The sequence below is a fragment of the Anaeromyxobacter diazotrophicus genome (assembly GCF_013340205.1).
GTDB lineage: Bacteria > Myxococcota > Myxococcia > Myxococcales > Anaeromyxobacteraceae > Anaeromyxobacter_A > Anaeromyxobacter_A diazotrophicus.
In genome coordinates, this window is sequence record NZ_BJTG01000007.1 from 170,279 (window position 1) to 223,285 (window position 53,007).

Sequence of the window (53,007 nt, forward strand, 5' to 3'; positions counted from 1 at the left end):
ACCGGCGTCGAGACCGACGTGAACCAGCTCCACGCGCTCATGGCCCGCGCCGCCGGCGTCGAGGCGAAGCCCACCTACGCGCCCGGCCGTCCCGGCGAGCAGAAGCGCTCCTGCATCGACCCGGCCGCCGCCGCGGCGGCGCTGGGGTGGCGGCCCGAGGTGCCGCTCGAGGAGGGCCTGCGGCGGACCCTCGAGTTCTTCCGCGGCCGCGGCGCCTAGCGCCGCCTCCCCGGGTCCCCGCCCCCCCTCCCGTGGAGCGTGCGCGCGGCGCCTCGCCCCCTGCGGCGGCCGAGCGCGAGCCCTACCCTCGTGAGAAGGCGCGCGCCGGAGCACCGCCGCGCGCGCCGGGACACGGCGAGGGGGAGAGGCATGGCGAGAGGGTCGAGCAGGACCACCACCGATCACGAGGAGATCCGGCGCTGGGCGGAGGGGCGGGGCGCGTCGCCCGCGGAGGTGGAGGGGACCGAGCGAGGGGGGGAAGACGCCGGCGTCCTCCGGCTGGACTTCCCCGGCTACACCGGCACGCCGCCGCTGCGGCACATCTCGTGGGACGACTGGTTCGAGAAGTTCGACGCCTCAGGCCTGGCGCTCGTGTACCAGGAGCAGACGGCGCGCGGGCAGCGGAGCAACTTCAACAAGCTGGTGGCGCGCGAGGCCGCCGCGGCGCGCGCGCGCGGTGACCGCGGGGCGTCCCGCCGCGCGCGGCGCGCCGGTCCGCGGGCCGGGCGGAGCGCGGCCGCGAGCAAGGCGGGCCGCGCCAGCGCCGCCGCCCGGCGTCGCGAGGGCACCCGCCGGACGAAGCGGGCCGGCGCCGGCGCGACGCGGGCGGGGCAGGGGGAGCGGCGCCGCAAGGCGCCGCGCGCGAGCGCGGCCCGGATGGCGGGGGGCCGCGCGCCGGCGAAGCGCGGCGGCTCCCGGAGCGCGGCGAGCAAGCGGGGCGCCGGCGCCGCGCGGCGCCCCTCGGCCGGCGGGCGCGCGCGCACCGGCCGCGGCAGCCGCCGCCCCACCTCGAAGCGTTGAGCGCAGATGATCCCCGACCGCGCGGGCGAGCTCGATCTCGACTGGGTGACGCCCGACCTCGCGGTCGGCGGGCGGCTGCCGCTCGCCGCGGCCGGCCGCCTCGCCCGGGAGCACGGGATCCACCACGTGGTGGACCTGCGCGTCGAGGAGTGCGACGACGAGGCGGTCCTGCGCGCGCACGGCATCGAGCTGCTCCGCCTGCCCACGCAGGACCTCATGGGCGTCGCGCTGCCGATGCTCGACGACGGGGTGAGCTGGGTCGGCGCGAAGCTGGACCGGGGTGCCAAGGTGCTCGTCCACTGCCAGCACGGCGTGGGCCGCAGCGCGCTGCTCGCGCTGTGCGTGCTGGTGGCGCGCGGCGACCCGCCGCTCGCGGCGCTCGCCCGGGCCAAGGCGGCGCGGCGGCGCGTCTCGCCGAGCCCCGGCCAGCTCGAGACCTACCGGGCATGGCTCGCCACCTGGCGGGCGCGCACCGGCCAGGACCTCGCCATCCCGTCCTTCGACGAGCTGGCCTGGATCGCCTACAGCCACCTGCGCGAGCCGGCCGGCGGGCAGGCGCGCGGGGCGGCGCGCTGAGCGGCGGGCCGGGCGAGGCCGGGCGTGCTGTACTACGGCGACCGCCTCCGCGAGGCCTCGCCGCGCGAGCTCCTGGCCGCCGCGCGAGCGCGGCTCGGCGAGCGCGGGCCCCAGGCGCCGCGCGCGGCCTTCCTCGAGGCGGCGTCGCTGGCGCAGGGCCTGGCGGACCGCGCCTTCGAGGCGCGCGGCGAGGACGGGCCCGACGCGCTCGCGGACGCCGCCCTGGCCCTGACCGCCGCGCTGGCGCGCCGGGCCTGGACCGCCTGGGAGGGCCGGCCGGCGGCGGGCGCGCCCCCGCCGGAGCTGGAGGCGCTCGCCGCGCTGCCGCTGCCGCCCACCGTGCGAGTGAAGGAGCCGGAGGGCCATGCGCACTACGCGCTCTACCCCGAGACCTACGCGCTCGCCGCGCGCGACCTGCCCCGCGACCGTCCGTGGATCGCCGTCGGCGTGCGGAGCATCGGGACTGGCCTCGGCGCGATGGCCGCCGCCGCGCTCGGGGCCGCGGCGCTCGTGACGGTGCGCCCCGTCGGACACCCGCACGCGCGCGCGCTCCGGCTCTCGCCCGAGCTGCGCGCGCGCCTCGCGGACGCCGCGCGCCGCGGGGCGCGCTTCGCGGTCGCCGACGAGGGGCCGGGGCTCTCGGGCAGCTCCTTCCTGGCGGTCGCGCGCGCGCTCGACGAGGCGGGCGCGCCGCGCGAGCGGGTCACCTTCCTGCCCGCCCACCTGAACGACCCCGGTCCGGCCGCGGCCGAGCGGGACCGCGCGCGCTGGCGCGAGGTGGACCGGCGGGTGGTGCCGTTCGAGGAGGCGGTGCTGCCGCGAGTGCGCGCCGCCGTGACGGCGCTCACCGGCGAGGCCGAGCTGTCGGACCTGTCGGCCGGCGCCTGGCGGGCGCACGCGATCGCGCCGGGCCGCCGCCTCCCGCCCGTCTTCCGCCAGCAGGAGCGCCGCAAGCTCCTCGCCCGCGCGCGGGGCGGGGCCTGGGTGGCCCGCTTCGCGGGGCTCGGCCGCTGCGCGGAGGAGACGCTCGCCCTGGCGCGGGCGCTGGCCACCGCCGGCTTCCTCCCGCCGCCGGCCGGGCTCGCCGAGGGCTTCCTCGTGCAGCCCTGGGTGGAGGCGCGCCCGCTCGAGGAGGTGGACCTCGCCGAGCCGGTGCTCGTGGAGCACCTCGCGCGCTACCTGGCGTTCCGGGCCGGCGCCTTCCCGGCGACGCCGGGAGAGGGAGCGGACCCGGCGGCGCTGCTCGAGCTCCTGCGGGTGAACGCCGGCGAGGCGCTCGGGCCGGTCGCGGCGGCGGCGGTGGACCGGTACGCAGCCGGCGCCCGGGAGGCGGCGCGGCTCCGGCCGGTGCGGGTGGACGGCAAGCTGGAGCGGTGGGAGTGGCTCGTGGACGGCGGCGGGCGCCTCGTCAAGGCCGACGCGCTCGACCACGCCCGGGGCCACGACCTGGCCGGCGCGCAGCCCATCGCCTGGGACGTCGCGGCGGCGGAGGTCGAGCTGGGGCTGTCGCCGGGCGCCGCCGGGGAGCTTCGCGCCCGGGTCGCGCCCGGGGCCTCGGCGGGCGCGCTCGCGTTCCTGCGCGCCGCCTACCTCGCCCACCGCCTCGGCCGCTGGACCTTCGCGCTCGCGACCGAGGGCGACCCCGCGGAGCGGGCCCTGGTCGAGGCGGAGCTGGGGCGCTACCGGGGGCTCCTGGCCACGGCGCTCGGCTGAGCGCCGCTCACCGCGCGTACCGCCTCGTCATCCGCGCGCAGAAGTCGGCGAACTCCTCCACCCGCTGCGGCGGGCTCGTGTGGTGGGGCCGCACCCCGCGGTGCTCGGGCGTGAAGCAGTAGGTCACGGTCACGTCGAACGGCTCGAGCGCGCGCATCTGCCGGTCGAACCACGCCTCGGCGCCCTCGCGGAAGCTGTCGGCCCAGGAGAGCCCGGTGCGCAGCTTCTTCACCCCCAGCTTCCGCAGCCACGCGACGCCGTCGTCGAGGCGCGGGTCCTGGAAGTGGAACCACTGGCAGATGCCGAGCGCGGGCGTGTAGTCGGCGAAGTGGCGCAGCGCGAGCTTGGGGGCGCCGTCCTCGCGGAGGAGCCCCATGTAGAAGTGCCGGTAGTAGGAGGAGCCCTCCGCCTCCCGGTGGCGGGTGGTGGCGGGCCAGGCCCTGGGCAGGTCGAAGAGGCTGTACCAGTGCACCCGCGGCGCCCGCTCCAGGATGAGCTCGGCGGTCCGGCGCAGCCCGAACTCCTGCACCTCCTCCGCGCCGAAGCTCGAGACGCCCACCTCGCTCACCCACACCGGGTGGCGCACCGCGGCCCGGACCTCGTCGAGGCGCGCCGGCCACTCGTGGATGGGCCAGTGGTTCCAGTCGAGGGGGAAGCCGTGGACCGCCACCGCGTCGACCGCGTCGAGGGCGCCGTGGTCGCCGAGGAGCCGCAGGAAGGCCGGGTCGATGGGGGAGATGCCGCCCAGCACCCGCGTCACCTCCGCCTCCGCCGCCACGGCGGCGCCCGCGGCGCGCACCATCGCGCCGAACGTCGCCCACTGCGGGTCGAGCTGGAAGTCCCAGTGCGAGAGGTTGTTGGGCTCGTTCCAGAGCATGACGGCCTCGATCACGGCGGCCCCTCCTCGCCGGCCGCCGGTCCGCGCGCGGGGTACACCGCGCCGTCCGGCGTGGGCCGCGCGCCGCGGCGGCAGAGGTAGACCTCGGTCCCGGGCACCGCGCGCGGCTCGAAGCCGGAGGCCCGGAGCAGCGCCTCCGCCCCGGCGCGGTTCGGGATCCACCAGTTGGTCCAGTCGCGGGCGTAGGCGTGCTCCACGAAGTGGAGCTTGGGCCAGGAGGGGTGATCGAAGATCTCGCGCTCGTCGAACGGGTAGTCGCGGGCGACCGGGAACGCGCCCTGCGAGCCGCGCAGCATGCTCTGGAAGACGAGCGTCTCGCCCACCGCGTGCTCGTGGAGGAGGTCGAGCGCGAGCAGCGGGTGCCGCAGGTGGTAGAGCACGCCCATGAACAGCACCAGGTCGAAGCGCTCGCCGAGCCGGGCGACGTCGTAGACCGAGAGCTGGCGCAGCTCCAGCTCCAGCCCGGAGACCTCGCTGGCCAGCCGCGCCTGCGCCAGGTACCGCTCGTCCGAGTCGAGCCCCACCACCCGCGCCGCCCCGCGGCGCTTCATCTCCAGCGAGAAGAACCCGGCGTTGCAGCCGACGTCGAGCACGGTCCGGCCGTCGAGCCGCGCCGGGAGCGCGTCCGAGATGGCGCGCCAGACGATGGCGGGGTAGTCGCCGAGGAAGTGGTCCGGCGCCGTCCGGACGCCGCCCAGGTCGAGGTTGTGGAACCAGTCGCCGAGCGCGTGGACGCGCCGCTCGATCTCCTGCCTGGACAGCCCGCTCCGGGACATCCCCCCTCCTCGCGGCCCGGGGGGAGGGCGGGCCGCCCCGGAAAGCTATGCAGCCGGGGCGCGGGCGTTCATCGCCCGCCGGGGCGCGGCGCGCTCCGGCGCCGGCGCGAGCAGGCCGCGGGTCTGCTTCAGGACCAGGCGGGCGTACTCGCCGCCGCGCGCCATCAGCTCGGCGTGCGAGCCCTGCTCCGCGATGCGGCCGTCGCGCAGGACCAGGATGCGATCGGCGTTCACCACCGTCGAGAGGCGGTGGGCGATGGAGAAGGTGGTCCGCCCCGCCATCACGCGGTCGAGCGCCTCCTGCACGAGCGCCTCGGACTCGGCGTCGAGGGCGCTCGTCGGCTCGTCCAGGATGAGGATGGCGGGCCGCTTGAGGAGCGCCCGCGCGATGGCGATCCGCTGGCGCTCGCCGGCCGAGAGGCGCGCGCCGCGCTCGCCGACCACGGTGTCGTAGCCCTGCGGCAGCCGGCTCACGAAGTCGTGGGCGTTGGCGAGCCGCGCCGCCTCCTCGATCTCCTCCCGCGTGGCCTCGGGGCGCCCGTAGGCGATGTTCTCGCGCACCGTCTCGTTGAAGAGGAGCGCGTCCTGCAGGACGGCGCCGATCTGCCGGCGGACCGAGCGCTGGCGCAGCTCGCGCAGGTCCCGGCCGTCCACCCTCACCGCCCCGGCGATCGGGTCGTAGAAGCGCTGCAGCAGGGTGACGAGCGTGGTCTTGCCGGCGCCGCTCGGGCCCACCAGCGCCACGCGCTCGCCCGGCCGGACGTGGAGGTCGATGCCGTCGAGGAGCAGCGGCCCGCCGGCGAAGCGGAAGGAGACCCCCTCGAAGTGCACCTCGCCCCGGAGCGGGCCGGGCTCCGAGGCGGCGGGCGCATCGGCGAGGGCGTCCTCGGTGTCGAGCAGCGAGAACACGCCGTCGAGGGACACCTTGGCCGTCTGCAGCGTCCGGTAGACGCCGGAGAGCCCCTGCACCGGCGCGAAGAGCGAGCCGAGGTAGCCGAGCACCGCGACCAGCGTGCCCACGGTGACCTGGCCCCGGAGCACGAGCGCGCCGCCGACCGCCAGCGTCGCCAGCCGCGCGGCGGCGGCCACCGCGCTCTGCAGCGCGCCCACCCCGGCGTCGTAGGCGACGCCGTCCCGCACCACCTCGTTCGCCTCGCGGACCTGGCCGAGGAAGCGCTTCCGCTCCGCGTCCTCCATCGCGAAGCTCTTCACGGTGACGATCCCGGAGAGCACCTCGTTGAACCGGGAGTAGATGCGGGCCCAGCGGTCGAGCAGCGCCTTCTCGCGGCGCGTCTGGCGCGGGGCCGCGGCGAAGGCGATGAGCGCGGGCAGCGGCGCGAAGAGGACCACCGTCGCGGCGAGGCGGACGTCGAGGCGGAAGAGGATGGCGCTCGCCAGGGCCAGGTACACGACCGAGGGGACCACGTTGAACGCGACCTCGTGCAGGCCGTTCACGAACCCCTGCACGTTCCGGTCGAGCCGGGTCATCACCGCGCCGACCGGCTCCTGGCGGTGGAACGCGACCGGCAGCCCGTGCAGCGCGGTGACGCACTGCTCGGTGATGGCGAACTGCACCTGGAGCCGCGTCCGCCAGGTGAGCCAGTTGCCGAGCGCCCCGCCCGCCTCGCGGGCGAGGTAGACGCCCGCCAGGAGGAGCACGCCGCGCACGAGCGGGCCGCGGGCGCCGGAGCCGAGGCCGTCGATGACGCTGCGGAGGACGAGCGGCTCGGCGGCGGAGAGGCCCGCGGCGCCGAGCGCGAGCGCCAGGATGCCGGCGATGGGGAGCGCGTGAGGCCGGAGGAACGCCAGGGCCCGGCGGCGCGGAGAGGGCCTCCGGGCGGGGGCGAAAAGGTGGAGGCGCTCCATACGGGGCGTATGGCTATCACCTTCCGCTCAGGAAGGACAGGTACCCGATAGAACAGGGGTTTCTGGCGCGGAGGGCCCACAGCCACCCACCCCCGGGACCGGGTGCCCGAGCGCGCTCAGGATGGCGCAGAGCTCGTCCACGCGGTGCGCGCAGGTGTGGCGCGCCCGGACGGTCTCGAGCCCGCGCGCCGCGAGCCCGGCGGCGAGCGCGGGATCGCCGAGCACCGCCCGGAGGTGGCGCGCCATCTCGGCGCCGTCCCGGGCGACGAGGAAGTCCTCGCCGGGCCGGAACAGCCCCTCGGCGTCCCGCCACGGCGCCGAGACGAGCGGGATCCCGCACGCCAGCGCCTCGAAGGGCCGGATGGTCGGGATGCCCGGCAGGGCGAGGACGTACGGCCGGCGCGGCACGTGGACGGTCACCCGGTGCGCCGCGAAGGCGCGCGGCGCCTCGAAGTTCGGGAGGTAGCCGCGGTAGGCGACGCCCGCCTCGGAGAGCGCGCGCCGCGCCGCCTCCGGGTAGCGGACCCCGTGGACGCGCGCGCGCAGCCCGAGCGCCCGGACCGGCCCGAGCAGGAACTCGTGCAGCTCCGCGGTGCGCTCCTCGTCGCCCCAGTTGCCGATCCAGACCAGGTCGCCTTCTCCCGGGACGCCCGGGAGCGGCCGGAACACGCGCGTGTCGGCCGCCTCGTGCCAGGTGAAGGCGCGCCGCGCCCAGCCGCGGCGCAGGTAGAGCTCGCGGATGACCTCGCCGAACGCCAGGACCGCGTCGTAGCCGTCGAGGTCGAAGGCCGCCATCGCGCCCGGGTCGGTGACCGCGCGGTGGTGGGTGTCGTGGAAGAGGAGCGCGTACCGGCCCCCGCGGCGGCGGTGGGCGCCGACCTGGCGGACGAGCGCCGGGTCGCTCCACTCGTGCACGAGCACGAGGCCGGCGCCGTCGAGCGCCTGGTCGAGGTCGAGCGCGTCGAGCCGGTAGCGCTCCGGGGCGAGCCGTGGGTAGGCGGCGTGGAACCCCGCGAGCGCTTCCGGCCCGGCGTCGGCGAGCAGGTTCGAGAGGCTCCAGCCGCCGTCCGGCTCGAGGAGCCGGACCTCGTGGCCGCGCGCCGCCAGCTCGGTCGCCACCCCGCGCAGGAAGTGGGCGTTCCCGTGGTTCCAGTCGGACAGGGCCGAGTGGCAGAAGATCACCACCCGCACGACGCCGCCTCCGGCGCGCTCGCGGCCCGCCCGGCGAGCAGCGCGCGGTAGGCCTCGAGGTAGCCGCTCGCCATGCGCTCCGGCGAGAGGGTGAGGCCCCGCTCGCGCGCGAGCGCGCCCATCCTGGCGCGCAGCTCGGGCCGCTCCGCGAGCCGGCGCAGCGCCGCCGCGAGCCCCTCCGCCGACGCGGGGTCGACGAACAGCGCGGCGCCGCTCCACAGCTCGCGCAGAGAGGGCGTGTCGCCCAGCACCAGCGCGCAGCCGGCCAGCGCCGCCTCCAGCACCGAGAGGCCGAACGGCTCGTAGCGCGCGGGCAGCGCGTAGACGGCGGCGCGGCGGAAGAAGTTCGCCAGCGCTTCGGGGCGGAGGCGGCCGAGCGGGCGGGCGTGGCGCGAGCGCGGGGCGGGGGCGCCGGCCGCGTCCGGGTGCGCCTCCTCGCCCGCGAGCAGCACCGGCCAGGGGAGGTCGCCGGCGACCGCGTCGAGCAGCCGCGCGTTCTTCGCCTCGTCCCACAGCCGCCCCGCGCAGAGGATGAACGGCTCCTTCTCGGCGGGGGTGAAGCGCGCCGGCGAGCGGCCGTTGGGGATGACGCGGGCGCGGGGCAGGGGGCCGTGGTGGCGCTCGAGCGCCTCCAGCATGAAGCGCGTCGGCGCGACCACCAGGTCCGCCCCGCGGAGGCCCCGCGCCACCTCGGCGCGGTAACGGGCGAAGCTCGGCGGCGGGGGCTCGCCCCGGACCGCCTCGAACCAGGAGCACACGCAGGAGTGGCCGACCACCAGCCGCGGCGCCGCGAACGGCAGGGCGCCGTGCGCGAACTCGTCGAGGTGGACCACGTCCGGGGCGAGCCGCGCCTCCAGCTCGAGCAGCCAGTCTCCAGCGCGGGCCACGTCCTCCCAGGGCTCCTCCATCCACTCCAGCCGGCCCTGGCTCTCGAACACCTCCAGCCCGGAGATCCGCCGCGCCTCGTCCCACTGGTCGGGGGAGAGCATCCGCCCCTGCGTGGCCAGCGCCACCTGCGCGCCCGCGCGGCCGAGCGCCGCCGCCAGTTCGAGGGCGTAGGTGAAGACGCCGCCCACCGTGTCGGCGGTCATGAGGACGTTCACGGTCGGGCCACCGCGGCGGCCGCGTAGACGCCGTCGAGGACCTCCGCCACGCGCACGATCCCCTCCACCTCGGGATCGTAGCGGCCGCCCGCGGCGAGCGCCGCCGCGAAGGCGACCGCCGCCCGGCCGCCCCAGGCGTCGGGGGGCCCGGCCAGCCGCTCGCGCGCGGTGCCACGGAAGCGCTCGACCGTGAAGTCGTAGAACGAGCCGTTCACGTTGCGGAGCGCGGCGCCCCCCTCCGTCCCGTAGAACGAGGCCTCGATGACGCAGTCGCACCCCGCCGGCAGCCGCCAGGAGCAGGCCAGCCGGAGGGCGGGCCCACCGGGCACCTCGAGCAGCGCCGCGACGTGGTCCTCCACCTCGTCGCGCCCGGCGAGCGGGTGGCCCTGGGCGGAGGCGCGCGCGCCGACCACCGCCACCTCCGGGAAGTCGAGCGCCCACAGCGCCAGGTCGACGAGGTGGATGCCGAGGTCCATGAGGCACCCGCCGCCCGCCTGGCGCGCGTCGTAGAACCAGGCCTTGTCCGGTCCGTACGCGTTGTGGAAGACGAGGTCGACCGCGTAGACGCGGCCGAGCGCGCCGCCGCGGACGAGCTCGCGCAGGGCGGGGACGCCGGCCACGAAGCGGTAGGACAGGTCGACCGCGAGCAGCCGGTCCGCGGCGCGCGCCGCGTCGGCCACGCGCCGCGCCTCGGCCGCATTGCGCCCGAGCGGCTTCTGGCAGAACACGGCCCGCCCGCGCTCGAGCGCCCGCACCGCCTGCTCGGCGTGGAGCGCGCTCGGGGTGGCGATGACGACGCCGTCGAGCGGGAGCTCCAGCAGCGCGTCGAGGGAGGACAGGGCGAGGCACCCCGGCGCCACCTCGGCGGCGGCGCGCGCCGGCCCCGCGGCCGCGTCCGCGACCGCCGCCACCTCGGCCAGCCCGCTCCGCGCCACCGCCTCCAGCCGGTGCTTGCCGATCCAGCCCACCCCGAGGAAGCCGAGGCGCGGCCGCCGCGAGGAGGCGGCCGCGGCAGCGGCCGAGCTCGCGGTCGCGGCCGACTTCGCGTTCGCGTTCGCGGTCGAGGTCGCGGTCGAGGTCGCGGTCGAGGTCGAGGTCGAGGTCGCGGTCGAGGTCGCGGTCGCGCTCACATCGTCACCAGGGCCTTCATGAACCCCTCCGGCCGGTCGCGCAGCGCCGCGAACGCCTCGCCGATCCGCTCGAGCGCGACGGCGTGCGTGTAGAGCGGCCGCGGGTCGAGCCGCCCTTCCGCCACCGCGGCCACCGCCAGTCGCATCCCCTCCGCGTAGACCGCCGGGTTCCGCTCGTGCGCGTTCACCACGTCGATCCCGCGCCAGTTCCAGGACTGCAGGTTCACCGTCCGCGTCCCGTCCTGGTGGTACCCGGCGATCACCAGCCGCCCGCGCTCGCGCACGAGCTCGCCGGCGAGGTCGAGCGGGAGCTGCGCCCCGGCCGCCTCGATCGCGACGTCCAGCATCCGCCCGCCGGCGGCCGCCTTGACGCGCTCGAACGTCGGCCAGAGCTCGCCCAGGGGGACCACCTCCGCCGCGCCCATGCGCCGCGCCACCTCGAGCGCGGACGGCCGGCGCCCCACCGCCACCACCCGGGCGCCGGCGCCGGCGGCCAGCGCGGTGAGGACCGCGCCCAGGAACCCCACCCCGACCACCGCCACCGCCTGCCCCGCCTCGACGCCGCTGCGGCGGAAGGCGTTGACCGCGCAGGCGAGCGGCTCCCCGGGGAAGGGCGCGCCGTCGAGCGCGCGCGGGAGCTTCACCGCCGCGGCCGCGTCGACCACCTCGTAGTCGGCGAACGCGGCCGCCCCGAGGCAGGCCACCCGGTCGCCCTCGGAGAGCGCCCGGACCCCGGCGCCTGCCGCGTCGACGCGCCCCCACCCCTCGTGGCCCGGCGCGCCGGGCGCGAGCGGGTAGCTGAACCAGGGGCGGCCCTCGAACACCGGCAGGTTCGAGCCGCACAGGCCCGAGCCCTCCAGCCGGATCCGCACCTGGCCCGGCCCGGGCTCGGGGCGCGCGACGTCCGCGAGCTCGAGGCGGCCGGGCCCCGCGAGGACCGCGGCGCGCATGCGCTGCGCGCGGCGCGGCCGGGGGGAGGTGGCGGGGTCCATGCTCGGCCCTCCGGTCAGACGTGCGCCTCGGCTACGGCGGCGCCGCCGGCGGGGCGCTCGTCGGCGCGGAGCCAGACGTACAGCCGCTGGATGCCCTCGGCCACGCCGACCGCCGGGCGCCAGCCCAGGGCGCGCTGCAGCTTGCGGGTGTCGGAGACGTACCAGCGCTGGTCGGCCGCGCGCCACGGCGCGAAGGCCACCTTCGGCCGGTGCCCGCCGAGGGGCTCGAGGGCGCCCACGAGCTCGAGCAGGGAGAGCGTCCGCTCCGGGCCGCCGCCGACGTTGTAGGCGGCGCCCGCCAGGCGGTGCATCCCGGCGCGGGCGAGCAGGAAGGCGTCGACGAGGTCCTCCACGAACAGGGCGTCGCGCACCTGCTTGCCGTCGCCGTAGATGGTGATGGGCTCGCCGCGCAGCGCGGCGCGCAGGAGGTGGGCGAGCCAGCCCTGGTCCTCGTTCCCGTGCTGGTGCGGCCCGTAGATGCAGCTCATGCGGAACACCGCCGCGGGCAGCCGGTAGGTGCGGGCGTAGTCGAGCACGTACTGGTCGGCGGCGCCCTTGGAGCAGCCGTACGGGCTGTGGAACGCGAGCGGGCGCGCCTCCGAGACGCCCCGCGCCCAGGGGCTCCCGGGCGGCGGCGTGTACCGGAGCGGGCCGGCCGCGACCGCCACGTCGTCGAGCGCGCCGTACACCTTGTTGGTGGAGGTGAACACGAGGGGCGGCGGCGTCGGCAGCCCCCGCAGCGCCTCGAGCAGGTGGAGCGTGCCGCGCGCGTTCACCTCGAAGTCGCCGAGCGGGTCGGCGAGGCTGGTCGTGACCGCCACCTGGGCCGCGAGGTGGAAGACCGAGGTGGCCCCGCGCAGCGCGCGCGCGAGGCGCGCCGCGTCGCGCACGTCCCCGCGCTCGAGCTGGACCCGCGCGCCGTGCTCGGCGAGGAGCCAGCGGAGGTTCCGCTCCGTCCCCGGGCGCGACAGATCGTCGTAGAGCAGCACCTGCTCGCCCTCGCGCGCGAGCCGGTCGGCCAGGTTGGTGCCGATGAAGCCCGCGCCGCCGGTGATGACCGTCCGCCTCGTCGCGCTCAAGCGCCGCCTCCCCCGCTCAGATGGACAGCCCCAGCGCCGCCAGCTTCGAGGCCGCCTCGTGGACGCGGTCGTGGGGCAGCTGCCCCTCGAGCCAGCCCGCGAGCTCGCGCAGCCCGTCCTCGAAGTCGACCCGCGGCGCGTACCCGAGCACGCGCCGGGCGCGCTCGATGTCGGCGAAGCAGTGGCGGATGTCGCCCATCCGGTACTTGCCGGTGATCTCCGCCGCGAGCCGCTCCTGCCCCAGCACCGCGGCCAGCCGCTCGGCCACCTCACGGACCGTGAAGCTCCGCCCGCTGCCGACGTTGAACACCTGCCCGGCCGCGGCGGGCACCTCCAGCGCCAGCCGGCAGGCCTGCGCCACGTCGTGGACCGAGACGAAGTCGCGCCGCTGCAGGCCGTCCTCGTTCACGAGCGGTGGACGGCCGTTGAGGAGGCGGGCGGCGAAGATGGCGAGCACGCCGGTGTACGGGTTCGAGAGCGCCTGGCGCGTCCCGTAGACGTTGAAGAAGCGCAGCGCGACCGTCGGGATGCCGTAGGCGCGCCCGGCGGTCAGGCACAGGCGCTCCTGGTCGAACTTCGTGAGCGCGTACACGCTCGGCAGCGCGGGCGCCTTCCCCTCGGGGGTCGGCAGGGGCGCGAGCGGCTCGCCCGCCGGCCCGACGGGCTCCCACTCGCGCCGCGCGAGCTGGGCCAGCGTGCGCTCGGCGCCCGGGAACGGGAGCCTCCGCGCGTCGCGGTAGAGGCCCTCGCCGTAGAGGCTCATGCTGGAGGCCACCACCAGCCGCTCGACCGGACGTTCGATGAGCGCCTCCAGCAGGACCGCCGTGCCGACGGCGTTGACCGAGGTGTACCGCTCGATCTCGTACATGCTCTGGCCCACGCCCACCATGGCGGCCAGGTGGTAGACGGCGTCGACGCCCTGCAGCGCCCGCCGGACGGCGGCCCGGTCGCGCACGTCCCCCACCACCAGCTCGACCTCGCGATCGAGGTACGTCGGGCGGGTGGCCCCTTCCCCGTGCACCTGCGGTGAGAGGTCGTCGAGGGCGCGGACGCGGTGGCCGCGCGCGAGCAGGTGATCGGCGAGGTGCGAGCCGATGAAGCCGGCCCCGCCGGTGATGAGGATGGTCCGCGCAGTGGGCATGCAGGTCGCTCCGCGAGCAAGAAGCTGCAACCCCCACGCCCGACCTGCAACCCGCCGCCGCCGTCAGCACGCACAGTGCACCGCGCCGCGCGCGTCTCTCGCGGCGATGCCTCTCGGCACCGGAGGTCACATGTTGTGGTGACGCCCCCGCGGAATGGAGACGCGCATGCACATCGCCTTCTTCGGCTCCAGCCTGGTGTCGGCCTACTGGAACGGGGCGGCGACGTATTACCGGGGGCTCCTCCGGGCGCTGGCGGGGCGAGGGCACGCCGTGACCTTCTACGAGCCCGATGCCTTCGATCGCCAGGCACACCGCGACATCCCGGACCCGCCGTGGGCGCGGGTGGTCGTCTGGCAGCCGGGGCAGCCGGAGGCGCTCGATCGCTGCCTCAGCGAGGCGCGGCGCGCCGATCTGGTGGTGAAGGCGAGCGGGGTCGGCGTGCTCGACGCGGAGCTGGAGCGGCGCGCGCTCGAGCTGCGCCGGCCCGGCAACGCGGTGATCTTCTGGGACGTCGACGCGCCGGCGACGCTGGAGCGCGTCGCGTCGGACCCGGCCGATCCGTTCCGGGCGCTGGTGCCGCGCTACGACGCGGTGTTCACCTACGGCGGCGGCGCGCCGGTGGTGCGCGCGTACCGATCGCTCGGTGCGCGGGCGTGCATCCCCATCTACAACGCGCTCGACCCCGAGACGCACCACCCGGCGCCGGCCGACCCGCGGCTGGCGGCGGACCTCGCCTTCCTCGGCAACCGGCTCCCCGATCGCGAGGCGAGGGTGCGGGCGTTCTTCCTCCGCGCGGCGCAGCGGCTCCCCGGCAGGCGCTTCGTGCTGGGGGGCGCCGGCTGGGGCGACCTCGCGCTGCCCGCCAACGTCCGCTGGCTCGGGCACGTGCCCACCGGCGACCACAACGCGCTCAACTGCTCATGCACGGCCGTGCTCAACGTGAACCGCGACAGCATGGCGCGCTTCGGGTTCTCCCCGCCGACGCGCGTCTTCGAGGCGGCCGGCGCCGGCGCGTGCGTCGTCACCGACGCCTGGGAGGGGCTCGAGCTCTTCCTCGAGCCGGGGCGCGAGGTGCTCGTCGCGCGCGACGGCGAGGAGGTGGCGGAGCACCTCGCCGCCCTCCAGCCGGCGCGCGCCCGGCGCCTCGGGGCGGCGGCGCTGCGGCGGGTCCTCGCGGAGCACACCTACGCGCAGCGGGCGCGCCAGGTGGAGGTCGCCCTGGACGAAGGCGGCGCCGCTCGGGAGATCGCGTGAGGCCGGGCCTCCGCGCGGCCGCCGGAGGTGGCGAGCCCGGGCCCCGGCCGGCCTCCGGGGCGAGCAGGACGGCCGACATCGTCCTGCTCGGCCTCTCCATCACCTCGTCCTGGGGCAACGGCCACGCCACCACCTACCGCGGCCTGGTGCGGGAGCTCGTCCGGCGGGGCCACCGCGTCACCTTCCTCGAGCGCGACGTGCCCTGGTACGCCGACAACCGCGACCTCCCGCGCCCGCCCTGGGGCCGGACGGAGCTGTACCGGAACGTCGAGGAGCTGAAGGACCGCTTCACGCGCCTGGTGCGGGCCGCCGACCTGGTGGTGGTCGGCTCCTACGTGCCGCAGGGCGCGGCGGTGGGTGCGTGGGTGCTCGAGCAGGCCGGGGGCACCACCGCCTTCTACGACATCGACACGCCGGTGACGCTGGCGCGGCTCGCCCGCGGCGACTGCGACTACCTCACGCCCGAGCTCGTGCCGCGCTACGGGCTGTACCTCTCCTTCACCGGCGGTCCAACCCTGCGGCACGTGGAGCGCGCGCTGGGGGCGCGCGCCGCGCGGGCGCTCTACTGCAGCGTCGACCCGGAGCTGTACCGGCCGGAGCCGCGCGAGGCGCTGTGGGACCTCGGCTACCTCGGCACCTACGGCGAGGATCGCCAGCCGGTGCTCGACCGGCTGCTGCTCGAGCCGGCGCGCCGCTGGCGCGAGGGGCGCTTCGCGGTCGCCGGCGCGCAGTATCCCCGCGAGCTGCGCTGGCCGCCCAACGTGGCGCGCATGGAGCACCTGGCGCCGCCCCAGCACGCCTCCTACTACGGCGCGCAGCGCTTCGCGCTCAACGCCACCCGCGCCGACATGGTGCGGGCGGGGTTCTCGCCGTCGGTCCGGCTGTTCGAGGCCGGCGCCTGCGGGACCCCGGTCATCTCGGACGCGTGGGAGGGCCTGGAGGAGTTCTTCCAGCCCGGCCGCGAGATCCTGATCGCCCGCGGCGCGGACGAGGTGCTGCGCCTGCTCCGGGAGCTGCCGGAGGAGGAGCGGCGGCGCCTCGGCCAGGCGGCGCGGGCGCGGGTCCTGGGCGAGCACACGGCGGCGCACCGGGCGCGGGCGCTGGAGGGCTACCTCGCCGAGGCGAGCGGCGGAGGAGGGTGACGGGTGCGGATCAGCGTGGTGGGCAGCGGGTACGTGGGGCTGGTGGCGGGGGCGTGCCTGGCGGACTCGGGCAACGCCGTCACCTGCATCGACACCGACGAGCAGAAGATCCGGTGGCTCGAGGACGGGTACCTCCCGATCTACGAGCCGGGCCTGGAGGACCTCGTGCGGCGCAACGTGCGCCAGAAGCGGCTCGCCTTCTCGACCGACTACGCCTCGGTGGCGAAGGCGCAGGTGGTGTTCATCGCCGTCGGCACCCCGCCCGGCGACGACGGCTCGGCCGACCTGCGGCACGTGCTGGCGGCGGCGGCGGAGATCGCGCGGCACCTGCGGGAGTACACGGCGGTGGTGCTGAAGAGCACGGTGCCGGTGGGCACGACCGACCAGGTGCGCGAGGCGATGGCGCGGCTGACCGAGGCCGAGTTCGACGTGGTCTCGAACCCCGAGTTCCTCAAGGAGGGGGCGGCCATCGACGACTTCCAGAAGCCGGACCGGGTGGTGGTGGGCACGGCCTCGGAGCGGGCGCGCAAGCTGCTGGCCGAGATCTACGCGCCGTTCGTGCGGACCGAGAAGCCCATCCTCTTCATGGACCCGCGCTCGGCCGAGCTCACCAAGTACGCGGCCAACGCCATGCTGGCGACGCGCATCTCGTTCATGAACGACATCGCGCTGCTCTGCGAGCGCATCGGCGCAGACGTGGACCAGGTGCGCAAGGGCGCCGGCGCCGACCGGCGCATCGGGTACTCCTTCCTCTTCCCCGGGGTGGGGTACGGCGGCTCCTGCTTCCCGAAGGACGTCTCGGCCCTCATCGCCGCCGGGCGCGAGACGGGGGTGGACCTCGAGATCCTGAAGGCGGTCGAGCACACCAACCGCCGGCAGAAGCGGGCGCTCGTCGACAAGGCCATGCGCCACTTCGCCGGCGCCATCGCCGGCAAGCGCTTCGCGGTGTGGGGCCTCGCCTTCAAGCCCAAGACCGACGACATGCGGGAGTCGCCGGCGGTGGAGGTCATCGAGGGGCTGCTCGGGAAGGGCGCCACCATCCGCTGCCACGACCCGGTGGCGGAGGCGGTGGCGGAGAAGCACTTCGGGGCGCGCATCTCCTACGCCGAGACCCCCTACGACTGCGTCGAGGGGGCCGACGCGCTCTTCGTCGTCACGGAGTGGAACCAGTTCCGCAAGCCCGACCTGACGCGGATCCGCCAGTCGATGCGGCTGCCGGTGGTGTTCGACGGGCGCAACATCTTCGATCCGGAGGCGATGCGGGAGGCGGGGTTCGTCTACTACGGGATCGGGCGGCGGTAGCCCCCGGCCGCGCCGCGGCCGGGCCGCTCACGGCTCCGGCGGCGCCGCCGGTTCCTCCCGCTCCGCCTCCTCGCGGACGTGGCGCGCGGCCTCCTGGCCGCGGAGGATCTGCAGGGCCTCGTGGTAGCCGTGCAGCGTGCCCACGTCCACGTACGCCTCGCCGGCCCGGAGCGCGTGCGCGTGGCCGCCGCGGCCCAGCCACGCGTTCACGAGCGTCCCGAAGTACTCGTCGCTCCGGGCGCGCTCGATCCACAGCAGGTGGAGCTGGGCCAGCACCTCCCCGGAGAGCCGGAACGCGCCCCAGATCCAGCGCGTGGAGGGGTGCTCCGCCTTCACCTCGATGGCGCGCACCTCCCCGCCGGCGCCGGTCACCACCGCGTCGAACAGGTCGGGGCGCGCCACCGGGAAGAGCAGGAAGGAGAAGTCGCCGCCGAGGCGCGCCAGCCCGTCCGCCGGGAACCAGACCGTGTCCGGCAGCCCGACCAGCACCTCCTCGTGCGGCGCGATCCAGGGCAGGGCGCGGAAGAGCGCGTCGCACAGCCCGGCCGGCCGCGGCTGCACCGTGTAGCAGACGTGGGCCGGGCCGATCTGGCCGCCGTAGTACTCGACGATGTCGCTCTTCCCGGGCGACACGACGAAGCAGAGCTTGCGCGCTCCGGCGCGGAGCATGCGCTCGACGAGGTACTCCGAGACCGCCTTGGGCCGCTCGGTCCCGTCCACGAGCTGGCTCCCCACCGGGAGCAGCTCCTTCGAGAAGGCGAGCGGCTGGATGCGGCTCCCCACGCCGGCGGCCGGGATGACGCCCCACATCAGCCGGCCCTCCCGGCGCCCTCGATGGCCGCGACGAGCTCCGCCGCGCGCCGCTCCGCCGTGTGCTGGGCGAGGACCCGCGCGCGGGCGGCGCGCCCGACGCGGGCGAGCTCCCCGGGCGGCAGGTCGACCGCGGCCAGCGCCTCCTCCGTGTCGCGGGCGACCAGGATCTCGCGCCCGGGCTCGAAGAACGCGGAGAGGCCCTCCCAGGCGTCGGAGAGCACCGGGGTGCCGCAGGCGGCCGCCTCGAACAGCCGGCCGGAGGGGCAGTAGCCCATGGCCGCCATGGGCCCGCGGGTGACGTTCACGGTCAGCGGAGAGGAGCAGTAGAAGGCGGGGTGGTCGGAGGGCGGGAGGTGCCGCACGTAGCGGATGTTGTCGCGCCAGGGGAAGTCGCGCCCGTACTGGGCGCCGCCCAGCACGAACGTGCGCTCCGGCCGCCGGCGCGCCGGCTCGACGAAGAGCTGCTCGAGCGCCGCCTGGCGGCTCGGGGCGTAGGTCCCGAGGTACGACAGGTCGGCGCGGAAGGCGGGCGCCGCGGCGGTGGGCCGGTGCACCTCCGGGTCGACGCTGCCGTAGAGCGGCACGACCCGCCGCGCCCCGAACGCCCGCGCCAGCTCGGAGAGCGCGGCGCCGCCGGTGAAGGAGAGCACCAGGTCGTAGCCGCCCAGCCCGCGCGGCCCGATGTAGTCGACCGCCTCGCCCCGCCGCGCCCGGTCGAGCGTGACCGGCGTGTCGAGGTCGTAGAAGGCGCGGACCGGCGCGCGCGACTCGAGCACGAGCTCGGCCGCGGCCGCGCCGTCCGGGCAGTAGGAGGTGACCATGGCGCAGTCGGCCTCGGCGAGCGCCCGGCGCGCGGCCGGGAGCGCGTCGCCCCAGGCCGCGTAGAGCCACAGCGCGCCCCCGGGCAGCGCGGTGAGGTCGCGGGCCGCGGCGTAGTACGGGACGTCGCGCTCGAAGAAGGTGAGGTGGTGGCCCCGCCGCGCGAGCGAGCGCGCGAGCCCTCGCCAGAGCGTCGCGTGCCCGTTGCCCCACGACGAGCTGATGGTGAGCCCGAACACGACGAGCCGCATGCGCCTCCCAGGCGAGGCGCCGCCGCGCCCCTGCACGGAAGGTAACGCGCGCCGCCCGGGACCCGCAGCCCCCGCGCTGGCGGCGTCGCCGCCGGCGTGCCGGGGCCGTCCGCCCGCGCTCAGCGGCGGGCGTCGCCGCCGGCGGAGAGCTCCCAGCCGAGCGGGTTCCAGCCCTGGAGCACGAGCCGCCGCAGGCCGAGGAACGACGCCACCCCGAGCGTCAGCGCCCGCCCGTCCGGCAGGGCCCGGGGCACGTGCACGGTGATCCCGTCCACCGTCGACTCGCGGTACGCGTCGCGCTCGGCCGCGGGCGGCGCGCCGAACCGGACGGAGGGCCGCTCCTGGAGCGGGGGCACGCCGCAGCCGCCGTGCACCACGCGGGCGAGCTCGAGCCGGACCGCCACGCCCTTCGCCAGGATGAGCTCGCGCGCCGCGGGGGTGAGGGAGATCATGGGGGAGGGTGTGGCCCGGCGGCGGGGCGGGCGCAACGCCCCCGCCGAGCTAGCCGGCGTCCTCCGGCGGCGGCTCCTCGTCGCCGGTCGATCGGTCGAGGTACCAGGCGAGCTCGCGCGCGGCGGCGGCGTGGGCGGCCTCGTCGAGCCGGCCGGCCGCGAGCATCCGGTCGAGGATGCGGCGGGCGCGCCGCGCCAGCCAGCGCGAGGGGTGGTCGAGGTCGGCGCGGCGCGGCGCGGGCAGCATGGCGGCGAGCAGCGCCGCCTGCGCGGGCGAGAGGGCGGCGGCCGGCACGCCGAAGCGCGCCCGGGCGGCGGCCTCGATCCCGAACACCCCCTCGCCCCACTCCGCCACGTTGAGGTAGAGGGCGAGGATGCGGCGCTTCGGCACCGCGCGCTCGAGCTTCACCGCCAGCACCGCCTCCTTCGCCTTGCGCCAGGCGGAGCGCTCGGTCCCGAGCCAGAGGTTCTTCGCCAGCTGCTGGGTGAGCGTGGAGGCGCCGCGGAGCGCCCGGCCGGAGCGCAGGCTGTCGTCGGCGGCCGCCTCGACCTCGGCCCAGTCGAACGCGCCGTGGCCGTAGAAGCGCGCGTCCTCGGAGACCAGCACCGCCTGCACCAGCGCGGGCGCCACGCGGTCGAGGCCGACCCAGCTCTGGTGGACCCGCAGCGTCCGGCCGTGCGCGCGCGCCTCGGCGCGGCGCTGCTCGATGACGGCGGTGGTCCGCGGGTTCTTCGTCTTCACCTCCGAGGGATCGGGCAGGACGACCCACAGCCCCGCGTAGAGCGCGAGGAGGGCGAGGGCGGAGAGAGTGACCAGCGCGGCGAGGCGTCGCACGGCGGGCACCTTAGCACCGCTCACGCTAAGCTTCGACGCGGGGGCGCGATGCGGCGGCCACGGTCCGGCGGACTTCCACGCGTGGTGTGGCTGCTCGGCTTCGCGAGCTTCGCCAACGACGTCTCGAGCGAGGCGATCTTCCCGCTCCTGCCGCTCTACCTGGCCGAGCTGGGCGGGGGCGTCGGGCTGCTCGGCCTCATCGAGGGCAGCGCCGACGCCGTCTCGAGCGGCGTCAAGGTGCTGGCGGGGCGGTGGTCCGACCGCGGGCCGCGGCGGCTCCTGGTGGTGGGCGGCTACGGGCTCCCGGCGCTGGCGCGGGCGGGCATCGCGGCCGCGCTCGCGCCCTGGCACGTCCTTTTGGCGCGCCTGACCGACCGGGTGGGGAAGGGGATCCGCTCCGGGCCGCGCGACGCGCTCCTGGCCGACGCGGTGGCGGAGGAGAGCGCGGGCCGCGCCTTCGGCGTCCAGCGCTCGCTCGACCACCTGGGGGCGGCGGTGGGGCCGCTCGTCGCCTCGGGGCTGCTCCTGGCCCTCGCGGCGCTGCCGCAGGAGCGCGCGCTGCGCGCGACCTTCGCGGTCGCGGCGGCGCTGGGGCTGGTGGCGCCGGCGCTGGTGCTGCTCGGGTTGCGGCCGGGGGGGAGCTCGACCTCGACCGCGACCGCGACCGGCAAACGCAACGCGAACGCGGACGCGGCGGACAGGCCGCTCTCGGGGGCGTTCTGGAGGTACCTCGCCTGCGCGGCGATCTTCGCGCTCGCGAACTCCTCCGACGCCTTCCTGCTCCGGAAGGCGCACGACGTGGGGTACACGGCGGCGCAGGTGCCGCTGCTCTGGTTCGGGCACCACCTCGTGAAGGCGCTGGCGGGGGCGCCGGGCGGCGCGCTCTCGGACCGGCTGCCGCGCGCCTGGGTGGTCGCGGGGGGATGGGTCGCCTACGGGCTCGCCTACCTCGGCTTCTCGGCGGCGAACGCCCGCTGGCAGGTGGCGGCGCTCTTCGGGTTCTACGCGCTCTACCACGGCCTGGCCGAGGCCGCGGAGCGCGCGCTCGTGGCCGACGCGGCGGATCGCGGCGCGCGCGGCCGGGCCTACGGGTGGTATCACGGGGTCACCGGCGCGGTGGCGCTCCCGGCGAGCGTGCTGACGGGCTGGCTGTGGAGCACGCGAGGCGCGGGCGAAGCGCTGGCCACCTCCGGGGCGCTGGCGCTCCTGGCTGCGGGGGTGCTCACCCTGAGTGCATGGGGCGGGCGCCTCGGGAGGGCCGCCTGACCGCGGCGGCCGCGGCTCGCGGCTCCGCGGACCCAAGCCCTTTTGGTTCCTTGATCCACCCGGGGCGTGCCGGTAAGCCCCGCGCAATCCGAAACGGTGAAGCTTTCTCGAGCGGCCAGTCAGGCCAGGAGGCAGTGATGGCGGACGTGAAGAAGTACGCGGAGCACGACTTCTCGAAGGTGCGCGGGCTCACCGGCATCTCCGACAACCAGATCGCCGAGCACCTCAAGCTCTACGCGGGCTACGTGAAGCGCACCAACACGCTCACCGAGAAGCTCTTCGCCCTGTGCGGCGACGGGAAGGCCTCGGGCGCCGACCCGGTCTACGCCGAGCTCACCCGCCGCATGGGGTTCGAGTACAACGGCATGGTCCTGCACGAGTACTACTTCGGGAACCTCACCGGCGGCGCGCAGGCCGAGCCGCCGGCGGGCGGCAAGCTCCGCAAGGCCATCGAGGCCTCGTTCGGCGGCAAGTACGAGACCTGGCTGGCCGACTTCCGCGCGGTGGCGACCATGCCGGGCGTGGGCTGGGCCATCCTGTACCAGGACCCGAACACCGGCTGGCTGTCGAACCACTGGATCACCCTGCACAACGACGGCAACCCGGCGGGCTTCAAGCCGATCCTGGTGATGGACGGCTGGGAGCACGCCTTCATGCGCGACTACCAGGCCACGGAGCGCGCCAAGTACGTCGACGCGTTCTTCAAGAACGTGAACTGGCAGACCTGCGAGAGCCGGCTGAAGTAGCGCGCACCCGCCCACGCTGACAGTGACACGCGGCCCGGGTCATGCGGCCCGGGCCGTCGTGTCTCCGGAGTCCAAAGTTCGCGGTCGAAGGTCGCGGTCGAAGGTCGCGGTCGAGGTCGAGGTCGAGGTCGCGGTCGCCCACCGGGTGCCGCTCCCCTCGCCCCGCGCAGCCAGGGAGAGGGGTGGGGGAGAGGGGCCTCTCATCCACGCTTCATTCACGGTCGGGGGCGCCATGCGCAACCCAGCCGCCCCGCGCCCGCGCGCGCGTCGGCGCCCGTGCTCCGCGCCGCAAGGGGTGCCCCTCGGCCGGAACGCGCACCTCGGTTCCCGCGACGCGGCTGCGGAACCTTGATCCGCGCCGCCTGCGCGGCGCGGATCTTCGAGCAGTCCTCGCCGCGGTCGGTGTCCACTCGGCGCGTTCCGGCGAACGTGGCGCCCGCGGCGGCGCTTCGCAATGGCGCCTCGTGCGCGCGCGGGCGCGGGGCGGCGCGTCCGGGGCGCGCGTGAGCGACGAGGTGGCCCCGGGACTCGGGTTGCGGTCGAGTTCGCGGTCGAGTTCGCGGTCGCGGTAGATCGTGGTGCTCCCGATGCCCGTCCTCCCCTCCGCCCGCCGCTCCGCCCTCCGCCGCCGACTCCTCGCCTGGTGGGACGCGGGGCACCGCGAGCTGCCCTGGCGCTTCCCGACGGGCGAGGCGGATCCCTACCGCGTGTGGATCTCGGAGGTCATGCTGCAGCAGACGCAGGTGGCGGCGGTGGTGCCGTACTACCTCCGCTTCCTCGAGCGCTTCCCGACGCTCGAGGCGCTCGCCGAGGCGTCCGAGGACGAGGTGCTCGCGCGCTGGAGCGGGCTCGGCTACTACGCGCGCGGGCGGCGGCTTCGCGCGGCGGCGCGGGAGATGCTCGCGCGGCACGGCGGCGTCCCGCGCTCGCGCGAGGCGCTGGCGGCGCTGCCGGGCTTCGGCCCTTACACGGCCGGCGCGGTGGCGAGCATCGCCTTCGGCCTGGAGGAGCCCTGCGTGGACGGGAACGTGGCGCGGGTGCTGGCGCGCCTCGGCTGCGTCGAGGGCGCGCCGGAGGCTCCGGCCACGCGGGCGCGGCTGTGGGCGCTCGCGGCGGAGCTCGTGCGCGGGCCGCGGCCGGGCGAGCTCAACCAGGCGCTCATGGACCTCGGCGCGACCGTCTGCGGGAAGGCGGCGCCGCGCTGCGCGCGCTGCCCGGTCGCCCCCTGCTGCGCGGCGCGCGCCCGCGGCCGGGAGCGCGAGCTGCCGCCGGCGCGGGCGCGCCGGGCGCCGCGCCGGCTCGAGGTGGCGTGCGCGGTCGTCGTGCAGGGCGGCCGGCTGCTGCTCGAGCGCCGGCCGCCGGGCGGCCTCTTCGGGGGGCTTTGGGAGCTGCCCGGGGCGGAGGTCGCACCTGGGGCGACCGCGCCCGCCGCTCTCGCGGAAGCCCTGGCGCTGCGGGGGTTGCGGGTGAGGGTGGGGAAAGAGCTGGCGCGCGTGGAGCGGGTGCTGACGCACCGGCGCCTGGCGCTCACGGCCTTTCGCGGCAGCGTCGCGCGGCTGCCGCCTCCGGGGGGGCAGCTCCGGCTGGCCGCGCCCGAGGAGCTGCCGGCGCTCGCGCTCTCCGCGGCGACCCGGGCCCTGGTGGAGGCGCTGCCGGCGAGCGGCCGTCCCGCCGCGCGCCGCAGAATTCGTGAGGAAGAATGAAGATCGCGCTTGGCGCCGGGCCGCGGTGCGAGTACCTTGCGCGCCGCCGGAAGAAGCGCGCGAATCCCTGCTTGACAGCAGGCGGTGGAACCGTATAATTCGCGCCCCTTCGACGGATGGGTCTGTCGATGTTCACGGGCGCCCCACTGCAGCGAGCGGGGCGTTTTCATTGAAGGAAGCTCTTTCAAGCATGCCGACGATCAGCCAGCTGGTGCGCCAGGGCCGCGAGCAGCTCCAGGTGAAGAAGAAGGCGCCCGCGCTTCGCGAGTCGCCGCAGAAGCGCGGCGTGTGCACGCGCGTCTACACGACGACGCCGAAGAAGCCGAACTCGGCGCTCCGCAAGGTCGCCCGCGTCCGCCTCACCAACGGCTTCGAGGTGACGAGCTACATCCCCGGGGTCGGGCACAACCTGCAGGAGCACTCGGTGGTCCTCATCCGCGGGGGCCGCGTGAAGGACCTCCCGGGCGTGCGCTACCACATCATCCGCGGGACCCTCGACGCCGTCGGCGTGCAGGGCCGCAAGCAGAGCCGCTCCAAGTACGGCGCCAAGCGCCCCAGCTAATTTTTCCAAGGACCAGCCTCGATGCCTCGTCGTCGCGAAGTCGAGAAGCGGAAGATCCTCCCCGATCCCAAGTTCCAGGACCGGCTGGTGGCGAAGTTCGTCAACAACCTGATGCGGAAGGGCAACAAGTCCGTGGGTGAGCGGATCATCTACGGCGCCTTCGACCAGGTGGAGCAGAAGCTCAAGGACGACCCGCTCAAGATCTTCAAGAAGGCGCTCGACAACGTGAAGCCGGTGGTCGAGGTGAAGAGCCGCCGGGTCGGCGGCGCCACCTACCAGGTGCCGGTCGAGGTCCGCCAGGATCGCCGCACGGCGCTTGCCATGCGCTGGCTCATCGACTATTCGAAGGCGCGCGGCGAGAAGACGATGGTGGACAAGCTCGCCGGCGAGATCATGGACGCCGCCTCCAACCGCGGCAACGCCGTGAAGAAGCGCGAGGACACGCACAAGATGGCGGAGGCGAACAAGGCCTTCGCGCATTACCGCTGGTAGACGTGAAGAGCGGTGCGGCGGGCTCGGCTCGCCGCGGTCGGTACGCTGCTCTTTGACAGCTCGGAAGAGGTCGTCAACGCCGCGAGGCGACGAAGGTCCGCATTCAACGTCGCAAGGGAAGAGACCGAGAGACACATGGCCCGCACCACTCCGCTCGAGCGTTACCGCAACTTCGGCATCATGGCGCACATCGATGCCGGCAAGACGACCACGACCGAGCGGATCCTCTTCTACACGGGCGTCACCCACAAGATCGGCGAGGTCCATGAAGGCACGGCCGTCATGGACTGGATGGAGCAGGAGCGCGAGCGCGGCATCACCATCACCTCCGCCGCGACCACCGCCTTCTGGCGCGAGCACCGCCTCAACATCATCGACACCCCCGGCCACGTCGACTTCACCATCGAGGTGGAGCGCTCGCTCCGCGTCCTCGACGGCGCCTGCGCCGTGTTCGACGCGGTGAACGGCGTCGAGCCCCAGTCCGAGACGGTGTGGCGGCAGGCGGACAAGTACGAGGTCCCCCGCATCTGCTTCATCAACAAGATGGACCGCGTCGGCGCCGACTTCTTCATGTCGGTCGGCACCATCAAGGAGAAGCTCGGCGCGAAGCCGGTGCCGCTCCACCTCCCGATCGGCGCCGAGGACAAGTTCCGCGGCATGGTCGACCTCGTCAAGATGAAGGGCATCACCTTCGACGACGAGACGATGGGGGCGAAGTACCAGGAGATCGAGATCCCCGCCGAGCTGGTCGAGCAGGCGAAGGAGTACCGCGCCGCCCTCGAGGAGTCCGTCGCCGAGGTGGACGACGAGCTCATGGCGAAGTACCTCGACGGCCACTCGCTCACGAACGACGAGGTCAAGCGCGCCCTGCGCAAGGGTACCATCGGGCTCAAGTTCTTCCCGGTGCTGTGCGGCACCGCCTTCAAGAACAAGGGCGTGCAGCAGATCCTGGACGCCGTCGTCGACTACCTGCCGAGCCCGCTCGACGTCCCGCCGATCAAGGGCGTGAACCCGAAGGGCGTCCAGGTCGTCCGCGGCACCTCCGACTCCGAGCCGTTCGCCGCGCTGGCGTTCAAGCTCATGAACGACCCGTTCGTCGGCAACCTCACCTTCATCCGCGTCTACTCCGGCAAGCTCGAGGCCGGGTCGTACGTCTACAACGCGACCAAGGACAAGAAGGAGCGCGTCGGTCGCCTCCTCCAGATGCACGCCAACAAGCGCGAGGAGATCAAGGAAGTCCTCGCCGGCGACATCGCGGCCGCGGTCGGCCTGCGCTCCTCCACCACCGGCGACACGCTCTGCACCGAGGACGAGCCGGTCATCCTGGAGCAGATGGTGTTCCCGGAGCCGGTCATCTCGGTCGCCGTCGAGCCGAAGACCAAGGGCGACTCCGACAAGATGGGCCTCGCCCTGCAGCGCCTCCAGATGGAGGACCCCTCGTTCCGCGTCCACACCGACGAGGAGACGGGTCAGACCATCATGCGCGGGATGGGCGAGCTCCACCTCGAGATCCTCGTCGACCGCATGCTCCGCGAGTTCAAGGTCGAGGCGAACGTCGGCAAGCCGCAGGTCGCCTACCGCGAGACCATCACCAAGAGGGTCGAGTCGGAGGGCCGCTACATCCGGCAGACCGGCGGCCGCGGCCAGTACGGCCACTGCTGGCTGCGCCTCATCCCGCAGGAGCCGGGCGCCGGCTTCTCCTTCGAGAACGAGACGGTGGGCGGCTCCATCCCCAAGGAGTTCATCGCCCCCATCGAGAAGGGCATCGTCGAGGCGATGCAGGGCGGCGTGCTGGCCGGCTTCCCGATGGTCGACATCAAGGTCGAGGTCTTCGACGGCAGCTTCCACGACGTCGACTCGTCCGAGATGGCGTTCAAGATCGCCGGCTCCATGGGCTTCAAGGACGGCGCCGCCAAGGCGGGCCCGGTCCTGCTCGAGCCGATCATGGACGTCGAGGTGCTGACGCCCGACGAGTACATGGGCGACGTCATCGGCGACATCAACTCGCGCCGCGGCAAGATCCACGGCATGGCCCCGCGCGCCGGCATCCAGGTCATCACCGCCCAGGTGCCGCTGGCCCAGATGTTCGGCTACGCCACGGACCTTCGGTCGAAGACCCAGGGCCGCGCCACCTACACCATGCAGTTCGCGCACTACGCGCAGGTCCCCGCCAGCATCGCGGAGACCATCGTCACCAAGTCGAAGGGCGCCGCCGTCGCGAAGTAGGCGGTCCCGCGCAACCACTTTCGAGCCGCAGACCAGAGAGGACAGGAGCCATGGCCAAGGAAAAGTTCGAGCGCAACAAGCCGCACGTGAACGTGGGGACGATCGGGCACGTCGACCACGGGAAGACGACGCTCACGGCTGCCATCACGAAGGTGGCGGCGGCGAAGGGCATGGCGAGCTTCATGGCGTACGATCAGATCGACAAGGCCCCCGAGGAGCGGGAGCGCGGCATCACGATCGCGACGGCGCACGTGGAGTACCAGACGGAGAAGCGGCACTACGCGCACGTCGACTGCCCGGGCCACGCGGACTACGTGAAGAACATGATCACCGGCGCGGCGCAGATGGACGGCGCCATCCTGGTGGTCTCGGCGGCGGACGGCCCGATGCCGCAGACGCGCGAGCACATCCTGCTCGCCCGGCAGGTGGGCGTGCCGTACATCGTGGTCTACCTGAACAAGTGCGACATGGTGGACGACAAGGAGCTGCTCGACCTGGTGGAGCTGGAGGTCCGCGAGCTCCTGACGAAGTACGAGTTCCCGGGGAACGAGATCCCGATCGTGAAGGGGTCGGCGCTGAAGGCGCTCGAGGGCGACAAGGGCGACCTGGGCGAGCCGTCGATCGGTCGGCTGATGGACGCGGTGGACAGCTACATCCCGACGCCGAAGCGCGCGACGGACAAGCCGTTCCTGATGCCGGTCGAGGACGTGTTCTCGATCTCGGGGCGCGGGACGGTGGCGACGGGGCGCGTGGAGCGCGGCGTCATCAAGGTGGGCGAGGAGGTCGAGATCGTCGGCATCAAGCCCACGGCGAAGACGGTGGTGACGGGCGTGGAGATGTTCCGCAAGCTGCTCGACGAGGGGCAGGCGGGCGACAACATCGGGGCGCTGCTGCGCGGCCTGAAGCGCGAGGAGGTGGAGCGCGGTCAGGTGCTGGCGAAGCCGGGGTCGATCACGCCGCACACGAAGTTCAAGGGCGAGGTGTACGTCCTGACGAAGGAGGAGGGCGGTCGTCACACGCCGTTCTTCAACGGGTACCGGCCGCAGTTCTACTTCCGGACGACGGACGTGACCGGGACGATGACGCTGCCGAAGGGCGTGGAGATGGTGATGCCGGGGGACAACGTGTCGGTGGAGGTGGAGCTCATCACCCCCGTCGCCATGGAGAAGGAGCTCCGGTTCGCCATCCGTGAAGGCGGCCGTACGGTCGGCGCGGGCGTGGTGGCCGAGGTCATCCAGTAGAAGGACGCCGCGGCGGACGGCACCGCCCGCGACCCGCGGGCGGCGCGCAGCGCCGAGGATCGAGACAAAGGCTCTTCAATGGCGACTCAGAAGATCAGGATCCGGCTCAAGGCCTACGACTACAAGCTGCTCGACCAGTCGGCCGGTGAGATCGTGGAGACGGCGAAGCGGACCGGCGCCAAGGTGGCCGGCCCCATCCCGCTCCCCACCCGGATCAACAAGTTCACCGTCCTCCGCAGCCCGCACGTCGACAAGAAGTCGCGCGAGCAGTTCGAGATCCGCACGCACAAGCGGCTGCTCGACATCCTCGAGCCGACGCCGCAGACGCTCGACGCGCTGATGAAGCTCGACCTGTCGGCCGGCGTCGACGTGGAGATCAAGTAGGGGCCCCGGGCCCCTACTGAGGAACCACCATGGCCAAGTTCGACGTCTACGACCTCGAGAAGAACAAGGTGAGCGAGATCGAGCTCGCCGACGCCGTGTTCGCCGGTGAGGTGAACGAGCACCTCTTCTACGAGGTGGTCAAGGCGAAGCTCGCCTCCGACCGCTCCGGCACCCACGCCGTCAAGAACCGCTCGCTGGTGTCCGGCGGCGGCAAGAAGCCCTGGAAGCAGAAGCACACCGGCCGCGCCCGCCAGGGCTCGACCCGCGCCAGCCAGTGGGTCGGCGGCGGCAAGGCCATGGGGCCGAAGCCGCGCGACTACGGGTACGAGGTGCCGAAGAAGGTCCGCAAGGCGGCCCTCCGCTCGGCGCTGGCGCTGCGCAACCGCGACCAGAAGCTGCTCATCGTCGAGAAGTGGGCCCCCGACGCCCCCAAGGCCAAGGCCGCCGCCCAGGTGCTGAAGAAGCTGGGCCTCGCCAAGGTGCTGGTGGTGGACGCGGCCGCGAACGTCGCGCTCGAGCAGAGCGTGCGCAACCTCCGCGGCGCCGACTTCCTCGCCGCCGAGGGGCTCAACGTCTACGACATCCTGAAGCACGACGCGCTCGTGCTGACCGCCGAGAGCGCCAAGAAGCTGGAGGCCTCCCTGTCATGATGCTCGCCGATCAGGACGTGGTGAAGCGTCCGCTCATCACCGAGAAGTCCGAGCGCGGCCGCGAGGCGGCGCAGCAGTACGCCTTCGAGGTGCACCGCGACGCGACCAAGATCCAGGTGAAGGGCGCGGTCGAGAAGCTCTTCGGCGTCCACGTGACCGCCGTCCGCACCTCGATCGCCCGCGGCAAGAACAAGCGCGTCGGCCGGAACCTCGGCCGCCGCCCCAACTGGAAGAAGGCCATCGTGACCTTGAAGGAAGGCGAGACCATCTCGCTCTTCGAGGGCGCGTAGCGCAAGGGAACGGACCATGGGCCTCAAGAGCTACAAGCCTACGAGCGCCGGGCGGCGCCTCATGACGGTCTCCGACTTCGCGGAGATCACCAAGTCGAAGCCCGAGAAGAAGCTCACCAAGGCGATCCGCAAGACGGGCGGGCGCAACGCGCACGGCCACATCACGACCCGCCACATGGGCGGCGGCCACAAGCGCCGCTACCGCGTCATCGACTGGCGGCGCGAGAAGGACGGCGTGCCGGCCAAGGTCGCGGCCATCGAGTACGACCCGAACCGGACCGCCCGCATCGCGCTGCTCCACTACAAGGACGGCGAGAAGCGCTACATCCTGGCCCCGGTCGGCCTGAACGTGGGCGACGTGCTCCTCTCCGGCGACGGCGTCGACATCCGCCCCGGGAACGCGCTCCCCATCCGCTCCATCCCGGTCGGCACCGTCCTCCACAACCTGGAGGCGCAGCCGGGCTCGGGCGGGCAGCTCATCCGCTCCGCCGGCTCCTTCGGCCAGCTCATGGCGAAGGAGGGCGCCTACGCCCAGATCCGCATGCCGTCGGGCGAGGTCCGGATGGTCCTGCAGGACTGCAAGGCCACCATCGGCCAGCTCTCCAATATCGAGAGCGCCTCGGTGCGCGTGGGCAAGGCCGGCAAGAGCCGCTGGCTGGGCATCCGCCCCACCGTCCGCGGCCTGGCCATGAACCCGGTCGACCACCCGCACGGCGGCGGCGAGGGCAAGTCGGGGCAGGGCAACCCGCACCCGGTCTCGCCCTGGGGCCAGAAGACGAAGGGCCTCAAGACCCGCAACAACCGCCGCACCGACAAGCTCATCGTCACCCGCCGCCAGCCCGGCATCCGCAACCGGCCGCACTAGCGCTCACGGGACGAGGACAACGACATGGCGCGTTCCATCAAGAAGGGCCCGTTCGCCGACAAGCACCTCGCCAAGAAGGTCGAGGACGCGAACAAGGGCAACAAGAAGTCGGTCATCAAGACCTGGTCGCGGCGGAGCACCATCCTGCCCGACTTCGTCGGCCACACCTTCGCGGTCCACAACGGCCGCAAGTTCGTGCCGGTGTTCGTGACCGAGAACATGGTCGGGCACAAGCTGGGCGAGTTCGCCCCGACGCGCACCTTCCACGGCCACTCGGCCGAGAAGAAGGTCGCGGCGGCGCCCGCCCCCGCCCCGAAGAAGTAAGGAGCCACCGACATGGCCGAGACCGAAAAGAAGCAGAAGGCCGCGCCCGCCAAGCGCGCGGCGAAGGCGCCGGCGGGGCCGCACGCCAGCCTCTCGTTCCTGCGGGTCGCGCCGCGCAAGGTGCGGCTCGTCGCCGACCACGTGCGCGGCATGCCGGTGGGCGAGGCGCTCGCGATGCTCCGCTACACGCCGCAGTCCGCGGCGAAGCCCCTCGCGAAGCTGCTGCGCTCCGCGGTGGCGAACGCCGAGCAGAAGGGCGGCCACGTCGACGTGGACGCGCTCTTCGTGAAGACGCTCACCGTGGACGGTGGCCCCAAGATGCGGCGCTTCATGCCCCGCGCCATGGGCCGCGCCTTCCGCATCGAGAAGCGCACCAGCCACGTCTACGTCGAGCTCGGGACCGGCGCTCGCGCCTGAGAGAACGAGGAGAACTGCTCATGGGTCAGAAAGTCCATCCGATCGGGTTCCGCCTCGGCGTCATCCGCTCCTGGGAGTCGAAGTGGTACGAGGAGAAGAACTACGCCAAGTGGCTCCACGAGGACATCCACCTGCGTGAGTTCGTGAAGGAGAAGCTCGGCCAGGCCGGCATCTCCAAGATCGAGATCGAGCGGGCGGCGAACAAGGTCAAGATCAACGTCCACACGGCGCGCCCCGGGATCGTCATCGGGAAGCGCGGCGCGGGCATCGAGACCATCAAGAAGGACCTCCAGGGCCTCACGCAGAACGAGGTCTACCTGAACGTGGTCGAGGTCCGGAAGGCCGAGACCGACGCGCAGCTGGTGGCCGAGAACATCGCCACCCAGCTCGAGCGCCGCATCGCCTTCCGCCGCGCCATGAAGAAGTCGGTCCAGACCGCGCAGAAGTTCGGCGCCAAGGGCATCCGCGTCGCCTGCTCCGGCCGCCTGGGCGGCTCCGAGATGGCGCGCTACGAGTGGTACCGCGAGGGCCGCGTGCCGCTGCACACGCTCCGCGCGGACATCGACTACGGGTTCGCCGAGGCGAAGACCACCTACGGCAAGATCGGCTGCAAGGTGTGGATCATGCGGGGCGAGGTCCTGCCGGCTTCGTCGCCGGCGCGCCCCCCGCGCCACGCCGGCCGCGTCTAGCACCTCCGGGAGAACGACATGCTTCAGCCGGCGCGAACGAAATATCGGAAGATGATGAAGGGCCGCATGCGCGGGAAGGCGTACCGCGGCTCCGAGCTCAACCAGGGCGAGTACGGCCTGCAGGCGACCGAGTGCGGGTGGCTGACCAGCCGCCAGATCGAGGCCGCCCGTGTCGCCATGACCCGCTTCGTGAAGCGGGGCGGCAAGATCTGGATCCGGGTCTTCCCGGACAAGCCCATCACCAAGAAGCCCGCCGAGACGCGCATGGGCACCGGCAAGGGCAACGTGGAGTACTACGTCGCCGTCGTGAAGCCGGGCCGCATCCTCTACGAGATGGAGGGCGTCACGGACGAGATCGCCAAGAAGGCCTTCCACCTCGCCGCTCACAAGCTGCCGATCGCGACCAAGGTCGTGAAGCGCGGCGCCACGCTCTAGGAGCCGACGACATGGCCACCGCCAAGGAGCTGAAGGAGCTGCAGCCGCAGGAGCTCGCCGAACGGGCGAAGGAGCTCAAGCGGTCGCTCTTCGAGATGAAGTCCAAGCACAACACCGGCGTGCTCGACTCCACCGCCGACCTGAAGAAGGCGCGCAAGGACGTGGCGCGCTGCTTCACGGTCAAGCGGCAGCAGGAGCTCGCGGCGCAGGCGGCCGGGAAGAAGGAGCAGGCATGACGACGGAGACGGAGCGCGGGAGCCGCAAGACCCGCATCGGCGTGGTCGTCTCGAACAAGATGACGAAGACGGTCGTCGTCAAGGTCGAGCGCCGCGTGGCCGATCGGAAGTACGGCAAGATCGTGATGAAGGCCACCAAGTTCAAGGCGCACGACGAGAAGCAGGAGTGCCAGCCGGGCGACAAGGTGCGCATCGAGGAGACCCGGCCGCTCTCGAAGGACAAGCGCTGGCGGGTGGTCGAGACGCTCGAGAAGGCGGCGGAGGTCTAAGCCATGATCCAGCAGCAGACGATGCTCGACGTGGCCGACAACTCCGGCGCGAAGCGCGTCATGTGCATCAAGGTCCTGGGCGGCTCGCGCCGCCGCTACGCCTCCATCGGCGACGTCATCGTGGTCGCCGTCAAGGAGGCCATCCCGGCGGCCAAGGTGAAGAAGGGCGAGGTGGCGCGCGCCGTCATCGTCCGCACCAGCCGCGAGGTGAAGCGGCCGGACGGCAGCTACATCCGGTTCGACGGCAACTCGGCGGTCCTCATCAACAAGGACCTCGAGCCGATCGGCACCCGCATCTTCGGCCCGGTGGCCCGCGAGCTCCGCGCCCGCAAGTTCATGAAGATCATCTCGCTCGCGCCGGAGGTCCTCTAGGTCATGCAGATCCGCAAGGGCGACACGGTCAAGGTCATCGCCGGCAAGGACAAGGGCAAGTCGGGCAAGGTGCTCGAGGTCCTGCGCGAGAAGGGCCGGGTCCGGGTGGACAAGGTCCAGGTCGTGAAGCGGCACCTCAAGAAGGGCCGCAACCCCTCGAACCCCGAGGGCGGCATCATCGAGCAGAACGGCACCATCGCCATCTCGAACGTGATGGTGGTGGGCGCGGGCGACAAGCCGGCGCGCAAGGAGAAGATCGCCCGCGAGCACGGCGCCAAGGAGAAGGCGCGGCGCGAGAAGCGGGCGGCCGCGAAGTAGACGCGGCGCCGATTCCGGGGGAGACAGGCTCCCCCGTCACCGCAGCAACGACGCATCGCCCGGCAGGAGCTGGCGCCGGCCGAAGGCAAGGAGAGTCGAGATGGCAGCACGGCTGAAGGAGCGGTTCGAGAAGGAGATCCGCCCGGCGCTCATGAAGGAGTTCGGGTTCAAGAACCCGATGCAGGTGCCGCGGGTGGACAAGGTCGTCGTGAACATGGGCCTCGGCGAGGCCATCAACAACGGCAAGATCATCGACGCCTCGGTGGAGCAGCTCGCCCAGATCGCCGGCCAGAAGCCGGTCATCACCAAGGCGCGCAAGTCCATCGCGAACTTCAAGCTGCGCCAGGGCCAGTCGATCGGCGCCATGGTCACGCTGCGCGGCGACCGCGCCTACGAGTTCCTGGATCGCCTCCTCACGGTCGCGCTGCCGCGGGTCCGTGACTTCAAGGGCGTCTCGCCGAAGGCGTTCGACGGCAAGGGCAACTACACGCTCGGCGTACGCGAGCAGATCATCTTCCCCGAGATCAACTACGACAAGGTCGAGAAGATCAAGGGCATGAACATCACCGTGGTGACGACGGCCCGCAACGACGAGGAAGGCCGCGCGCTGCTCCGGTCGCTCGGCATGCCGTTCCGCCAGTAGCGGAAGAGCCCAGGAGATTCACGAATGGCGAAGCTTTCAAAGATGGCGCAGGCGAAGCGCAAGCTGAAGTTCCCGGTCCGCCAGTACAACCGCTGCGAGCTCTGCGGCCGCCCGCGCGCGTTCCTGCGCAAGTTCCAGATGTGCCGCATCTGCTTCCGCAAGCGCGCGCTGCAGGGCGAGATCACCGGCGTCATCAAGTCGAGCTGGTAGGAGACCTCACCCATGTCCATGACCGATCCCATTGGCGACATGCTGACGCGCATCCGCAACGCGTCGTCGGCCCGGCACGAGAAGGTGGTCGTCCCCGCTTCCGGCCTCAAGGCGCGCATCGCCGAGGTCCTTCGCGAGGAGGGCTACATCAAGGAGTTCGTCCGGCACGACGACGGCGCGCAGGGCGCCATCACCATCACGCTCAAGTACAGCGCGGACCGCGAGCCGGCCATCAGCGACATCAAGCGGGTGTCGAAGCCGGGCCTGCGCCGCTACGTCCCCACCGACTCCATCCCGCGGGTGCTGAACGGGATGGGGATCGCCATCCTCTCCACGTCGAAGGGCGTGCTGGTGGATCGCGAGGCCCGCAAGCAGAAGGTGGGCGGCGAGCTCATCTGCACCGTCTGGTAGGAGAAGCCATGTCCCGAGTCGGCAAGATTCCGGTCAAGATCCCGGACAAGGTCAAGGTCGCCGTCGCGAACGGCGACATCAAGGTCGAGGGGCCGAAGGGGAAGATGCACTTCCCGTTCAACCCGCGCGTCAAGGTCGAGGTGACGGGCAAGGAGGTGCACGTCACGCGGCCCGACGACTCCCGCGAGTCGAAGGGCCTGCACGGCCTCACCCGCACGCTCGTCAGGAACGCCATCGACGGCGTCGTGAAGGGCTACGAGCGGGCGCTCGAGATCAACGGCGTCGGCTTCAAGGCGGAGCTGAAGGGGAAGGACATCAACTTCACCCTCGGCTTCTCGCACCCGGTCGTCTTCCGGCTCCCCGAGGGGGTGACGGCGGAGATCGACGCGAAGCAGACCCGCCTGGTCGTCCGCGGCGTGGACAAGCACCTGCTCGGCCTCACCGCCGCCAAGATCCGCGCGCTGCGCCCGCCCGAGCCGTACAAGGGCAAGGGCATCAAGTACGCGGAGGAGACCATCCGTCGCAAGGAAGGCAAGACCGGCGCGGCCTAGGCCGCCCCAGCTCATGCGCCGGCTGCTCCTGCGCCGGCGCACGGAGGAACCACCATGGCGAAGCACACCACCGCACGCGAGAAGCGCAAGGCCCGCATCCGGAAGAAGCTGAGCGGCACCACCGAGCGTCCGCGGCTCACCGTCTACAAGAGCCTGAAGCACATGTACGCGCAGATCGTCGACGACACGACCGGGGCGACCCTGGCCGCCGTCTCGACCGGCTCGAAGGCGCTCAAGGGCGAAGTGAAGGAGGACGACAAGACGGCCGCCGCCAAGAAGGTGGGGACCGCCATCGCGGAGGCTGCCAAGGCGAAGGGCATCCAGCGCGTCGTCTTCGATCGCAACGGCTTCGACTACCACGGCCGCATCGCGGCCGTCGCTCAGGCGGCCCGCGAGGCCGGCCTCGAGTTCTAGAGGATACGCATGCCTGCACCCATCAACGCGAACGATCTCGACCTGCAGGACAAGGTCGTCCACATCAACCGCGTCGCCAAGGTCGTGAAGGGCGGCCGCCGCTTCAGCTTCTCGGCCCTCATCGTGGTCGGCGACGGCCAGGGTCACGTCGGCGTCGGCCTCGGCAAGGCGAACGAGGTCCCCGAGGCGATCCGCAAGGGTGGGGAGCAGGCGAAGAAGCACCTGTTCAAGGTGCCGCTCGTCGGCACCACCATCCCGCACGAGGTGCTCGGCCACTTCGGCGCCGGCCGCGTGCTGCTCAAGCCGGCCGGGGAGGGCACCGGCGTCATCGCCGGCGGCTCCGTCCGCGCCGTGCTCGAGGCGGCCGGCATCCGCAACGTGCTCACCAAGTGCCAGGGCTCGCGGAACCCCCACAACGTCATCAAGGCGACCGTGGCCGGCCTCAAGCGGCTCCGCTCCGCCGACGACAACGCGCGCCTGCGCGGCAAGCAGCTGGCCGAGCTGCAGGGCTAGCCGGAGGAAGACATGTCCGCCATTCGCGTGAAGCTCGTCAGCGGTCTCGCGGGTTGCCCGGCTCCGCACCGCGTCGTGGTGCAGGGCCTGGGCCTCAAGAAGATGAACTCGACGAAGCTGCTGCCCGACACCCCGCAGACGCTGGGGATGATCGACAAGGTGCGGTACCTCGTCACCTGGGAGCGCGTCGACGCCGCGCCGCCCCTCGGGCGCAAGGCCCGCAAGCAGGCGGCCGCCAAGTCGTAGCGCCGCCGCGACCAGCCGCCGCAGGCGGGACAACGGTCGCCCATCTGGGTTAAAAGGGAGATTCCGACGATGTCACTCAGCCAGCTCAAGGCGCCCAAGGGCGCGAACCGCGAGCGCAAGCGGGTCGGCCGCGGCCAGGCCTCCGGCCTCGGCAAGACGGCCGGCCGCGGCGGCAAGGGCCAGAAGGCCCGCAGCGGCAACATGCACTTCGAGGGCTTCGAGGGCGGCCAGATGCCGCTCCAGCGGCGCCTGCCGAAGTTCGGCTTCACCAACGTCTTCCGCCGCGACTTCGACGAGGTCCAGGTGGCGAAGCTCGCGGCGCTGCCCGCGGGCTCGGTGGTGGACCAGGCGGCGCTCGCCCAGGCCGGCCTCATCCGCAAGAACGCCGAGGGCGTGGTGGTGCTCGGGCAGGGCGAGCTCACCGGCGCCTACACCGTGAAGGCCGACCGCGTCACGGCCGGCGCCCGCGCGGCCATCGAGAAGGCGGGCGGCAAGGTGGAGGTGCTCCCCAAGCCGCAGACGATGTACCAGAAGGCGAAGGCCGCCAAGGTCGCCGCCAAGAAGAAGGCGTAACCGCGGGCCACGGCCCGCCGTGGATGACGCAGGGCGGGGCGCGTCTCCGCCGGAACGTTGAGAGGCGTGCGCATGGTGACGAGCGGCATCGCGAACATGTTCCGCATCCCGGAGCTGCGCAAGCGGCTCCTCTTCACGCTCGGCATCCTCGCCGTCTACCGGCTCGGGATCTTCGTCACCACCCCCGGCGTGGACCGCGTCGCCATGCGGCGGGTGGTGGCGAGCTCGGGCGGCCTGCTCGGGCTCTTCAACCTCTTCTCCGGCGGCGCCCTCGAGCAGCTCTCGATCTTCGCGCTCGGGATCATGCCGTACATCTCGGCCTCCATCATCCTGCAGCTCCTCACCGTGGTCATCCCGGCGCTGGAGAAGATGCAGAAGGAGGGCGAGGTCGGCCGGCGCAAGATCACCCAGTACACGCGCTATGGCACCATCGTGCTGTCGGTGATCCAGGGCATCGGGATCGCCACCTACCTCGAGTCGCTGCGCGACAACACCGGGCTCATGGTGGTGCAGAACCCGGGCTGGGGCTTCCGCCTCCTCACCGTCATCTCGCTCGCCGCCGGCACCGCCTTCATCATGTGGATGGGCGAGCAGATCACCGAGCGCGGCGTGGGCAACGGCATCTCGCTCATCATCTTCGCCGGCATCGTGGCGCGCATCCCCGACGCCATCTACCAGACCTGGGCCGCCTACCGGACGCCGGGCGCCGGGCTGGACGAGTTCAAGGTCCTCGCGCTCCTCGCCCTGATGGTGGCGGTGGTGGCCGTCATCGTCTTCTTCGAGCGCGGCCAGCGCCGGATCCCGGTGCAGTACGCGAAGCGGGTGGTGGGGCGGAAGCTCTACGGCGGGCAGTCGACGCACCTGCCGCTCAAGGTGAACACCGCCGGCGTCATCCCGCCCATCTTCGCGAGCTCGGTGCTGCTCTTCCCGGCCACCCTCGCCTCGTGGTTCCCCTTCCTGTCGCGGCTCTCCGACCAGATGCGCCCGGGGAGCTGGATCTACAACACGTTCTACGTCGCCATGATCGTGTTCTTCGCCTACTTCTACACGGCGGTCACGTTCAACCCGGTCGACGTGGCGGACAACCTCAAGAAGTACGGCGGGTACATCCCGGGCATCCGCCCCGGCAAGACGACGGCCGACTACATCGACCACGTCCTCTCGCGCATCACCTTCGGCGGGGCCATCTACATCGCCGCGGTCTGCGTGCTGCCGACCCTGCTCATCAACCAGTTCGGCGTCCCGTTCTACTTCGGCGGGACGGCGCTCCTCATCGTGGTCGGCGTCGCGCTCGACACCGTGCAGCAGATCGAGGGGCACCTCATCACCCGGCACTACGAGGGCTTCACCGGCCCGCGCGGCCCGCGCATCCGCGGCCGCCGCGTCGGCAGCGCCACCGTCGGCGCCTGACGCCCGCGCGCCGGCCAGCGCCGGCGCCTGGAGACCTCCATGATCCTCATCCTCCTCGGTCCCCCCGGCGCGGGGAAGGGCACGCAGGCGAAGCTGCTCGCGCGCGAGTACGGCATCCCGCACATCTCGACCGGCGACATGTTCCGCGACCACAAGGCGCGGGGCACCGAGCTCGGCAAGAAGATCCAGGCCATCATGGACGCGGGCGGCCTCGTCACCGACGACGTGACGAACGCGCTCGTGAAGGACCGCCTGGGCCGCCCGGACGTCGGGCCCGGCTTCATCCTCGACGGCTATCCCCGCACCACCGCCCAGGCCGAGTACCTCGAGGCGCTGCTCCAGTCGATGGGGCGGCACATCGACCGCGTGCTCTCGTACGAGGTGGCGGAGGAGCTCGTCGTCGAGCGCATCAGCGGCCGGCGGAGCTGCCCGAAGTGCGGGGCGGTCTACCACGTGTCGGCGAACCCGCCGCGCGCGCCGGGCGTCTGCGACCGGGAGGGCGCCGCCCTCGTCCAGCGCGACGACGACCGCCCCGAGAACGTCAAGAAGCGGATGCAGGAGTACGCCGACAAGACCTGGCCGCTCAAGCGCTTCTACCAGGAGCGCGGCAAGGTGGCCGAGATCGAGGGCGTCGGCACGCCGGACGGCATCCTCGCCGCCACGAAGCTCGCGCTGGGCGCGGCGCGATGATCGGGCGGAGCCCCGCCGACGGCGGGGAGGCCGCCGCGCTGGCATGAGGGAGCACCTGGAGCTGAGGAGCGCTGCCGAGATCGCCCGCATCCGCGAGGCGAGCCTCGTCGTGCACGACGTGCTGGCCGAGGTGGCCGCGGCCGCCGTGCCGGGGGTGACCACCGGCGAGCTCGACCGGCTCGCCGCGCGGGCCACCGCGGCCCGGGGCGCGACGCCGGCCTTCCTCGGCTACCACGGCTACCCGGCCGTCATCTGCATTTCGGTGAACGACGAGGTGGTGCACGGCATCCCCTCCGACCGGCGGGCGCTGGTCGAGGGCGACGTGGTCGGGCTCGACTTCGGCGTCTCGCTCGGCGGCTGGTTCGGCGACGCGGCGCGCACCGTGCCGGTGGGCCGGGTCTCGCCGGCGGCGGCGCGCCTGCTCCAGGTGGGGGCGGAGGCGCTCAGGCGCGGGGTGGCGGCGGCGGTGCCGGACGCCCGGCTCGGGGACGTGGGGTTCGCGGTGCAGCAGTACGTGGAGGGGGAGGGCTGCTCGGTCGTGCGCGACTTCGTCGGGCACGGCATCGGCCGCAAGCTGCACGAGCCGCCGCAGGTCCCGAACTACGGCGCCCCCGGGACGGGGCTCAGGCTCCGGCCCGGCATGGTGCTCGCCATCGAGCCCATGGTGAACGCGGGCGGGTTCGAGGTGAGGACGCTGGACGACGGCTGGACGGCGGTGACGGCGGACGGCAGCCTCTCCGCCCACTTCGAGCACACGGTCGCCATCACGGAGGACGGGCCGGTGGTGCTGTCGGAGCCCCCGAAAAGAGGTTGAAGCGCGCGGCAGACGTTGCAGGGGCGGAATGCCTGTGTTATAGGGCGCCCTTCGCAAACTGCCCGAGGTGGGGGAGGGCGGTGCGAGAGCTTTGAAGTGACGGCGCTCCGGGACATCCCCGGTCGCCAGTCCCGCCGGAAGCCGCGGCGGGGCTTTTCGTCTGGACGAGCGAGATTTTTTCTCGGGAGGCAGTGGCATCATGAAGGTCCGCGCGTCGGTCAAGAAGATTTGCGACAAGTGCAAGGTCATCAAGCGCAAGGGCGTCGTGCGGATCATCTGCCCCGCCAACCCGCGCCACAAGCAGCGCCAGGGCTAGCCCCGGCGCACCGCCAGGAACCAGGAGAACAGCGAAGATGGCCCGTATCGCAGGCGTCGACCTCCCCCGCGAGAAGCGCATCGAGATCTCGCTCCAGTACATCTACGGAATCGGCAGGACCTCCGCGAAGAAGATCTGCGGGAACGCCGGCGTCTCCGTGACGACCCGGACCAAGGATCTCACCGACGACGAGGTGCGCCGGCTGCGCGAGACCATCGAGCAGTCGTTCAAGGTCGAGGGCGACCTCCGCCGCGAGATCTCCATGAACGTGAAGCGGCTCATGGACCTCGGCTGCTACCGCGGCCTGCGCCACCGCAAGGGCCTGCCGGTCCGCGGCCAGCGCACGCACACCAACGCCCGCACCCGCAAGGGCCCGAAGCGCGGCCTCGTCCGGAAGCCGGCCGCCGCCGCCCCGGCCCCCAAGGCCTAGCCGACCGAACCCGACACGCGCCGGGCGGGGGTCGAACCTCCGCCGAAGCGGGCGCGACGAACTCGTAGGGCAGGGGGCCTGGTCCCCCGCCGCCAGAGAACCGAGGAGAACAGAGTGGCCGACGAGAAGCAGAACGCCGAGAAGAAGCCCGCCGCGGCGGCGCCCAAAACCGAGGAGCCGACGGCGCCGGCCATGCCCAACCTGGGCGGCATCGAGCCCGTCACCGCCTCGCCCGTCGTCCCCAAGAAGGGGAAGAAGCGGGTGAAGAAGAACATCGCGGCCGGGATCGTCCACATCGCGGCCAGCTTCAACAACACCCAGATCACCATCACCGACGTCACGGGGAACGTGATCTCGTGGTCCTCGGCCGGCGCGCGCGGGTTCAAGGGCTCGCGCAAGTCGACGCCGTTCGCGGCCCAGGTCGCCGCGGGCGACGCCGCCGCGAAGGCGATGGAGCACGGCCTGAAGAGCGTCACGGTGCAGGTCTCCGGTCCGGGCGCCGGCCGCGAGTCGGCCCTGCGGGCCCTCTCGGCCGCCGGCCTCAAGATCTCGCTCATCCGCGACGTCACCCCCATCCCGCACAACGGCTGCCGGCCCCCCAAGCGCCGCCGCGTCTGAGACCAGGAGAACCACGTGGCTCGTTACACCGAAAGCGTCTGCCGGCTCTGCCGCCGCGAGAACCTCAAGATGTACCTGAAGGGTGATCGCTGCTACACGGACAAGTGCGCCATCGAGCGCCGTCCCTACCCCCCGGGCCAGCACGGCCAGGGCCGCATCAAGTTCTCCGAGTACGGCGTCCAGCTCCGCGAGAAGCAGAAGGTCAAGCGGATGTACGGCATGCTGGAGGCCGACTTCCGGCACGCCTACGCCAACGCGGCGGCGGCGAAGGGCAAGACCGGCGACAACCTCCTGCAGACGCTCGAGCTCCGGCTCGACAACGTCGTGTTCCGGCTCGGCTTCGCCGACACCCGCAACGAGGCGCGCCAGCTCGTCCGCCACGGCCACTTCCGCGTCAACGGCCGCAAGGTCAACATCCCGTCCTTCCGCCTGAAGATGGGCGACAAGGTCGAGCTGAAGGACCGGTCGAAGAAGGTGGTGCGCATCAGCGAGGCGCTCGAGACCGTCGACCGCCGCGGCGTGCCGCAGTGGCTCGAGCTCGACAAGGGCGGCTTCAAGGGCACCGTCAAGACGCAGCCGGCCCGCGAGGACATCACCATGCCGATCCAGGAGCAGCTCATCGTCGAGCTCTACTCCAAGTAATCGGCCCGTTCACTTCACGTTCAACACGGCCGCGCGCCTCACGGCGCCTCGCCTCCGCTCGGCTGGCGGAGGCGGGGAGGGGGCGGCGGCACGAGGAGACAGCCCATGGCAGACGCCATCGTCACGAAGAACTGGCGCGACCTCATCAAGCCTCGCGGCCTGCAGGTCGACCAGGACAGCCTCACCAACACCTACGGCAAGTTCGTGGCCGAGCCGCTGGAGCGCGGCTTCGGCATCACGCTCGGCAACTCGCTGCGCCGCGTGCTCCTCTCGAGCCTGCAGGGCGCGGCCATCACCTCGGTCAAGATCGAGGGGGTGGAGCACGAGTTCATGACCATCCCCGAGGTGGCCGAGGACGTCACCGACGTCATCCTCAACCTCAAGGAGGTCCTGCTCCAGATCCACACCAACGAGGTGAAGACGGTGCGGATCGAGGCCGAGGGGCCGAAGGAGATCAAGGCCGGCGACATCATCACCGACGGCCAGGTCGAGATCCTGAACCCCGGGCACCACCTCCTCACCATCAGCGAGGGCGGCCGGGTCCGGATGGAGCTCACCGCGCGCCGCGGCCGCGGCTACGTCCCGTCGGAGCGCAACAAGGTGGCCGGGCAGCCCATCGGCACCATCCCGATCGACGCGCTCTTCAGCCCCATCCGCAAGGTGAACTACCAGGTCACCAACGCGCGCGTCGGGCAGCAGACCGACTACGACAAGCTCACGCTCGAGGTGTGGACCGACGGCTCGGTCGCGCCGGCCGACGCGGTCGCCTACGCGGCCAAGATCGTGAAGGAGCAGCTCTCGATCTTCATCAACTTCGACGAGACCGAGGAGCCCAGCGTCGAGCCGGTCGCCATCGAGGAGACGAAGCTCAACGAGAACCTGTTCCGCTCCGTGGACGAGCTCGAGCTCTCGGTCCGCAGCGCGAACTGCCTGCAGAACGCGAACATCAAGAGCATCGGCGACCTCGTGCAGAAGACCGAGGCCGAGATGCTGAAGACGAAGAACTTCGGCCGGAAGTCGCTCAAGGAGATCAAGGAGATCCTGGCCGAGATGGGCCTCTCCCTCGGGATGAAGCTCGAGAACTGGCCGCCCAAGACCGCGCCGCAGGCCCCCAAGGCCTAGCGTCGCACGGACACCTGAGGAGATATCCCCATGAAGCACCGCGTCGTCGGCCGCAGGCTCGACCGCACCACCGAGCACCGCACGGCCATGTTCCGCAACATGGTGACCAGCCTCTTCCGCCACGAGCGGATCGTCACCACCACGCCCAAGGCGAAGGAGATGAAGCGCTTCGCCGACAAGTTCATCACGCTCGCCAAGCAGGGCACCGCGCACGCGCGGCGGCAGGCAAACCGCGACGTCCGTGACGTCGAGGTGCTGAACAAGCTGTTCGACACGCTCGGGCCCCGCTTCAAGGCGCGCGCCGGCGGCTACACCCGCATCATTCACATGGGCCGCCGCGCCGGCGACGCCGCCGACATGTCCATGATCGAGCTCGTCGAGCGCAGCGCGCCCGCCGCGGCCGAGGGCGAGGGCGAGGAGCCGAAGGCCAAGAAGAAGGCGAAGGCCCCCGCGGCCGAGAAGTCCGCCTAGGGCTTCACGCACGTCGAGGTCTTCGAGCGCCGCCCCGGTCCGCCGGGGCGGCGTTCGCGTCTCCGGTGCGCGCGCGCCGCGCGGCCCTGGTAGAACCGGAGGCCGATGCCGCCGCTCTACGCGCACGACCCCTTCCTGGCGGTCCACCACGCGCTGCAGCGACCCTGGCTCGACCTGCCCGCCGCCGTCCTCTCCGTCGCGTGCGAGGGCTGGGCGCAGGCGCTGCTCGGGCTGGCGCTCTTCGCCTGGCTCGAGCGCGACCTGCGGCGGCTCGCCGTCGCCTACCTGCCGGTCGCGCTCGGGCTCGCCGCCGGCGGCGCGGCGGTCCAGCAGCTCAAGGAGCTCTTCGCGACGCCCCGGCCGCTCGCCATCTATGGCCCGGCCCAGGTCAGGGTGGGGCTCGAGCCGCTCTTCCAGCTCGGATTCCCGAGCGGCCACGCGAGCGCCGTCGCGACCCTGGCCGCCTGCGCGCTCCTCGCCTACGGGCGGCGGGTGAGGTGGGTGCTGGTCCTCGCCCTTCTGGGGGGACTGTCCCGCGTCTACCTGGGCGCGCACTGGGTCGCGGACGTCGCGGGCGGCTGGGCGCTCGGCGCGCTGGTCGGCGCCTCGACGCACCTCCTGTGGCACCGCGCGGCGCGGGTGCTCCTCGCGCTCGGGGCGGGTCGCGAGTCGGACGGGTGCGCCGGTCCTTGACTTGACAGGCTAGCTCCCGTAAAAGAATCCGCTTTTTCGAGGGACGGCCGAGGGCCGCGGCGGCGCCGCGGTTCGGCGTTCCGTATTTTCCAAAGGTTTCAGAGGAGGCAGCACATGGCAGTGGTCCTGCGGCTGAGCCGAGCCGGTACGCACAAGGCGCCCTTCTATCACGTGGTCGCGACCGACTCGCGCAACGCCCGCGACGGCAAGTACCTCGAGGACGTGGGCGTGTACGACCCCACGCAGCGCCCGGAGCGCATCGAGCTCAAGACCGAGCGCATCGAGCACTGGCTCAAGGTCGGCGCGAAGCCCAGCCAGACGGTGGCGATGGTGCTGAAGCGCGCCAAGAAGGCGGCGCCCGCCGCCGGCGCGGCCGCGTCCAAGTAGCCCGCGCGGAGCCGTCATGCGCGACCTCGTCGTCTGGCTCGCCCAGCAGCTCGTCCAGGACAAGGGCGCCGTGAAGGTCGACGCCCTCGAGCGCGATCGCTCGACGGTGCTCGAGCTGACGGTGGCCCCCGACGACCTCGGCCGCGTCATCGGCCGCGGCGGCCGCACCGCCAAGGCGCTGCGGACCGTGGTCGACCTGGCGGCGCGCCGCGAGGGGCGGCGGGCCGTGCTCGACATCCTCGACTAGCGCGTGGAGCCGGTCCGCATCGGGAAGGTGGTCCGGGCGATCGGCCTCGACGGGCTGGTGGGCGTGGCCGGGTCGGAGGGCGCGCTGGGCGGCCTCGAGCGCGTGGCGCTGCTGCGCGGCGACGGACCGGCGCAGGAGCGCCGGGTGGTGCTGGCCCGGCCGCAGGGGCGGGTGTGGGCGGTGCAGCTGGAGGGCGTCCGCGGCCGCGACGCCGCGGAGGCGCTGGTCGGGTCGGTGGTGCTCGCGTGGCGCGAGGACCTCGGCGAGGCGGGGCAGGATCGGCACTTCTGGGCCGATCTGGAGGGCCTGCCGGTGGTGACGGTGGGTGGAGAGGCGGTCGGGACGGTCACCGGCCTGTACGAGACGGGCGCGGTGGACGTGCTGGTGGTGACCGGGCGGCGCGGCGAGGTGCTCCTGCCGCTCGCGCCCTACGTCACGGTGGACCGCGCGGCGGGGCGGGTGGTGGTGGATCCACCGGAGGGGCTCTTGGAGCTGGCAGGCGAGGGACGCGAGCCGGAGGGAGGTCCCGGGCGAGGCGAGTGACGTGGCGAAGCTGGAAGTCGAGATCCTGACGCTGTTCCCCCGCATGTGCACGGGGTACCTGGGGGAGAGCATCCTCGGGAAGGCGCAGGAGAGCGGCCTCCTCGCGGTGCACGTGGCCGACGTGCGCGACCACGCCTCGGGCAAGCACCGGGTGGCCGACGACGCGCCCTACGGGGGCGGCGCCGGGATGGTGATGAAGCCGGAGCCGCTCATCGCCGCCGTCGAGGCGGCCCGCGAGCGGTTGCCGGGCGCGAGGGTCTTCCTCACCAGCCCGCGCGGCGTCCGGCTCGACCAGGCGCTGGCGCGCCAGGTGGCGGAGGAGGGCAGGGCGATCGTCGCCTGCGGACGTTACGAGGGCGTCGACGAGCGGGTGCGGTCGGTGGTGGACGTGGAGGTGTCGCTGGGAGACTTCGTGCTCACCGGCGGAGAGCTGGCGGCGCTGGCGCTGGTGGACGCGGCGGCGCGGTTCATCCCGGGGGTGCTCGGCAACGCGAGCTCCGCCGGGGAAGAGAGCTTCTCGGGAGAGGGCGGGCTGCTCGAGCACCCGCACTACACCCGGCCCCCTTCGTACCGGGGGATGAAGGTTCCGGAGGTCCTGCTGTCCGGGGATCACCGGCGGATCGAGCGGTGGCGGCGGCGCGAGGCGCTGCGCGTCACCCGCGAGCGGCGGCCGGACCTCTTCGCGAGGCTGACGCCGACGGAACAGGACCTCCGCCTCCTCGAGGCGGCGGACGACGAGCTGTAAGGAGAGAGCGATGCTGCGCAAGGCGATCAGCGACATCGAGGCGAAGTACCTGCGGAAGGACGTGCCGGAGTTCCGGTCCGGCGACACGGTGCGCGTGCACACGAAGATCAAGGAAGGCGACAAGGAGCGCATCCAGGTCTTCGAGGGCGTCGTCATCCGCCACAAGAAGGGCGACGCGCGCGCGATGTTCACCGTGCGCAAGGTCAGCTACGGCGTCGGCGTGGAGCGCATGTTCCCCGTCCACAGCCCCCGCATCGACCGGATCGAGGTCCTCGGCCACGGCGAGGTCCGCCGCTCCCGCCTGTACTACCTGCGCGAGCTGCAGGGGAAGGCCGCCCGCCTCCACCAGGAGGAGGGCCCGCTCGGCGCCGCCGCTGGCGCGGCCGCCGCGAGCGCGCCCGCCGCGCCCGCTCCCCAGGCCTGATCGGCCGCGGCCGCGGTGCTTTCGCGCCGCGGCCGCAGCGGGTAACATCGCGCGGTCGTGCTGCTCCTCGAGATCGCGGCCCAGGGCGTGAAGGGTGTCTCGCCGTCCGGCGGGAGCGCCCGGCTGCGCCCGGGGTACAACCTCGTCCCGTTCGACGGCGCCTCGCTGCGCCGCCTGCTCGAGGCGCTGTTCCGCCCCGCGCCCGGCGACGCCGAGGCGCTCTGCGGCAGCGCCCCCGGGCGCGGCGCGCTGCGCGCCGGCGCGACGGTGCTCGGCGACGACGGCGGCACCTGGCGGCTCGTGCGCGACTTCGCCGCGGGCTTCCAGCTCCAGCGGCTGGATCCCCAGCGGCGCGCCTTCGCGCTGGTGGCCCAGGAGCCGGCCGCGGTGGCGCGGGCGCTCGCCGAGCGGGTGGGGCTGCCCGGGCCCGCCGAGGCGCGCCTGCTCACCCTCGCCCTCTCCGACCTGCCCTCGCGCCGGGGCGCGCCCGCCCCCGCGGCCGTGCCCGCCGCGGCGCCCGCCCCCCGGCGGGCGCTCGACCCCGCCCAGGCGAGCCGGCGCCTGGCCGAGCTCCGCGCCGAGCTCGCCCGCGCCGAGCGGGCCGAGAAGCTCCAGTACCAGCTCGACGGACTGCAGAGCCGGCTCTTCAAGGCGGAGGAGGCGCTCCGCGAGGGGGCGCGCCTGCGCGACGCGGTGGCGGCGGCCGAGGCGCAGGTCGCCGGCAACGCGCCGGCGGCCGCGGTCGCGGAGAAGCTCGGCGACGTCGAGGCCAAGCTCGCCGCGCACGGGCGGGCCACCGCGCGGCGCGACGAGGGGCTCGCCAAGGTGGAGGCGGACCGCGCCGCGCTGGCCGACGCGGAGGCGGTGGGCGCTCCCCGGCCCCCCTGGGCCGATCCGCGCTGGTGGGCGGGCGTCGTCGTGGGGCTGGGCGCCGTCGCGGCCGGGATCGCGCTCCGGCGCAGCGCGGAGCTCCGCTACCTGGCCCTGCTCGACATCCCAGCGTTCGGCTGGGCGGCCTGGGTCGCCCTGGGCTGGGTGCAGGCGCTCGAGGGGCGCGGCCGCCTGGGCCGGCGTCGGCAGCTCGTCGACGAGCACGAGCACAAGGTCCAGGAGGCGTTCGAGCGGGAGTCGGCCGAGGTGCGGGAGGCGCTGGCGGCGCTGGGCGTCAGCGGCCTCGGGGAGCTGAGGGACGCCCTGCAGCGGCTCGCCGACGCCCGGGGCGCCGCCGAGGCCGCCCGGGCGCGCCTGGCGGAGCTGGAGTCGAGCGAGGCGACCCGCTCGGCCGAGCAGGAGCGCGCCGCCGTGGAGTCGGAGCTGCGCGGGGTCGAGCACGCCCTGACCGAGGTGGCGGGCGGGTTCGTCCGCGACCCGCGCTCCATCGAGATGGAGATCTCCCGCATCGAGGCGGAGGCGGCCGCGCCGGCCGCGCCGGCGCCGGCCCCGGCGGGCGCGGCGACCCCGGCCACGGCCACGGCCGCGCCCGAGGCGGCGGACCCCTTCCCGGAGGTCCTCGCGTGCGCCGCCGCAGCCCTGGGCGGCAGCCCGGAGGCGGCCGTCGAGGCGATCCGGCCGCGCGGGTCGCAGCTCCTGGCGGCGCTCTCCGGCGGGCGCCTGGGGGCGTTTGCGCTCGACCGCGGCGGCCGGGTGGTGGCGCAGGCCGGGACGCGCGTCACCCCGGCGGACCAGCTCCCGGCGCTCGATCGCGACCTGCTCTTCCTCTCCGTGAAGCTGGCCTTCCTGGAGCGCGCGCTCGCCGGGGGGCGGCGGGTGGCGCTGGTCGACGACGTGTTCGCGCCGCTGCCGGAGGCGGCGCGCCGGCTGGCGGGCCGGCTGCTCAAGCAGCTGGCGCGGCCGGGGCAGCTCCTGCACGCCACGAACGACCCGGCCTGCCGCGAGGCGGCCGACCACGTGGCGCAGGCGGCGCCGTGACGGCGCGGCCCCGGGGCGCCGCCCCGGCGGAGCGCGGCGCCCGCGGGCGCGAGGCCGAGGCGCTCGCGGCCGCCTTCCTGGAGGGGCAGGGCTACCGCGTGCTGGCGAGGAACCACGCCACCCGCCGCGGCGAGGTCGACCTCGTCTGCCGCGAGGGCGCGACCCTCTGCTTCGTCGAGGTCCGCAGCCGGACCCGGGGCGACTACGGCCCGCCCGAGGAGTCGGTGACGGTGGCCAAGGCGCGCCGGGTGGTGGGCGCGGCCACCGACTGGGCGCTGCGCCACGGCGGGCTCTCGCAGCCCATGCGCTTCGACGTGGTGGCGGTCGACCTCTCCGGCCCCGCCCCGCGCTGCACGCTCTTCCGTGGCGCCTTCGACGCCGACGGGCGGTGGACGTGAGCGAGCCCTCCGCCGGGCGCGGCACGCTGTACGTGGTGGCGACGCCCATCGGCAACCTGGGCGACCTCACCCCCCGCGCCGCCGAGGTGCTGCGCCGCGTCCGCGCGGTGGCCGCCGAGGACACCCGGCGGACGCTGCAGCTCTTCGCCCACCTGGGCGCGCCCGCGCCGCAGCTCCTCGCGCTGCCCGCCTTCGACGAGCGCGGGCGGCTCGGGCCGGTGCTGGCGCGGCTGGCCGCGGGCGAGGAGGTGGCCCTCTGCACCGACGCGGGCACCCCCGGCGTGTCCGACCCCGGCCAGCAGCTCGTGGCCGCCGCCTGGGAGGCGGGCGCGCGGGTGGTGCCGCTCCCCGGCCCGTGCGCCGCGGTGACGGCGCTGGTGGCCTCGGGGCTCCCCTCCGACCGCTTCTTCGTGCAGGGCTTCCTCCCGCGCAAGGGCGGCGGCCGGGCGGAGGCGCTGGCGCTCCTGCGCCAGCTCCCGGCCACGCTCGTGATCTACGAGGCCGGCAACCGCACCCCGGAGACGCTCTCCGACCTGGCGGCGGCGCTGGGCGACCGGCCGGCGGCGGTGGCGCGCGAGCTGACCAAGCTCCACGAGGAGCTCGCGCGCGGCACGCTGCGCGAGCTGGCGGAGCGGTTCGCGGCCGGCGCCCGGGGCGAGGTGACGCTGGTGGTGGCGGGCGCCGCCCAGGGGACGCCGGCGGAGGAACCCGCGCCCGAGCCACTGGAGGACGCGCTGCGCCGCCGGATGGCGGCCGGCGAGGCGCCGAGCGCGATCGCACGCGAGGTGGCGAAGGCGCGCGGCCTGAAGCGCGCCGACGTCTACGCGGCGCTGGAGCGCCTCAAGGGCCGGTAGGCTCGCGGACGCGGTCGCGGTCGCGGTCGCGGTCGAAGGTCGCGGTCGCGGTCGAAGGTCGCGGTCGAAGGTCGCGGTCGCGGTCGAAGGTCGACGAGGTCGCCCCCGCCCCTCACTCCTCCCCTTCGCCCCCCCGCAGCCCCAGCTCCTTCATCTTCACCTGCAGCGACTTGCGGCTGATCTGGAGCCGCTTCGCCGCGCGCGTGACGTTCCCGCCCGTCTCCTCCAGCGCCCGGCCGATGAGCTCCTTCTCCAGCTCCGCCTGCGCCTGGCGCACGATCTCCTTCATCGAGGCGCCGCTCGGGGCGGCGATGGCGCCGAGCGGGCCGACCGCGGCGATGGGGGTGGCCGCCCCGGGCGTGCGCTCGCGCAGCGCGTCCGGCAGCGAGGCGCCCTCGATGACCGGGCCGTCGGCGAACAGCACCGAGCGCTCCATCAGGTTCTCGAGCTCGCGGATGTTGCCGGGCCACCCGTAGGCGAGCAGCGTCTGCAGGGCCTCGTCGTCGACCCGCTCCACCTTCTTGCCGAGCCGCTGGTCGTACTTCGCGATGAAGTGCTCGACCAGGAGCGGGATGTCGTCCTTGCGATCGCGCAGCGGCGGGAGCCCGACCGGCACCACCGCCAGGCGGTAGTACAGGTCCTCCCGGAACCGGCCGTCGGCGATGAGCGCCTTGAGGTCGCGGTTGGTGGCCGCGATGAGCCGCACGTCCACCTTCAGCGTCCGGATGCCGCCCACGCGCTCGAACTCGGACTCCTGCAGCGCGCGGAGGAGCTTCACCTGCATCTCGACCGGGATCTCCCCGATCTCGTCCAGGAAGAGCGTGCCGCCGTCGGCGAGCTCGAAGCGGCCCGGCTTGGAGCCGACCGCGCCGGTGAAGGCGCCCTTCTCGTAGCCGAAGAGCTCGCTCTCGACGAGGTCCTTGGGGATGGCGGCGCAGTTCACCTTGATGAGGGGCTTGTCGCGGCGGGAGGAGCGCCGGTGGATCTCGCGGGCCACCAGCTCCTTTCCGGTGCCGCTCTCGCCGGTGATGAGCACGGTCGAGGGCGAGTCGGCCACCTTGGCCACGATCTCGTACACCTGGCGCATCGAGGGCGAGGCGCCCACCAGCGGCGCCGCGGCCGCGTGCACGTTCTGGCGCTCGAGCTCGTGGGCCCGGGCCGCCTTGGCGATGACCTTCTTCAGCTCCTCCTGCTCGAAGGGCTTGGTGATGTAGTCGAACGCGCCCGCCTTGAGCGCCTGGACGGCGCTGTCCACCGTGCCGTGGGCGGTGATCATGATGACCGGGACGTCCGGGAACTCGGCCTGCGCCCGCTCCAGCAGGACGAGCCCGCTCATCCGCGGCATGACGAGGTCGGTCACCACCACGTGGACCGGCGTCTTCTGCAGCACGGCCAGCGCCTGCTCGCCGTCGGCGGCGGTGGTGACCTCGTACCCCTCCCGCTTCAGCATGGCCGCCAGCACCCGGCGGATGTTGAGCTCGTCGTCGACGATGAGGACGTGGGGCACGGGGCGTGATTACCACGGGGTGACGCGAAAGGGCAGCGGCGGGGTTGGTGTGGCTGCAGGCCCCGCTACACCGACTTGGGAGCGGGCCGGCGCCGGCGTCGCCGCCGCACGCGCCGCTCCGGCTTGGGCGCGGGCGTGGACGTGGACGGCTCGGTCTTCTCGGGCCGGCCCTCCCAGAGCGCGGGCAGCGCGATCACGAACTCCGCGCCCTCGCCCGCCGCCGAGCGCACGCCGATGGTCCCGCCGTGCGACTTCACGATGCGCTGGCAGATGGCGAGGCCGAGCCCGGTGCCCTTCTCCTTCGTGGTGTAGAACGGCACGAAGATGTGGTCGCGCGCCTCCTCGGGGATGCCGGGCCCGGTGTCGCGGAACCGCACCTCCACCAGGTCGCTCCGCCGCGGGGTGTCGCGCCAGAGCGCGACCTCGTCGCGGGCCAGCCGGGTGGAGATGCGCAGCTCGCCCCCGTGCGGCATCGCCTGCACCGCGTTGAGGGCGAGGTTGAGGAACACCTGCCGCAGCTGCTCCGGATCGCACGACACGCGCGGCAGCTCGGGCGCGAGCTCGACGGCGAGCTTCACCGCCGGCGGCAGGTCGGCCTGGAGCAGCGCCAGGGTCCGGCCCAGCACCTCGTTCACGTCGCCGGGGGCGAGCGCGGCGCGCGCCGGGCGCGAGTAGTCGAGGAACTGCGTCACCACCGCGTTGAGCCGCTTCACCTCGTCGGCGATGATGCCGAGGAACTCGCTCGCGCCCTCGGCCAGCGGCTCGCCCGGCCTGGGCGCGCCCTGCGGCAGGAGCAGCTGGATGGCGCCCTGGATGGCGGCGAGCGGGTTGCGGATCTCGTGCGCCAGGCCGGCCGCCATCTCGCCCAGCGCCGCCAGGCGGTCGCGCTCCTTCATCTGCTGGTACAGCTTGGAGTTCTCGATGACGAGGGCGGCCCGGTCGGACACCTCGATGAGGGCGGCGATCTCGTTCGAGGCGAAGGCCTCCGGCACCCGCTCGTCCCAGCAGGCGAGGAACCCGACCACGCGATCGCTGGCGGTGAGCGGCATGGCGATGCCGGCGCGCATGGTGGCCATCGCCCCCTTGGCGTCGCCGAGCCGCTTCAGCTCCTCCGCCACCGCCGCCGGGGCGCCGCGCCCCTCCGCGTCGGTCGGCCCCGGCGGGAGGTAGGCGCGCAGCTCGGCGAGCCGGCGCTCGATGTTCTCGAGGAGGATCGCCTTCTGCCCGCTGCCGGCGGCGCCGAGCAGGGCCCGCGCCACCGCCGGCTCGAGGAACGGCGCCGGGGGCGGGCCGCGGCTGTCGAGGAGCCGGAAGCCGGGGCGGTCCTCCGCGAACAGCCACAGGGAGGCGTGGGTCACCCGCCGGGT

At 73.6% G+C, this 53,007-nt stretch carries 66 protein-coding genes and 1 pseudogene (2 of these 67 only partly in view); 52 read left to right on the forward strand and 15 right to left on the reverse strand.

Translation table 11 applies throughout. The annotated features are described in order from the left end of the window. The 4 genes from HWY08_RS15220 to HWY08_RS15235 all read left to right on the forward strand — a co-directional run. Window positions 1-219, forward strand: the end of a protein-coding gene (locus HWY08_RS15220; protein ID WP_176066697.1) for an NAD-dependent epimerase/dehydratase family protein. The gene continues 714 nt to the left of window position 1, outside the view; 219 of the gene's 933 nt are visible here — the last part of the coding sequence; its start codon lies beyond the left edge, outside the window; its stop codon occupies window positions 217-219. Window positions 220-369: 150 nt separating this feature from the next. Continuing rightward, entirely contained in the window at window positions 370-1,020 is a 651-nt protein-coding gene (locus HWY08_RS21645; protein WP_209005162.1) for a hypothetical protein, read from the forward strand. A 6-nt stretch (window positions 1,021-1,026) separates the two neighbouring features. Further along, window positions 1,027-1,596: a protein-tyrosine phosphatase family protein gene (locus HWY08_RS15230; protein WP_176066699.1), complete on the forward strand. Its 570-nt coding sequence runs from the start codon at window positions 1,027-1,029 to the stop codon at window positions 1,594-1,596. Between the two features lie 24 nt (window positions 1,597-1,620). Beyond that, the gene (locus HWY08_RS15235) at window positions 1,621-3,309 is read left to right on the forward strand and encodes a hypothetical protein (RefSeq protein WP_176066701.1); all 1,689 of its coding nucleotides are present in this window, start codon (window positions 1,621-1,623) and stop codon (window positions 3,307-3,309) included. A 7-nt stretch (window positions 3,310-3,316) separates the two neighbouring features. On the opposite strand, the gene HWY08_RS15240 is transcribed toward HWY08_RS15235, so the two are convergent. From HWY08_RS15240 to HWY08_RS15280, 9 genes are read right to left on the reverse strand one after another with little or no spacing between them, the layout of a single operon-like run. Next, on the reverse strand, window positions 3,317-4,201 hold the full coding sequence (locus HWY08_RS15240) for a glycoside hydrolase 5 family protein (RefSeq protein ID WP_308469075.1): 885 nt from the start codon (window positions 4,199-4,201) through the stop codon (window positions 3,317-3,319). Further along, on the reverse strand, window positions 4,198-4,983 hold the full coding sequence (locus HWY08_RS15245) for a TIGR04290 family methyltransferase (protein WP_176066703.1): 786 nt from the start codon (window positions 4,981-4,983) through the stop codon (window positions 4,198-4,200). Before HWY08_RS15245 ends, HWY08_RS15240 begins: the two co-directional genes overlap by 4 nt. 45 nt (window positions 4,984-5,028) lie before the next feature. After that, window positions 5,029-6,849, reverse strand: a complete 1,821-nt coding sequence (locus HWY08_RS15250) for an ABC transporter ATP-binding protein (protein ID WP_176066705.1) — start codon at window positions 6,847-6,849, stop codon at window positions 5,029-5,031. A gap of 27 nt (window positions 6,850-6,876) precedes the next feature. Beyond that, complete coding sequence (locus HWY08_RS15255; protein WP_176066707.1) at window positions 6,877-8,040, reverse strand: CgeB family protein; 1,164 nt, start codon at window positions 8,038-8,040, stop codon at window positions 6,877-6,879. Beyond that, complete coding sequence (locus HWY08_RS15260) at window positions 8,028-9,143, reverse strand: glycosyltransferase family 4 protein (protein WP_235969652.1); 1,116 nt, start codon at window positions 9,141-9,143, stop codon at window positions 8,028-8,030. The genes HWY08_RS15255 and HWY08_RS15260 overlap by 13 nt, the downstream gene beginning before the upstream one ends. Then, on the reverse strand, window positions 9,140-10,273 hold the full coding sequence (locus HWY08_RS15265; protein WP_176066709.1) for a Gfo/Idh/MocA family protein: 1,134 nt from the start codon (window positions 10,271-10,273) through the stop codon (window positions 9,140-9,142). The genes HWY08_RS15260 and HWY08_RS15265 overlap by 4 nt, the downstream gene beginning before the upstream one ends. Then, window positions 10,270-11,265: an MDR/zinc-dependent alcohol dehydrogenase-like family protein gene (locus HWY08_RS15270; RefSeq protein ID WP_235969653.1), complete on the reverse strand. Its 996-nt coding sequence runs from the start codon at window positions 11,263-11,265 to the stop codon at window positions 10,270-10,272. The genes HWY08_RS15265 and HWY08_RS15270 overlap by 4 nt, the downstream gene beginning before the upstream one ends. A gap of 14 nt (window positions 11,266-11,279) precedes the next feature. Beyond that, a complete protein-coding gene (locus tag HWY08_RS15275; RefSeq protein WP_176066711.1) occupies window positions 11,280-12,344 on the reverse strand; it encodes an NAD-dependent epimerase/dehydratase family protein in 1,065 nt (354 codons plus the stop codon). A gap of 16 nt (window positions 12,345-12,360) precedes the next feature. Then, the gene (locus tag HWY08_RS15280; RefSeq protein ID WP_176066713.1) at window positions 12,361-13,485 is read right to left on the reverse strand and encodes an NAD-dependent epimerase/dehydratase family protein; all 1,125 of its coding nucleotides are present in this window, start codon (window positions 13,483-13,485) and stop codon (window positions 12,361-12,363) included. Window positions 13,486-13,651: 166 nt separating this feature from the next. Between HWY08_RS15280 and HWY08_RS15285 the strand changes: the two genes are divergently transcribed. Genes HWY08_RS15285 through HWY08_RS15295 form a run of 3 tightly spaced genes read left to right on the forward strand, consistent with a single transcriptional unit; the run spans window position 13,652 to window position 17,184 of the window. Then, entirely contained in the window at window positions 13,652-14,740 is a 1,089-nt protein-coding gene (locus HWY08_RS15285; protein ID WP_371869341.1) for a CgeB family protein, read from the forward strand. Beyond that, complete coding sequence (locus tag HWY08_RS15290; RefSeq protein WP_308469076.1) at window positions 14,737-15,882, forward strand: CgeB family protein; 1,146 nt, start codon at window positions 14,737-14,739, stop codon at window positions 15,880-15,882. The genes HWY08_RS15285 and HWY08_RS15290 overlap by 4 nt, the downstream gene beginning before the upstream one ends. A 3-nt stretch (window positions 15,883-15,885) precedes the next feature. Next, window positions 15,886-17,184 carry a UDP-glucose dehydrogenase family protein gene (locus HWY08_RS15295; RefSeq protein WP_176066717.1) on the forward strand — a complete coding sequence of 433 codons (1,299 nt, stop codon included), beginning with the start codon at window positions 15,886-15,888 and terminating at the stop codon, window positions 17,182-17,184. Window positions 17,185-17,211: 27 nt separating this feature from the next. Here the strand turns inward: HWY08_RS15295 and HWY08_RS15300 are convergent, their stop codons facing one another. From HWY08_RS15300 to mtgA, 4 genes are all read right to left on the reverse strand, one after another. After that, window positions 17,212-17,994: a sugar phosphate nucleotidyltransferase gene (locus HWY08_RS15300; protein WP_235969654.1), complete on the reverse strand. Its 783-nt coding sequence runs from the start codon at window positions 17,992-17,994 to the stop codon at window positions 17,212-17,214. Further along, the gene (locus HWY08_RS15305; RefSeq protein WP_176066719.1) at window positions 17,994-19,067 is read right to left on the reverse strand and encodes a CgeB family protein; all 1,074 of its coding nucleotides are present in this window, start codon (window positions 19,065-19,067) and stop codon (window positions 17,994-17,996) included. Before HWY08_RS15305 ends, HWY08_RS15300 begins: the two co-directional genes overlap by 1 nt. A 119-nt stretch (window positions 19,068-19,186) precedes the next feature. Then, window positions 19,187-19,519 (reverse strand): CC/Se motif family (seleno)protein, encoded by a 333-nt coding sequence (locus HWY08_RS15310; protein ID WP_176066721.1) that lies wholly within the window; start codon window positions 19,517-19,519, stop codon window positions 19,187-19,189. Between the two features lie 49 nt (window positions 19,520-19,568). Continuing rightward, entirely contained in the window at window positions 19,569-20,354 is a 786-nt protein-coding gene (gene mtgA / locus HWY08_RS15315) for a monofunctional biosynthetic peptidoglycan transglycosylase (protein ID WP_235969655.1), read from the reverse strand. Between the two features lie 81 nt (window positions 20,355-20,435). Here mtgA and HWY08_RS15320 point away from each other — a divergent pair, with 81 nt between their 5' ends. The 45 genes and pseudogenes from HWY08_RS15320 (at window position 20,436) to rsmI (ending at window position 50,133) form a co-directional block, all read left to right on the forward strand. Further along, the gene (locus tag HWY08_RS15320; RefSeq protein ID WP_176066725.1) at window positions 20,436-21,620 is read left to right on the forward strand and encodes an MFS transporter; all 1,185 of its coding nucleotides are present in this window, start codon (window positions 20,436-20,438) and stop codon (window positions 21,618-21,620) included. A gap of 137 nt (window positions 21,621-21,757) precedes the next feature. Continuing rightward, entirely contained in the window at window positions 21,758-22,366 is a 609-nt protein-coding gene (locus HWY08_RS15325; RefSeq protein ID WP_176066727.1) for a superoxide dismutase, read from the forward strand. Between the two features lie 587 nt (window positions 22,367-22,953). After that, window positions 22,954-24,069, forward strand: coding sequence for an A/G-specific adenine glycosylase (gene mutY / locus HWY08_RS15330; RefSeq protein WP_176066729.1), 1,116 nt, complete (start codon window positions 22,954-22,956; stop codon window positions 24,067-24,069). A 190-nt stretch (window positions 24,070-24,259) separates the two neighbouring features. Then, a complete protein-coding gene (gene rpsL, locus HWY08_RS15335) occupies window positions 24,260-24,631 on the forward strand; it encodes a 30S ribosomal protein S12 (RefSeq protein ID WP_176066731.1) in 372 nt (123 codons plus the stop codon). Window positions 24,632-24,652: 21 nt separating this feature from the next. Further along, entirely contained in the window at window positions 24,653-25,123 is a 471-nt protein-coding gene (rpsG, locus tag HWY08_RS15340; RefSeq protein ID WP_176066733.1) for a 30S ribosomal protein S7, read from the forward strand. A gap of 135 nt (window positions 25,124-25,258) precedes the next feature. After that, complete coding sequence (gene fusA, locus HWY08_RS15345) at window positions 25,259-27,349, forward strand: elongation factor G (RefSeq protein ID WP_176066735.1); 2,091 nt, start codon at window positions 25,259-25,261, stop codon at window positions 27,347-27,349. Between the two features lie 50 nt (window positions 27,350-27,399). Beyond that, the gene (tuf, locus tag HWY08_RS15350; protein WP_176066737.1) at window positions 27,400-28,590 is read left to right on the forward strand and encodes an elongation factor Tu; all 1,191 of its coding nucleotides are present in this window, start codon (window positions 27,400-27,402) and stop codon (window positions 28,588-28,590) included. Between the two features lie 78 nt (window positions 28,591-28,668). Then, window positions 28,669-28,974, forward strand: a complete 306-nt coding sequence (rpsJ, locus tag HWY08_RS15355) for a 30S ribosomal protein S10 (RefSeq protein WP_011421000.1) — start codon at window positions 28,669-28,671, stop codon at window positions 28,972-28,974. A gap of 29 nt (window positions 28,975-29,003) precedes the next feature. Beyond that, the gene (gene rplD / locus HWY08_RS15360) at window positions 29,004-29,624 is read left to right on the forward strand and encodes a 50S ribosomal protein L4 (protein WP_176066740.1); all 621 of its coding nucleotides are present in this window, start codon (window positions 29,004-29,006) and stop codon (window positions 29,622-29,624) included. Beyond that, window positions 29,621-29,914, forward strand: a complete 294-nt coding sequence (locus tag HWY08_RS15365) for a 50S ribosomal protein L23 (RefSeq protein ID WP_176066742.1) — start codon at window positions 29,621-29,623, stop codon at window positions 29,912-29,914. The genes rplD and HWY08_RS15365 overlap by 4 nt, the downstream gene beginning before the upstream one ends. 16 nt (window positions 29,915-29,930) lie before the next feature. After that, entirely contained in the window at window positions 29,931-30,779 is an 849-nt protein-coding gene (gene rplB / locus HWY08_RS15370; RefSeq protein ID WP_176066744.1) for a 50S ribosomal protein L2, read from the forward strand. Between the two features lie 24 nt (window positions 30,780-30,803). Further along, window positions 30,804-31,103, forward strand: a complete 300-nt coding sequence (gene rpsS / locus HWY08_RS15375; RefSeq protein ID WP_176066746.1) for a 30S ribosomal protein S19 — start codon at window positions 30,804-30,806, stop codon at window positions 31,101-31,103. Next, window positions 31,036-31,520: pseudogene (gene rplV, locus HWY08_RS15380) on the forward strand (50S ribosomal protein L22); the annotation flags it as partial. The gene rpsS and the pseudogene rplV, both read left to right, overlap by 68 nt. Window positions 31,521-31,540: 20 nt before the next feature. After that, window positions 31,541-32,209 (forward strand): 30S ribosomal protein S3, encoded by a 669-nt coding sequence (gene rpsC / locus HWY08_RS15385; protein WP_176066748.1) that lies wholly within the window; start codon window positions 31,541-31,543, stop codon window positions 32,207-32,209. An 18-nt stretch (window positions 32,210-32,227) separates the two neighbouring features. Further along, window positions 32,228-32,644 (forward strand): 50S ribosomal protein L16, encoded by a 417-nt coding sequence (gene rplP, locus HWY08_RS15390; protein ID WP_176066750.1) that lies wholly within the window; start codon window positions 32,228-32,230, stop codon window positions 32,642-32,644. A gap of 11 nt (window positions 32,645-32,655) precedes the next feature. Next, window positions 32,656-32,880: a 50S ribosomal protein L29 gene (gene rpmC, locus HWY08_RS15395; RefSeq protein WP_176066753.1), complete on the forward strand. Its 225-nt coding sequence runs from the start codon at window positions 32,656-32,658 to the stop codon at window positions 32,878-32,880. Next, window positions 32,877-33,149 (forward strand): 30S ribosomal protein S17, encoded by a 273-nt coding sequence (rpsQ, locus tag HWY08_RS15400; RefSeq protein WP_176066755.1) that lies wholly within the window; start codon window positions 32,877-32,879, stop codon window positions 33,147-33,149. Before rpmC ends, rpsQ begins: the two co-directional genes overlap by 4 nt. 3 nt (window positions 33,150-33,152) lie before the next feature. Then, window positions 33,153-33,521, forward strand: a complete 369-nt coding sequence (gene rplN, locus HWY08_RS15405; protein WP_176066757.1) for a 50S ribosomal protein L14 — start codon at window positions 33,153-33,155, stop codon at window positions 33,519-33,521. A 3-nt stretch (window positions 33,522-33,524) separates the two neighbouring features. After that, the gene (gene rplX, locus HWY08_RS15410; protein WP_176066759.1) at window positions 33,525-33,839 is read left to right on the forward strand and encodes a 50S ribosomal protein L24; all 315 of its coding nucleotides are present in this window, start codon (window positions 33,525-33,527) and stop codon (window positions 33,837-33,839) included. Window positions 33,840-33,939: 100 nt separating this feature from the next. Next, window positions 33,940-34,482 carry a 50S ribosomal protein L5 gene (gene rplE / locus HWY08_RS15415; RefSeq protein WP_176066761.1) on the forward strand — a complete coding sequence of 181 codons (543 nt, stop codon included), beginning with the start codon at window positions 33,940-33,942 and terminating at the stop codon, window positions 34,480-34,482. A gap of 24 nt (window positions 34,483-34,506) precedes the next feature. Then, a complete protein-coding gene (locus HWY08_RS15420) occupies window positions 34,507-34,692 on the forward strand; it encodes a type Z 30S ribosomal protein S14 (RefSeq protein ID WP_176066763.1) in 186 nt (61 codons plus the stop codon). 12 nt (window positions 34,693-34,704) lie between these two features. Then, window positions 34,705-35,103 (forward strand): 30S ribosomal protein S8, encoded by a 399-nt coding sequence (gene rpsH / locus HWY08_RS15425; RefSeq protein WP_176066765.1) that lies wholly within the window; start codon window positions 34,705-34,707, stop codon window positions 35,101-35,103. A gap of 8 nt (window positions 35,104-35,111) precedes the next feature. Further along, complete coding sequence (gene rplF, locus HWY08_RS15430) at window positions 35,112-35,654, forward strand: 50S ribosomal protein L6 (protein WP_176066767.1); 543 nt, start codon at window positions 35,112-35,114, stop codon at window positions 35,652-35,654. Between the two features lie 54 nt (window positions 35,655-35,708). Next, the gene (gene rplR / locus HWY08_RS15435; protein ID WP_176066769.1) at window positions 35,709-36,068 is read left to right on the forward strand and encodes a 50S ribosomal protein L18; all 360 of its coding nucleotides are present in this window, start codon (window positions 35,709-35,711) and stop codon (window positions 36,066-36,068) included. A 9-nt stretch (window positions 36,069-36,077) separates the two neighbouring features. Next, window positions 36,078-36,581 (forward strand): 30S ribosomal protein S5, encoded by a 504-nt coding sequence (gene rpsE, locus HWY08_RS15440; RefSeq protein ID WP_176066771.1) that lies wholly within the window; start codon window positions 36,078-36,080, stop codon window positions 36,579-36,581. Between the two features lie 12 nt (window positions 36,582-36,593). Next, window positions 36,594-36,827: a 50S ribosomal protein L30 gene (gene rpmD / locus HWY08_RS15445; RefSeq protein WP_176066773.1), complete on the forward strand. Its 234-nt coding sequence runs from the start codon at window positions 36,594-36,596 to the stop codon at window positions 36,825-36,827. A gap of 69 nt (window positions 36,828-36,896) precedes the next feature. Further along, the gene (rplO, locus tag HWY08_RS15450) at window positions 36,897-37,400 is read left to right on the forward strand and encodes a 50S ribosomal protein L15 (RefSeq protein WP_176066775.1); all 504 of its coding nucleotides are present in this window, start codon (window positions 36,897-36,899) and stop codon (window positions 37,398-37,400) included. A gap of 72 nt (window positions 37,401-37,472) precedes the next feature. Continuing rightward, complete coding sequence (gene secY, locus HWY08_RS15455; protein WP_176066776.1) at window positions 37,473-38,810, forward strand: preprotein translocase subunit SecY; 1,338 nt, start codon at window positions 37,473-37,475, stop codon at window positions 38,808-38,810. 39 nt (window positions 38,811-38,849) lie between these two features. Beyond that, complete coding sequence (locus HWY08_RS15460) at window positions 38,850-39,500, forward strand: adenylate kinase (protein ID WP_176066778.1); 651 nt, start codon at window positions 38,850-38,852, stop codon at window positions 39,498-39,500. A 43-nt stretch (window positions 39,501-39,543) separates the two neighbouring features. Continuing rightward, the gene (map, locus tag HWY08_RS15465) at window positions 39,544-40,314 is read left to right on the forward strand and encodes a type I methionyl aminopeptidase (protein ID WP_176066780.1); all 771 of its coding nucleotides are present in this window, start codon (window positions 39,544-39,546) and stop codon (window positions 40,312-40,314) included. 199 nt (window positions 40,315-40,513) lie between these two features. Then, the gene (gene rpmJ / locus HWY08_RS15470; RefSeq protein ID WP_176066782.1) at window positions 40,514-40,630 is read left to right on the forward strand and encodes a 50S ribosomal protein L36; all 117 of its coding nucleotides are present in this window, start codon (window positions 40,514-40,516) and stop codon (window positions 40,628-40,630) included. 37 nt (window positions 40,631-40,667) lie between these two features. Next, window positions 40,668-41,060, forward strand: coding sequence for a 30S ribosomal protein S13 (gene rpsM, locus HWY08_RS15475; RefSeq protein ID WP_176066784.1), 393 nt, complete (start codon window positions 40,668-40,670; stop codon window positions 41,058-41,060). A gap of 192 nt (window positions 41,061-41,252) precedes the next feature. Then, a complete protein-coding gene (gene rpsK, locus HWY08_RS15480) occupies window positions 41,253-41,678 on the forward strand; it encodes a 30S ribosomal protein S11 (protein ID WP_176067017.1) in 426 nt (141 codons plus the stop codon). A gap of 15 nt (window positions 41,679-41,693) precedes the next feature. Next, window positions 41,694-42,320: a 30S ribosomal protein S4 gene (gene rpsD, locus HWY08_RS15485; protein ID WP_176066786.1), complete on the forward strand. Its 627-nt coding sequence runs from the start codon at window positions 41,694-41,696 to the stop codon at window positions 42,318-42,320. A 105-nt stretch (window positions 42,321-42,425) separates the two neighbouring features. Next, window positions 42,426-43,442, forward strand: a complete 1,017-nt coding sequence (locus HWY08_RS15490; RefSeq protein WP_176066788.1) for a DNA-directed RNA polymerase subunit alpha — start codon at window positions 42,426-42,428, stop codon at window positions 43,440-43,442. Window positions 43,443-43,472: 30 nt separating this feature from the next. Then, a complete protein-coding gene (gene rplQ, locus HWY08_RS15495) occupies window positions 43,473-43,913 on the forward strand; it encodes a 50S ribosomal protein L17 (RefSeq protein WP_176066790.1) in 441 nt (146 codons plus the stop codon). 105 nt (window positions 43,914-44,018) lie between these two features. Continuing rightward, window positions 44,019-44,606 carry a phosphatase PAP2 family protein gene (locus tag HWY08_RS15500; RefSeq protein WP_176066792.1) on the forward strand — a complete coding sequence of 196 codons (588 nt, stop codon included), beginning with the start codon at window positions 44,019-44,021 and terminating at the stop codon, window positions 44,604-44,606. Window positions 44,607-44,720: 114 nt separating this feature from the next. Continuing rightward, window positions 44,721-44,993, forward strand: a complete 273-nt coding sequence (rpsP, locus tag HWY08_RS15505) for a 30S ribosomal protein S16 (RefSeq protein WP_176066794.1) — start codon at window positions 44,721-44,723, stop codon at window positions 44,991-44,993. Between the two features lie 16 nt (window positions 44,994-45,009). After that, complete coding sequence (locus HWY08_RS15510) at window positions 45,010-45,240, forward strand: KH domain-containing protein (protein WP_176066796.1); 231 nt, start codon at window positions 45,010-45,012, stop codon at window positions 45,238-45,240. Between the two features lie 3 nt (window positions 45,241-45,243). Beyond that, complete coding sequence (gene rimM / locus HWY08_RS15515) at window positions 45,244-45,783, forward strand: ribosome maturation factor RimM (RefSeq protein ID WP_176066798.1); 540 nt, start codon at window positions 45,244-45,246, stop codon at window positions 45,781-45,783. A 1-nt stretch (window position 45,784) separates the two neighbouring features. Further along, complete coding sequence (gene trmD / locus HWY08_RS15520; RefSeq protein ID WP_176066800.1) at window positions 45,785-46,528, forward strand: tRNA (guanosine(37)-N1)-methyltransferase TrmD; 744 nt, start codon at window positions 45,785-45,787, stop codon at window positions 46,526-46,528. A gap of 10 nt (window positions 46,529-46,538) precedes the next feature. Next, a complete protein-coding gene (gene rplS / locus HWY08_RS15525) occupies window positions 46,539-46,952 on the forward strand; it encodes a 50S ribosomal protein L19 (RefSeq protein WP_176066802.1) in 414 nt (137 codons plus the stop codon). A gap of 57 nt (window positions 46,953-47,009) precedes the next feature. Then, window positions 47,010-48,881 (forward strand): hypothetical protein, encoded by a 1,872-nt coding sequence (locus HWY08_RS15530; RefSeq protein ID WP_176066804.1) that lies wholly within the window; start codon window positions 47,010-47,012, stop codon window positions 48,879-48,881. After that, window positions 48,878-49,279 (forward strand): YraN family protein, encoded by a 402-nt coding sequence (locus HWY08_RS15535; RefSeq protein WP_176066806.1) that lies wholly within the window; start codon window positions 48,878-48,880, stop codon window positions 49,277-49,279. Before HWY08_RS15530 ends, HWY08_RS15535 begins: the two co-directional genes overlap by 4 nt. Beyond that, on the forward strand, window positions 49,276-50,133 hold the full coding sequence (gene rsmI, locus HWY08_RS15540; protein WP_235969656.1) for a 16S rRNA (cytidine(1402)-2'-O)-methyltransferase: 858 nt from the start codon (window positions 49,276-49,278) through the stop codon (window positions 50,131-50,133). Before HWY08_RS15535 ends, rsmI begins: the two co-directional genes overlap by 4 nt. A 112-nt stretch (window positions 50,134-50,245) precedes the next feature. Here the strand turns inward: rsmI and HWY08_RS15545 are convergent, their stop codons facing one another. Together HWY08_RS15545 and HWY08_RS15550 are read right to left on the reverse strand one after the other, a co-directional pair. Further along, window positions 50,246-51,640: a sigma-54-dependent transcriptional regulator gene (locus tag HWY08_RS15545; protein ID WP_176066810.1), complete on the reverse strand. Its 1,395-nt coding sequence runs from the start codon at window positions 51,638-51,640 to the stop codon at window positions 50,246-50,248. 65 nt (window positions 51,641-51,705) lie between these two features. Then, window positions 51,706-53,007: the 3' portion of a GAF domain-containing sensor histidine kinase gene (locus HWY08_RS15550; protein ID WP_176066812.1), read on the reverse strand. The gene runs 942 nt beyond the window's last position; the window shows 1,302 of its 2,244 coding nt (coding positions 943-2,244); its start codon lies beyond the right edge, outside the window — the gene reads right to left on this strand; the stop codon is at window positions 51,706-51,708.

What these genes read in the sequence shown, in the direction of transcription:
- secY (WP_176066776.1), top strand. Translation starts at nt 37,473, where the DNA reads ATGGTGACGAGCGGCATCGCGAACATGTTCCGCATCCCGGAGCTGCGC.
- HWY08_RS15280 (WP_176066713.1), bottom strand. Translation starts at nt 13,485, where the DNA reads ATGCCCACTGCGCGGACCATCCTCATCACCGGCGGGGCCGGCTTCATC.
- HWY08_RS15490 (WP_176066788.1), top strand. Translation starts at nt 42,426, where the DNA reads ATGGCAGACGCCATCGTCACGAAGAACTGGCGCGACCTCATCAAGCCT.
- fusA (WP_176066735.1), top strand. Translation starts at nt 25,259, where the DNA reads ATGGCCCGCACCACTCCGCTCGAGCGTTACCGCAACTTCGGCATCATG.
- rpsS (WP_176066746.1), top strand. Translation starts at nt 30,804, where the DNA reads ATGGCGCGTTCCATCAAGAAGGGCCCGTTCGCCGACAAGCACCTCGCC.
- HWY08_RS15285 (WP_371869341.1), top strand. Translation starts at nt 13,652, where the DNA reads ATGCACATCGCCTTCTTCGGCTCCAGCCTGGTGTCGGCCTACTGGAAC.
- HWY08_RS15305 (WP_176066719.1), bottom strand. Translation starts at nt 19,067, where the DNA reads ATGCGGCTCGTCGTGTTCGGGCTCACCATCAGCTCGTCGTGGGGCAAC.
- rpsP (WP_176066794.1), top strand. Translation starts at nt 44,721, where the DNA reads ATGGCAGTGGTCCTGCGGCTGAGCCGAGCCGGTACGCACAAGGCGCCC.
- rpsM (WP_176066784.1), top strand. Translation starts at nt 40,668, where the DNA reads ATGGCCCGTATCGCAGGCGTCGACCTCCCCCGCGAGAAGCGCATCGAG.
- HWY08_RS15230 (WP_176066699.1), top strand. Translation starts at nt 1,027, where the DNA reads ATGATCCCCGACCGCGCGGGCGAGCTCGATCTCGACTGGGTGACGCCC.
- rpsK (WP_176067017.1), top strand. Translation starts at nt 41,253, where the DNA reads ATGCCCAACCTGGGCGGCATCGAGCCCGTCACCGCCTCGCCCGTCGTC.
- rplP (WP_176066750.1), top strand. Translation starts at nt 32,228, where the DNA reads ATGCTTCAGCCGGCGCGAACGAAATATCGGAAGATGATGAAGGGCCGC.
- HWY08_RS15500 (WP_176066792.1), top strand. Translation starts at nt 44,019, where the DNA reads ATGCCGCCGCTCTACGCGCACGACCCCTTCCTGGCGGTCCACCACGCG.
- rplN (WP_176066757.1), top strand. Translation starts at nt 33,153, where the DNA reads ATGATCCAGCAGCAGACGATGCTCGACGTGGCCGACAACTCCGGCGCG.
- rpsL (WP_176066731.1), top strand. Translation starts at nt 24,260, where the DNA reads ATGCCGACGATCAGCCAGCTGGTGCGCCAGGGCCGCGAGCAGCTCCAG.
- HWY08_RS15270 (WP_235969653.1), bottom strand. Translation starts at nt 11,265, where the DNA reads ATGGACCCCGCCACCTCCCCCCGGCCGCGCCGCGCGCAGCGCATGCGC.
- rplF (WP_176066767.1), top strand. Translation starts at nt 35,112, where the DNA reads ATGTCCCGAGTCGGCAAGATTCCGGTCAAGATCCCGGACAAGGTCAAG.
- map (WP_176066780.1), top strand. Translation starts at nt 39,544, where the DNA reads ATGAGGGAGCACCTGGAGCTGAGGAGCGCTGCCGAGATCGCCCGCATC.
- HWY08_RS15300 (WP_235969654.1), bottom strand. Translation starts at nt 17,994, where the DNA reads ATGTGGGGCGTCATCCCGGCCGCCGGCGTGGGGAGCCGCATCCAGCCG.
- rpmD (WP_176066773.1), top strand. Translation starts at nt 36,594, where the DNA reads ATGTCCGCCATTCGCGTGAAGCTCGTCAGCGGTCTCGCGGGTTGCCCG.
- HWY08_RS15365 (WP_176066742.1), top strand. Translation starts at nt 29,621, where the DNA reads ATGATGCTCGCCGATCAGGACGTGGTGAAGCGTCCGCTCATCACCGAG.
- rplO (WP_176066775.1), top strand. Translation starts at nt 36,897, where the DNA reads ATGTCACTCAGCCAGCTCAAGGCGCCCAAGGGCGCGAACCGCGAGCGC.
- HWY08_RS15250 (WP_176066705.1), bottom strand. Translation starts at nt 6,849, where the DNA reads ATGGAGCGCCTCCACCTTTTCGCCCCCGCCCGGAGGCCCTCTCCGCGC.
- rpsG (WP_176066733.1), top strand. Translation starts at nt 24,653, where the DNA reads ATGCCTCGTCGTCGCGAAGTCGAGAAGCGGAAGATCCTCCCCGATCCC.
- rpsQ (WP_176066755.1), top strand. Translation starts at nt 32,877, where the DNA reads ATGACGACGGAGACGGAGCGCGGGAGCCGCAAGACCCGCATCGGCGTG.
- mutY (WP_176066729.1), top strand. Translation starts at nt 22,954, where the DNA reads ATGCCCGTCCTCCCCTCCGCCCGCCGCTCCGCCCTCCGCCGCCGACTC.
- rplR (WP_176066769.1), top strand. Translation starts at nt 35,709, where the DNA reads ATGGCGAAGCACACCACCGCACGCGAGAAGCGCAAGGCCCGCATCCGG.
- tuf (WP_176066737.1), top strand. Translation starts at nt 27,400, where the DNA reads ATGGCCAAGGAAAAGTTCGAGCGCAACAAGCCGCACGTGAACGTGGGG.
- rpsE (WP_176066771.1), top strand. Translation starts at nt 36,078, where the DNA reads ATGCCTGCACCCATCAACGCGAACGATCTCGACCTGCAGGACAAGGTC.
- rplS (WP_176066802.1), top strand. Translation starts at nt 46,539, where the DNA reads ATGCTGCGCAAGGCGATCAGCGACATCGAGGCGAAGTACCTGCGGAAG.
- rpmJ (WP_176066782.1), top strand. Translation starts at nt 40,514, where the DNA reads ATGAAGGTCCGCGCGTCGGTCAAGAAGATTTGCGACAAGTGCAAGGTC.
- rplX (WP_176066759.1), top strand. Translation starts at nt 33,525, where the DNA reads ATGCAGATCCGCAAGGGCGACACGGTCAAGGTCATCGCCGGCAAGGAC.
- rpsH (WP_176066765.1), top strand. Translation starts at nt 34,705, where the DNA reads ATGTCCATGACCGATCCCATTGGCGACATGCTGACGCGCATCCGCAAC.
- rplD (WP_176066740.1), top strand. Translation starts at nt 29,004, where the DNA reads ATGGCCAAGTTCGACGTCTACGACCTCGAGAAGAACAAGGTGAGCGAG.
- HWY08_RS15325 (WP_176066727.1), top strand. Translation starts at nt 21,758, where the DNA reads ATGGCGGACGTGAAGAAGTACGCGGAGCACGACTTCTCGAAGGTGCGC.
- HWY08_RS15310 (WP_176066721.1), bottom strand. Translation starts at nt 19,519, where the DNA reads ATGATCTCCCTCACCCCCGCGGCGCGCGAGCTCATCCTGGCGAAGGGC.
- HWY08_RS15420 (WP_176066763.1), top strand. Translation starts at nt 34,507, where the DNA reads ATGGCGAAGCTTTCAAAGATGGCGCAGGCGAAGCGCAAGCTGAAGTTC.
- rpsJ (WP_011421000.1), top strand. Translation starts at nt 28,669, where the DNA reads ATGGCGACTCAGAAGATCAGGATCCGGCTCAAGGCCTACGACTACAAG.
- rpmC (WP_176066753.1), top strand. Translation starts at nt 32,656, where the DNA reads ATGGCCACCGCCAAGGAGCTGAAGGAGCTGCAGCCGCAGGAGCTCGCC.
- HWY08_RS21645 (WP_209005162.1), top strand. Translation starts at nt 370, where the DNA reads ATGGCGAGAGGGTCGAGCAGGACCACCACCGATCACGAGGAGATCCGG.
- rpsC (WP_176066748.1), top strand. Translation starts at nt 31,541, where the DNA reads ATGGGTCAGAAAGTCCATCCGATCGGGTTCCGCCTCGGCGTCATCCGC.
- rplE (WP_176066761.1), top strand. Translation starts at nt 33,940, where the DNA reads ATGGCAGCACGGCTGAAGGAGCGGTTCGAGAAGGAGATCCGCCCGGCG.
- HWY08_RS15460 (WP_176066778.1), top strand. Translation starts at nt 38,850, where the DNA reads ATGATCCTCATCCTCCTCGGTCCCCCCGGCGCGGGGAAGGGCACGCAG.
- HWY08_RS15510 (WP_176066796.1), top strand. Translation starts at nt 45,010, where the DNA reads ATGCGCGACCTCGTCGTCTGGCTCGCCCAGCAGCTCGTCCAGGACAAG.
- HWY08_RS15245 (WP_176066703.1), bottom strand. Translation starts at nt 4,983, where the DNA reads ATGTCCCGGAGCGGGCTGTCCAGGCAGGAGATCGAGCGGCGCGTCCAC.
- rplQ (WP_176066790.1), top strand. Translation starts at nt 43,473, where the DNA reads ATGAAGCACCGCGTCGTCGGCCGCAGGCTCGACCGCACCACCGAGCAC.
- rplB (WP_176066744.1), top strand. Translation starts at nt 29,931, where the DNA reads ATGGGCCTCAAGAGCTACAAGCCTACGAGCGCCGGGCGGCGCCTCATG.